Source organism: Streptomyces chryseus, from assembly GCF_014650755.1.
In the GTDB taxonomy this organism is placed as follows: domain Bacteria; phylum Actinomycetota; class Actinomycetes; order Streptomycetales; family Streptomycetaceae; genus Streptomyces; species Streptomyces chryseus.
Genome location: NZ_BMVO01000009.1, coordinates 56,731 through 111,621, shown reverse-complemented (window position 1 = coordinate 111,621; position 54,891 = coordinate 56,731). Strand labels below are relative to the sequence as shown.

Annotated in this window: 56 protein-coding genes and 4 tRNA genes (2 of these 60 cut by a window edge); 14 read left to right on the top strand and 46 right to left on the bottom strand. The window is 69.4% G+C overall.

The window, feature by feature from the left end; genetic code table 11:
* The 11 genes in view from rpsQ to rpsJ are tightly spaced (at most 41 nt apart) and all read right to left on the bottom strand, a layout consistent with a single transcriptional unit that may run on beyond the window.
* Positions 1-180, bottom strand: partial view of a 30S ribosomal protein S17 gene (rpsQ, locus tag IE185_RS16415; RefSeq protein WP_138894200.1) — the 5' portion only. Its footprint begins 105 nt before the window's first position; the window shows 180 of its 285 coding nt (coding positions 1-180); its start codon is at positions 178-180; its stop codon lies beyond the left edge, outside the window.
* Positions 180-404, bottom strand: a complete 225-nt coding sequence (gene rpmC, locus IE185_RS16410) for a 50S ribosomal protein L29 (protein ID WP_138894199.1) — start codon at positions 402-404, stop codon at positions 180-182. The genes rpsQ and rpmC overlap by 1 nt, the downstream gene beginning before the upstream one ends.
* Positions 404-823, bottom strand: coding sequence for a 50S ribosomal protein L16 (gene rplP / locus IE185_RS16405; protein WP_028812370.1), 420 nt, complete (start codon positions 821-823; stop codon positions 404-406). The genes rpmC and rplP overlap by 1 nt, the downstream gene beginning before the upstream one ends.
* A gap of 5 nt (positions 824-828) precedes the next feature.
* The gene (rpsC, locus tag IE185_RS16400) at positions 829-1,674 is read right to left on the bottom strand and encodes a 30S ribosomal protein S3 (protein ID WP_028812371.1); all 846 of its coding nucleotides are present in this window, start codon (positions 1,672-1,674) and stop codon (positions 829-831) included.
* Entirely contained in the window at positions 1,674-2,021 is a 348-nt protein-coding gene (gene rplV / locus IE185_RS16395; protein WP_069927445.1) for a 50S ribosomal protein L22, read from the bottom strand. Before rplV ends, rpsC begins: the two co-directional genes overlap by 1 nt.
* A 41-nt stretch (positions 2,022-2,062) precedes the next feature.
* Positions 2,063-2,344: a 30S ribosomal protein S19 gene (rpsS, locus tag IE185_RS16390; protein ID WP_138894198.1), complete on the bottom strand. Its 282-nt coding sequence runs from the start codon at positions 2,342-2,344 to the stop codon at positions 2,063-2,065.
* Positions 2,345-2,356: 12 nt separating this feature from the next.
* Positions 2,357-3,193, bottom strand: a complete 837-nt coding sequence (gene rplB, locus IE185_RS16385; protein ID WP_069927446.1) for a 50S ribosomal protein L2 — start codon at positions 3,191-3,193, stop codon at positions 2,357-2,359.
* Positions 3,194-3,232: 39 nt separating this feature from the next.
* Positions 3,233-3,556, bottom strand: a complete 324-nt coding sequence (gene rplW / locus IE185_RS16380) for a 50S ribosomal protein L23 (RefSeq protein WP_138894197.1) — start codon at positions 3,554-3,556, stop codon at positions 3,233-3,235.
* Positions 3,556-4,209 carry a 50S ribosomal protein L4 gene (gene rplD, locus IE185_RS16375; protein WP_138894196.1) on the bottom strand — a complete coding sequence of 218 codons (654 nt, stop codon included), beginning with the start codon at positions 4,207-4,209 and terminating at the stop codon, positions 3,556-3,558. Before rplD ends, rplW begins: the two co-directional genes overlap by 1 nt.
* 7 nt (positions 4,210-4,216) lie before the next feature.
* Complete coding sequence (gene rplC, locus IE185_RS16370) at positions 4,217-4,861, bottom strand: 50S ribosomal protein L3 (RefSeq protein ID WP_069927448.1); 645 nt, start codon at positions 4,859-4,861, stop codon at positions 4,217-4,219.
* An 11-nt stretch (positions 4,862-4,872) separates the two neighbouring features.
* Complete coding sequence (rpsJ, locus tag IE185_RS16365; protein WP_003948644.1) at positions 4,873-5,181, bottom strand: 30S ribosomal protein S10; 309 nt, start codon at positions 5,179-5,181, stop codon at positions 4,873-4,875.
* A gap of 516 nt (positions 5,182-5,697) precedes the next feature.
* Between rpsJ and IE185_RS16360 the strand changes: the two genes are divergently transcribed.
* Complete coding sequence (locus tag IE185_RS16360) at positions 5,698-6,585, top strand: hypothetical protein (protein ID WP_138894195.1); 888 nt, start codon at positions 5,698-5,700, stop codon at positions 6,583-6,585.
* Between the two features lie 58 nt (positions 6,586-6,643).
* Here the strand turns inward: IE185_RS16360 and IE185_RS16355 are convergent, their stop codons facing one another.
* Positions 6,644-6,847 carry a DUF397 domain-containing protein gene (locus IE185_RS16355; protein ID WP_138894194.1) on the bottom strand — a complete coding sequence of 68 codons (204 nt, stop codon included), beginning with the start codon at positions 6,845-6,847 and terminating at the stop codon, positions 6,644-6,646.
* A complete protein-coding gene (locus IE185_RS16350; protein ID WP_138894193.1) occupies positions 6,844-7,713 on the bottom strand; it encodes a helix-turn-helix domain-containing protein in 870 nt (289 codons plus the stop codon). The genes IE185_RS16355 and IE185_RS16350 overlap by 4 nt, the downstream gene beginning before the upstream one ends.
* A 437-nt stretch (positions 7,714-8,150) precedes the next feature.
* Here IE185_RS16350 and IE185_RS16345 point away from each other — a divergent pair, with 437 nt between their 5' ends.
* Positions 8,151-9,101, top strand: coding sequence for a helix-turn-helix domain-containing protein (locus tag IE185_RS16345; protein WP_189715398.1), 951 nt, complete (start codon positions 8,151-8,153; stop codon positions 9,099-9,101).
* Positions 9,102-9,151: 50 nt separating this feature from the next.
* Positions 9,152-9,739 (top strand): Uma2 family endonuclease, encoded by a 588-nt coding sequence (locus IE185_RS16340; RefSeq protein ID WP_138899454.1) that lies wholly within the window; start codon positions 9,152-9,154, stop codon positions 9,737-9,739.
* A 12-nt stretch (positions 9,740-9,751) separates the two neighbouring features.
* On the opposite strand, the gene IE185_RS16335 is transcribed toward IE185_RS16340, so the two are convergent.
* Positions 9,752-10,300: an excalibur calcium-binding protein gene (locus tag IE185_RS16335; protein WP_138899455.1), complete on the bottom strand. Its 549-nt coding sequence runs from the start codon at positions 10,298-10,300 to the stop codon at positions 9,752-9,754.
* Positions 10,301-10,461: 161 nt separating this feature from the next.
* On the opposite strand from IE185_RS16335, the gene IE185_RS16330 reads away from it, so the two are divergent.
* Positions 10,462-12,606 (top strand): PIG-L family deacetylase, encoded by a 2,145-nt coding sequence (locus tag IE185_RS16330; protein WP_189715396.1) that lies wholly within the window; start codon positions 10,462-10,464, stop codon positions 12,604-12,606.
* Positions 12,607-12,701: 95 nt separating this feature from the next.
* On the opposite strand, the gene tuf is transcribed toward IE185_RS16330, so the two are convergent.
* The 13 genes from tuf to IE185_RS16265 form a co-directional block, all read right to left on the bottom strand.
* Positions 12,702-13,895, bottom strand: a complete 1,194-nt coding sequence (tuf, locus tag IE185_RS16325) for an elongation factor Tu (protein WP_138894741.1) — start codon at positions 13,893-13,895, stop codon at positions 12,702-12,704.
* Positions 13,896-14,040: 145 nt separating this feature from the next.
* Positions 14,041-16,170, bottom strand: a complete 2,130-nt coding sequence (fusA, locus tag IE185_RS16320; RefSeq protein ID WP_138894742.1) for an elongation factor G — start codon at positions 16,168-16,170, stop codon at positions 14,041-14,043.
* Positions 16,171-16,208: 38 nt separating this feature from the next.
* Positions 16,209-16,679, bottom strand: a complete 471-nt coding sequence (gene rpsG / locus IE185_RS16315) for a 30S ribosomal protein S7 (RefSeq protein ID WP_028812383.1) — start codon at positions 16,677-16,679, stop codon at positions 16,209-16,211.
* 2 nt (positions 16,680-16,681) lie between these two features.
* The gene (gene rpsL / locus IE185_RS16310) at positions 16,682-17,053 is read right to left on the bottom strand and encodes a 30S ribosomal protein S12 (protein WP_003948652.1); all 372 of its coding nucleotides are present in this window, start codon (positions 17,051-17,053) and stop codon (positions 16,682-16,684) included.
* 347 nt (positions 17,054-17,400) lie between these two features.
* Positions 17,401-21,315, bottom strand: a complete 3,915-nt coding sequence (locus IE185_RS16305; protein ID WP_138894743.1) for a DNA-directed RNA polymerase subunit beta' — start codon at positions 21,313-21,315, stop codon at positions 17,401-17,403.
* Between the two features lie 98 nt (positions 21,316-21,413).
* A complete protein-coding gene (gene rpoB / locus IE185_RS16300) occupies positions 21,414-24,896 on the bottom strand; it encodes a DNA-directed RNA polymerase subunit beta (protein ID WP_138894744.1) in 3,483 nt (1,160 codons plus the stop codon).
* Between the two features lie 516 nt (positions 24,897-25,412).
* Positions 25,413-25,799 carry a 50S ribosomal protein L7/L12 gene (gene rplL, locus IE185_RS16295; RefSeq protein ID WP_138894745.1) on the bottom strand — a complete coding sequence of 129 codons (387 nt, stop codon included), beginning with the start codon at positions 25,797-25,799 and terminating at the stop codon, positions 25,413-25,415.
* Between the two features lie 110 nt (positions 25,800-25,909).
* Positions 25,910-26,440: a 50S ribosomal protein L10 gene (rplJ, locus tag IE185_RS16290; protein WP_138894746.1), complete on the bottom strand. Its 531-nt coding sequence runs from the start codon at positions 26,438-26,440 to the stop codon at positions 25,910-25,912.
* 340 nt (positions 26,441-26,780) lie between these two features.
* Positions 26,781-27,503, bottom strand: coding sequence for a 50S ribosomal protein L1 (gene rplA / locus IE185_RS16285; RefSeq protein ID WP_028812390.1), 723 nt, complete (start codon positions 27,501-27,503; stop codon positions 26,781-26,783).
* Positions 27,504-27,582: 79 nt separating this feature from the next.
* Positions 27,583-28,017, bottom strand: a complete 435-nt coding sequence (rplK, locus tag IE185_RS16280) for a 50S ribosomal protein L11 (protein ID WP_028812391.1) — start codon at positions 28,015-28,017, stop codon at positions 27,583-27,585.
* Between the two features lie 161 nt (positions 28,018-28,178).
* Entirely contained in the window at positions 28,179-29,078 is a 900-nt protein-coding gene (gene nusG / locus IE185_RS16275; RefSeq protein ID WP_138894747.1) for a transcription termination/antitermination protein NusG, read from the bottom strand.
* A gap of 73 nt (positions 29,079-29,151) precedes the next feature.
* The gene (secE, locus tag IE185_RS16270; RefSeq protein WP_138894748.1) at positions 29,152-29,439 is read right to left on the bottom strand and encodes a preprotein translocase subunit SecE; all 288 of its coding nucleotides are present in this window, start codon (positions 29,437-29,439) and stop codon (positions 29,152-29,154) included.
* A gap of 106 nt (positions 29,440-29,545) precedes the next feature.
* Positions 29,546-29,618, bottom strand: a tRNA-Trp gene (locus tag IE185_RS16265).
* 216 nt (positions 29,619-29,834) lie between these two features.
* Here IE185_RS16265 and IE185_RS16260 point away from each other — a divergent pair.
* Both IE185_RS16260 and IE185_RS16255 read left to right on the top strand, forming a co-directional pair.
* Positions 29,835-31,061, top strand: coding sequence for a pyridoxal phosphate-dependent aminotransferase (locus IE185_RS16260; protein ID WP_138894749.1), 1,227 nt, complete (start codon positions 29,835-29,837; stop codon positions 31,059-31,061).
* A gap of 121 nt (positions 31,062-31,182) precedes the next feature.
* The gene (locus tag IE185_RS16255; RefSeq protein WP_138907033.1) at positions 31,183-32,202 is read left to right on the top strand and encodes an adenosine deaminase; all 1,020 of its coding nucleotides are present in this window, start codon (positions 31,183-31,185) and stop codon (positions 32,200-32,202) included.
* A 118-nt stretch (positions 32,203-32,320) separates the two neighbouring features.
* On the opposite strand, the gene IE185_RS16250 is transcribed toward IE185_RS16255, so the two are convergent.
* The 6 genes from IE185_RS16250 to IE185_RS16225 all read right to left on the bottom strand — a co-directional run bounded on the left by IE185_RS16250 (position 32,321) and on the right by IE185_RS16225 (position 34,849).
* Complete coding sequence (locus IE185_RS16250) at positions 32,321-33,376, bottom strand: UDP-N-acetylmuramate dehydrogenase (protein ID WP_189715394.1); 1,056 nt, start codon at positions 33,374-33,376, stop codon at positions 32,321-32,323.
* A 50-nt stretch (positions 33,377-33,426) separates the two neighbouring features.
* Positions 33,427-33,855, bottom strand: a complete 429-nt coding sequence (locus tag IE185_RS16245) for a MaoC family dehydratase (RefSeq protein ID WP_138898163.1) — start codon at positions 33,853-33,855, stop codon at positions 33,427-33,429.
* Positions 33,855-34,307: a MaoC family dehydratase N-terminal domain-containing protein gene (locus tag IE185_RS16240; protein ID WP_138898162.1), complete on the bottom strand. Its 453-nt coding sequence runs from the start codon at positions 34,305-34,307 to the stop codon at positions 33,855-33,857. The genes IE185_RS16245 and IE185_RS16240 overlap by 1 nt, the downstream gene beginning before the upstream one ends.
* Before the next feature lie 94 nt (positions 34,308-34,401).
* Positions 34,402-34,566: a 50S ribosomal protein L33 gene (gene rpmG, locus IE185_RS16235; RefSeq protein ID WP_003956487.1), complete on the bottom strand. Its 165-nt coding sequence runs from the start codon at positions 34,564-34,566 to the stop codon at positions 34,402-34,404.
* An 88-nt stretch (positions 34,567-34,654) separates the two neighbouring features.
* Positions 34,655-34,727: transfer RNA gene (locus IE185_RS16230), tRNA-Met, on the bottom strand.
* A gap of 49 nt (positions 34,728-34,776) precedes the next feature.
* Positions 34,777-34,849, bottom strand: a tRNA-Thr gene (locus tag IE185_RS16225).
* 212 nt (positions 34,850-35,061) lie between these two features.
* On the opposite strand from IE185_RS16225, the gene IE185_RS16220 reads away from it, so the two are divergent.
* A complete protein-coding gene (locus IE185_RS16220; RefSeq protein ID WP_138898161.1) occupies positions 35,062-36,318 on the top strand; it encodes an amidohydrolase family protein in 1,257 nt (418 codons plus the stop codon).
* A 66-nt stretch (positions 36,319-36,384) separates the two neighbouring features.
* The gene (locus tag IE185_RS16215) at positions 36,385-37,041 is read left to right on the top strand and encodes an SDR family oxidoreductase (protein WP_138898160.1); all 657 of its coding nucleotides are present in this window, start codon (positions 36,385-36,387) and stop codon (positions 37,039-37,041) included.
* A 109-nt stretch (positions 37,042-37,150) separates the two neighbouring features.
* Here the strand turns inward: IE185_RS16215 and IE185_RS16210 are convergent.
* Positions 37,151-37,232, bottom strand: a tRNA-Tyr gene (locus IE185_RS16210).
* A 223-nt stretch (positions 37,233-37,455) separates the two neighbouring features.
* Here IE185_RS16210 and IE185_RS16205 point away from each other — a divergent pair.
* From IE185_RS16205 to IE185_RS16190, 4 genes are all read left to right on the top strand, one after another.
* The gene (locus IE185_RS16205; RefSeq protein WP_093799580.1) at positions 37,456-37,944 is read left to right on the top strand and encodes a YajQ family cyclic di-GMP-binding protein; all 489 of its coding nucleotides are present in this window, start codon (positions 37,456-37,458) and stop codon (positions 37,942-37,944) included.
* 160 nt (positions 37,945-38,104) lie between these two features.
* On the top strand, positions 38,105-38,659 hold the full coding sequence (locus IE185_RS16200; RefSeq protein ID WP_138898159.1) for a methylated-DNA--[protein]-cysteine S-methyltransferase: 555 nt from the start codon (positions 38,105-38,107) through the stop codon (positions 38,657-38,659).
* The gene (locus tag IE185_RS16195) at positions 38,656-39,342 is read left to right on the top strand and encodes an alpha-ketoglutarate-dependent dioxygenase AlkB family protein (protein ID WP_189715392.1); all 687 of its coding nucleotides are present in this window, start codon (positions 38,656-38,658) and stop codon (positions 39,340-39,342) included. The genes IE185_RS16200 and IE185_RS16195 overlap by 4 nt, the downstream gene beginning before the upstream one ends.
* Before the next feature lie 149 nt (positions 39,343-39,491).
* Positions 39,492-40,724 carry an APC family permease gene (locus IE185_RS16190; RefSeq protein WP_189715390.1) on the top strand — a complete coding sequence of 411 codons (1,233 nt, stop codon included), beginning with the start codon at positions 39,492-39,494 and terminating at the stop codon, positions 40,722-40,724.
* Between the two features lie 40 nt (positions 40,725-40,764).
* Here the strand turns inward: IE185_RS16190 and IE185_RS16185 are convergent, their stop codons facing one another.
* The 12 genes from IE185_RS16185 to IE185_RS16130 form a co-directional block, all read right to left on the bottom strand.
* Positions 40,765-41,157: a YccF domain-containing protein gene (locus IE185_RS16185; RefSeq protein WP_138909548.1), complete on the bottom strand. Its 393-nt coding sequence runs from the start codon at positions 41,155-41,157 to the stop codon at positions 40,765-40,767.
* On the bottom strand, positions 41,154-42,017 hold the full coding sequence (gene htpX / locus IE185_RS16180; RefSeq protein ID WP_138898886.1) for a zinc metalloprotease HtpX: 864 nt from the start codon (positions 42,015-42,017) through the stop codon (positions 41,154-41,156). The genes IE185_RS16185 and htpX overlap by 4 nt, the downstream gene beginning before the upstream one ends.
* Positions 42,018-42,162: 145 nt before the next feature.
* Positions 42,163-43,671 carry an NADH-quinone oxidoreductase subunit N gene (locus tag IE185_RS16175; RefSeq protein WP_138898887.1) on the bottom strand — a complete coding sequence of 503 codons (1,509 nt, stop codon included), beginning with the start codon at positions 43,669-43,671 and terminating at the stop codon, positions 42,163-42,165.
* Positions 43,668-45,227 (bottom strand): NADH-quinone oxidoreductase subunit M, encoded by a 1,560-nt coding sequence (locus IE185_RS16170; RefSeq protein WP_138909549.1) that lies wholly within the window; start codon positions 45,225-45,227, stop codon positions 43,668-43,670. Before IE185_RS16170 ends, IE185_RS16175 begins: the two co-directional genes overlap by 4 nt.
* 27 nt (positions 45,228-45,254) lie before the next feature.
* Positions 45,255-47,249, bottom strand: coding sequence for an NADH-quinone oxidoreductase subunit 5 family protein (locus tag IE185_RS16165; protein WP_189715388.1), 1,995 nt, complete (start codon positions 47,247-47,249; stop codon positions 45,255-45,257).
* A complete protein-coding gene (gene nuoK, locus IE185_RS16160) occupies positions 47,246-47,632 on the bottom strand; it encodes an NADH-quinone oxidoreductase subunit NuoK (RefSeq protein ID WP_138898523.1) in 387 nt (128 codons plus the stop codon). Before nuoK ends, IE185_RS16165 begins: the two co-directional genes overlap by 4 nt.
* Positions 47,632-48,192, bottom strand: coding sequence for an NADH-quinone oxidoreductase subunit J family protein (locus tag IE185_RS16155; protein WP_138898522.1), 561 nt, complete (start codon positions 48,190-48,192; stop codon positions 47,632-47,634). The genes nuoK and IE185_RS16155 overlap by 1 nt, the downstream gene beginning before the upstream one ends.
* Positions 48,189-48,788 (bottom strand): NuoI/complex I 23 kDa subunit family protein, encoded by a 600-nt coding sequence (locus tag IE185_RS16150; RefSeq protein ID WP_138898521.1) that lies wholly within the window; start codon positions 48,786-48,788, stop codon positions 48,189-48,191. The genes IE185_RS16155 and IE185_RS16150 overlap by 4 nt, the downstream gene beginning before the upstream one ends.
* Complete coding sequence (locus IE185_RS16145) at positions 48,788-49,756, bottom strand: complex I subunit 1/NuoH family protein (RefSeq protein ID WP_138898520.1); 969 nt, start codon at positions 49,754-49,756, stop codon at positions 48,788-48,790. Before IE185_RS16145 ends, IE185_RS16150 begins: the two co-directional genes overlap by 1 nt.
* The gene (locus IE185_RS16140; RefSeq protein ID WP_189715386.1) at positions 49,753-51,117 is read right to left on the bottom strand and encodes an NADH-quinone oxidoreductase subunit C; all 1,365 of its coding nucleotides are present in this window, start codon (positions 51,115-51,117) and stop codon (positions 49,753-49,755) included. The genes IE185_RS16145 and IE185_RS16140 overlap by 4 nt, the downstream gene beginning before the upstream one ends.
* Complete coding sequence (locus IE185_RS16135; RefSeq protein WP_138899371.1) at positions 51,114-51,701, bottom strand: NADH-quinone oxidoreductase subunit B; 588 nt, start codon at positions 51,699-51,701, stop codon at positions 51,114-51,116. The genes IE185_RS16140 and IE185_RS16135 overlap by 4 nt, the downstream gene beginning before the upstream one ends.
* A complete protein-coding gene (locus IE185_RS16130) occupies positions 51,692-52,084 on the bottom strand; it encodes an NADH-quinone oxidoreductase subunit A (RefSeq protein ID WP_138903917.1) in 393 nt (130 codons plus the stop codon). The genes IE185_RS16135 and IE185_RS16130 overlap by 10 nt, the downstream gene beginning before the upstream one ends.
* 188 nt (positions 52,085-52,272) lie before the next feature.
* Between IE185_RS16130 and IE185_RS16125 the strand changes: the two genes are divergently transcribed.
* Together IE185_RS16125 and IE185_RS16120 are read left to right on the top strand one after the other, a co-directional pair.
* Positions 52,273-53,574: a sensor histidine kinase gene (locus tag IE185_RS16125; RefSeq protein WP_189715385.1), complete on the top strand. Its 1,302-nt coding sequence runs from the start codon at positions 52,273-52,275 to the stop codon at positions 53,572-53,574.
* A 95-nt stretch (positions 53,575-53,669) separates the two neighbouring features.
* Positions 53,670-54,891 carry the 5' portion of a sensor histidine kinase gene (locus tag IE185_RS16120; protein ID WP_189715383.1) on the top strand. 125 nt of this gene lie beyond the right edge of the window, so 1,222 of the gene's 1,347 nt are visible here — the first part of the coding sequence; the start codon lies at positions 53,670-53,672; the stop codon falls past the right edge of the window.

The window sequence follows — 54,891 nt, the reverse complement described above, 5'->3', positions numbered from 1 at the left end:
CTCGTCGTGAGCCTTGAGCTTGTTCGTACGGCGGATGACCTTGCCGTACAGGGCGTGCTTGACGCGGTCCTCGACAGCGACGACGACGGTCTTGTCCATCTTGTCGCTGACGACGAGACCCTCACGGGTCTTGCGGAAACCGCGCTGCTCAGTCGTCTCAGTCACATTCTTCTCGCTCATCAGGCGCTCTCCACCGTCTCGATGCCCAGCTCGCGCTCACGCATCAGGGTGTAGATCCGGGCGATGTCCTTACGGACGGACTTGAGCCGGCCGTGGTTCTCGAGCTGTCCGGTCGCCGCCTGGAAGCGGAGGTTGAACAGTTCTTCCTTGGCCTCACGGAGCTTGGCGACGAGGTCCTCGTCGTTCAGCTCGCGCAGCTCAGTCGCCTTCGTACCGGCCACCATCACGACTCACCTGCCTCGCGCCGAACAATCCGGCACTTCATCGGAAGCTTGTGAGCAGCGCGGGTGAGCGCCTCACGAGCAATCTTCTCGTTCGGGTAGGACAGCTCGAACATGACCCGGCCCGGGTGCACGTTCGCGATCCACCACTCGGGAGAACCCTTACCGGAACCCATGCGGGTCTCGGCGGGCTTCTTCGTCAGCGGACGGTCCGGGTAGATGTTGATCCAGACCTTGCCGCCACGCTTGATGTGGCGGGTCATCGCGATACGAGCAGCCTCGATCTGGCGGTTCGTCACGTAGGCCGGGGTCAGCGCCTGGATGCCGTACTCGCCGAATGCGACCTCAGTGCCACCCTTCGCCATACCGCGGCGCTTGGGGTGGTGCTGCTTGCGGTGCTTGACCCTACGAGGGATCAGCATTTCGGTCAGGCCTCCGTTCCGGTGCTCTCAGCCGGAGCAGCGGCGGCGGGAGCGTCGGCCTTGGGGGCCTCTGCTGCCGGTGCGCCCTGCTGCGGCTTGCGGCCGCGGCCGCCACGCTCGCCACCACGACCGCCACGGCCACCGGCCGGACGGTCGGCCGCGCCGCCACCACGGGCCGGGCGGTTACCCGCACGGGCCGCGGCGTTCTCGGCACGGACCTCGGCGATGTTCTTGACGTCGCCCTTGTAGATCCAGACCTTCACGCCGATACGGCCGAAGGTCGTCTTGGCCTCGAAGAAGCCGTAGTCCACGTTCGCGCGCAGCGTGTGCAGCGGCACACGGCCCTCGCGGTAGAACTCGGACCGGGACATCTCGGCGCCGCCGAGACGGCCACCACACTGGATCTTGATGCCCTTGGCGCCGGCCTTCATCGTGCCCTGCATGCTCTTGCGCATGGCGCGACGGAAGGAGACGCGGGAGGAGAGCTGCTCGGCAACGGCCTGAGCGACCAGCTGAGCGTCCATCTCGGGGTTCTTGACCTCGAGGATGTTCAGCTGGACCTGCTTGCCCGTGAGCTTCTCGAGGTCGCCGCGGATGCGGTCGGCCTCGGCGCCACGGCGGCCGATGACGATGCCCGGACGAGCGGTGTGGATGTCCACACGCACGCGGTCACGGGTGCGCTCGATCTCCACCTTCGAGATGCCGGCGCGCTCCATGCCGGACGTCATCATCCGACGGATGGCGACGTCTTCCTTGACGTAGTCCTTGTACAGCTTGTCGGCGTACCAACGGGACTTGAAGTCCGTGGTGATGCCGAGCCGGAACCCGTGCGGGTTTACCTTCTGGCCCATTACCGGGAACCTTCCTTGCTGCTGACGACCACGGTGATGTGGCTGGTCCGCTTGCGGATCCGGTAGGCACGGCCCTGAGCACGCGGACGGAACCGCTTCAGGGTCGGGCCCTCGTCGACGTACGCCTCGCTGATGACCAGCGAGGAGGCGTCCGTGTGGTCGTAGTTGTGCGCAGCGTTGGCAATGGCGCTGTCAAGCACCTTGCCTACCGGCACGCTCGCGGCCTGCGCGGCGAAACGCAGGACCGCCTGAGCCTCCGTGGCATCCATGCCACGGATAAGGTCCACCACGCGGCGGGCCTTCATGGGCGTGACGCGGATGTACCGCGCCTGGGCCCTGGCTTCCATGGTTGTCCCTTCGGTGTCGTTCATAGTCATCGCACCCCGCCTTAGCGGCGCTTCGACTTGCGGTCGTCCTTGACGTGGCCGCGGAAGGTGCGGGTCGGCGCAAACTCGCCGAGCTTGTGGCCGACCATCGACTCGGTGACGAACACCGGGACGTGAATCTTGCCGTTGTGCACCGCGATGGTGTGACCCAGCATGCTGGGAATGATCATCGAGCGCCGGGACCAGGTCTTGATGACGTTCTTGGTGCCAGCTTCGTTCTGGACGTCCACCTTCTTTACGAGGTGTCCGTCGACGAAGGGCCCCTTCTTGAGACTGCGCGGCATCTAAACCCGCTCCTAGCGCTTCTTGTTCGACTTGCGGCGGCGGACGATGTACTTGCTCGATGCCTTCTTCGGCGAGCGAGTACGACCTTCCTTCTGACCCCACGGGCTGACCGGGTGACGACCACCGGAAGTCTTGCCCTCACCACCACCGTGCGGGTGGTCAACGGGGTTCATCGCGACACCACGAACGGTCGGGCGGACGCCCTTCCAGCGCATGCGGCCGGCCTTGCCCCAGTTGATGTTCGACTGCTCGGCGTTGCCGACCTCGCCGATGGTGGCGCGGCAGCGGGCGTCGACCAGCCGGATCTCACCGGACGGCATACGAAGGTGGGCCATCGTGCCCTCCTTCGCCAGCAGCTGCACGGAGGCACCCGCGGAACGGGCGAACTTCGCGCCGCCGCCGGGCCGCAGCTCGATGGCGTGGATGGTCGTACCGACCGGGATGTTGCGCAGCGCCAGGTTGTTGCCGGGCTTGATGTCGGCGCCAGGGCCGTTCTCAATCCGGTCACCCTGCGTGAGCCCACGCGGTGCGATGATGTAGCGCTTCTCGCCGTCTGCGTAGTGCAGCAGCGCGATGCGCGCGGTGCGGTTCGGGTCGTACTCGATGTGAGCGACCTTCGCCGGCACGCCGTCCTTGTCGTGACGACGGAAGTCGATCACGCGGTAGGCGCGCTTGTGTCCGCCACCCTGGTGGCGAACGGTGATCCGACCGGCGTTGTTACGGCCGCCCTTGCTGTGCAGGGGGCGGACCAGCGACTTCTCCGGCGTGGACCGCGTGATCTCGACAAAGTCGGCGACGGAGGAGCCACGGCGGCCCGGCGTCGTCGGCTTGTACTTGCGGATTCCCATTTCTCAGTCCTCGTCCGATTCCGGACGACTCGACCTCCGTCAGGAGGTCGGGCCGCCGAAGATGTCGATACGGTCGCCCTCGGCGAGGGTCACGATGGCGCGCTTCGTGTCGGAGCGCTTGCCGAAGCCGGTCTTGGTGCGCTTGCGCTTACCCTGCCGGTTGATCGTGTTGACCCCGGTGACCTTGACCCCGAAGACCGCCTGGACGGCCTGCTTGATCTGGGTCTTGTTGGAGCCGGGCGCGACGATGAACGTGTACTTGTTCTCGTCGAGCAGCGCGTAGCTCTTCTCGGAAACAACCGGCTTGACGAGTACGTCGCGCGGGTCCGTGAAGGTCTTGCTGGTTACGGTCGCCTCAGCCATCAGACGTCGCTCCCTTCGGTCTCATCGGCCTTGGTGGGGCCAGACACGAAAGACTCGAAAGCGGCCTTGGTGAAGACCACGTCGTCAGAGACGAGCACGTCGTACGTGTTCAGCTGGCCCGGCTCCAGGAGGTGCACCTGGGGCAGGTTGCGGGCGGACAGCCACGCGGCCTCGTCCGAACGCTCGGCGACCAGGAGCACGTGCTTGCGCTCGCTGACCTTGCCCAGCAGGGACTTCGCGGCCTTCGTGGAAACCGCACCCTCGACCACGCCGGAGACGACGTGGATGCGAGCGTTGCGAGCCCGGTCGGTGAGGGCGCCACGCAGAGCGGCGGCCTTCATCTTCTTGGGCGTGCGCTGCGAGTAGTCACGCGGCTGCGGGCCGTGGACGACGCCACCGCCGGCGAACTGCGGGGCGCGGGTCGAACCCTGACGGGCGCGGCCGGTGCCCTTCTGGCGGTAGGGCTTCCTGCCGCCACCACGGACTTCGCCGCGACGCTTGGTCTTGTGCGTGCCCTGACGGGCAGCGGCCAGCTGTGCGACAACGACCTGGTGGATCAGCGGAATGCTGACCTTGGCGTCGAAGATCTCCGCGGGGAGGTCGACGGTCCCGGCCTTGTCGCCTGCCGGCGTAAGGATGTCAATGGTGCTCATCGGTTCCTCAAACCCCCTTGGCCGCGGTGCGGACCAGGACGAGGCCACCGTTGGGGCCGGGGACGGCGCCCTTGATGAGCAGCAGGCCCTTCTCGGCGTCAACGGCGTGGACGGTCAGGTTCTGGGTGGTGACCCGCTCGTTGCCCATACGACCCGCCATGCGCATGCCCTTGAAGACACGGCCGGGGGTGGCACAGCCACCGATGGAACCGGGCTTGCGGTGCACGCGGTGGGCACCGTGGGAAGCCTTGCCACCGGCGAAGTTGTGACGCTTCATGACACCGGCGAAGCCCTTGCCCTTGCTCTTGCCCGTGACGTCGACCTTGACGCCGGACTCGAACACCTCGGCAGTGATCTCCTGGCCGAGCGTGTACTCGCTGGCGTCGGAGGTACGGAGCTCCACCAGGTGGCGGCGCGGGGTCACGTCGGCCTTGGCGAAGTGGCCCTTGAGGGGCTTGTTCACCTTGCGAGGGTCGATCTCGCCGAAGGCGATCTGGACCGACTCGTAGCCGTCGGTGTCGTTCGTGCGGACCTGGGTCACGACATTCGGCCCGGCCTTGACGACGGTCACCGGGACAACCCGGTTGTTCTCGTCCCAGACCTGGGTCATGCCGAGCTTCTCGCCCAGGATTCCCTTAATCTGCTTAGCCATCTCCGCGCCCCTCAGAGCTTGATCTCGATGTCAACGCCGGCCGGAAGGTCCAGGCGCATCAGCGAGTCAACGGTCTTGGGGGTGGGGTCGAGGATGTCGATGAGGCGCTTGTGCGTGCGCATCTCGAAGTGCTCGCGAGAATCCTTGTACTTGTGCGGCGACTTGATGACGCAGTACACGTTCTTCTCTGTGGGCAGCGGCACCGGGCCCGCGACCGACGCACCAGTGCGAGTCACCGTCTCGACGATCTTCTTCGCCGAAGAGTCGATGACCTCGTGGTCGTAGGCCTTGAGCCGGATGCGGATCTTCTGTCCCGCCATGGCTACCTAGTAGTCCTGTTCTCTCGAAACGCTCTGGGACCCGGGGGCTGTCTTTGTCAGCACCGCTCTCCTCCGACCCACGCGGTCGGGCGTGTCGCATCCTCGCCAGTACGAAATCCCGAAGGTTTTCCCTGAAGCAGGGGATGCGGTCCGCGACCGCTGGTCCGGGGGAGAAACACCCACCGGGCGCCTGGTCTCAGCCCCGCTGACGCTTCCCGAAAGATTCCCGTACGTCCGCCCCAGCGCTGCCCGGAGGGGCAGTTAGGGCGACGAGTACTGTGGGACTCGCTTCCGGTCCTCCCGACGGGAGGCGCGCAGCATCGGCACTCAACCGAGCAACCCCGACAGTCTGCCATACGGGGCACAGCCCGCGCCAATCGGGCGCAAGAGATTACCCCGTACGTGACGTAGGTCAAACCGAACCGCAGCCCGGGCGCGCCGCACCGTCCCACCCGTGCGGGTGAACACCCCCTATTCGGCCGAACGAGGGCCGGTGCGTCCATAGCGTCATATGCCATGGTCAGTTCTTCACACGAGGCGATGCACCGGATCTTCCAGGAGGCTCCGGGCGTTTTCACCCGCACCTTCCGGACGCTCGGGCTTCCTTTCGACGACCCCGTCGCCGTTTCCCTGCTCCCCACCGACCTCACCGAGAACAGTCCACTGGAACGCCGTGTGGACACGCTCCTGCGCTTCGACACCGCCGAAGCGGACAGCAGCTTCCTGCTGGCCGTCGAGGCGCAGGGCAAGAAGGACCTCGCCAAGCCTGCCAGCTGGGCTTACTACCTGGCTCACCTCAACGCCAAGTACGGCGTCCCGGCGGTACTCCTCGTCGTATGCCAGGACAAGAACACTGCGGCGTGGGCCTCGGCACCGGTCGACATCGGCCCGCCGCAGTGGCCCGCTCTGACCCTGCGCCCCCTGGTCCTCGGCCCGCACAACGTGCCGGCGGTCAAGGATCCCGTCACGGCCGCCGGCGACATTCCCCTCGCCGCGTTCTCCGCTATCACGCACGGGAAGGACCCCGATGCCGGTGCCATACTGAGAGCGCTGGCCGCCGCCTTGAAAACCGTGGACGAAGACACCGCGAGCATCTTCATCGAACTCACCGAACAAGGCCTGGGCACTGCCCCGGCAGCTCAGATCTGGAGGGACCTGATGGCCGTCGACCTCTCCTTCTTCCGCTCGGAGACCGCGCAGCGCCTGCGTGGCGAGGGCCGGGCCGAGGGCCGGGCCGAGGGCCGGGCCGAGGACATCATCCTGCTGCTGACCAAGCGCGGGATCCTGGTCCCCGAAGTAGCCCGCGACCGCATCACCGCCTGCACCGACCTCGACACGCTCGGCGTCTGGTTCGACCGGGCCATCACCGCCACCTCGGCGGAGGAGCTGTTCGCCGAGGAGTGACGGGCTCCTGAAGCAGTCCGAGCCCCTGTCCCGCGTGCTGCGGGCGGGGGCTCGGTCGTCAGCGCGTGGAGGCGTACGCCAGGAAGTCGGCCCATGAGCCGGGAGCGAAGCCGAGCTGCGGGCCGTGCACACTCTTGGAGTCGCGGACGTGGACGGTGCCGCAGCCGGTGGCGACCTCGACACAGTTGGGGCCGTCGTTCGTGCTGTAACTGCTCTTGGTCCACTCCAGCGCGGAGGCGCTTCCGGAGGGCTTGAGAGTCATGTCTCGTCCCGCACTTTCTCGATGTAGCCCAGCGACTCGCGGGGCGTGAGGGCCTGGGCCCGGATCATGCAGTAGCGCATTTCGAGGACCTGGAGCTCCTTCGGATCGGCGATCACCCGGCTGGTGAGCTGGATCTCGTCGTGCCCCAGCGTGGCGCCGCCCCTCAGCTTCCAGAGCTGAAGCGAGCCCGCCAGGCCAGCATGCTCCTCGGAGGATGTCGGCATCACCTGAATCTTGACCGTCCTCAACTCCCCTATGGCCAACAGATGTTCCAGCTGCTGGCGCAGCACCATTCTGCCGCCGATCGGCCTTCGGAGAGTCGTTTCTTCCTGGACGACGGTCAATAGTGGCGCGGGCCGCCGCTCAAAGAGCGACTGCCGGGCCATACGAGCCGCCACAAGCCGCTCGAGTTCGTCCTCCGCATAGGCAGGGTGCCGCTGGCCGAAAAGTGCTCGCGCGTAATCCTCTGTCTGCAACAACCCGTGCACCACGGTGTTCACGTACGCGCCCAGCTCGACCGCTTCCGCCTCCAGCTTGGCCAGGTCACGGACCTTCTTCGGGTACCTGGCCTCCTCCACGTCCTTCTTCATCGCGGAGATCCTGCCGCCCGCGCCCAGGGCCTCGTCCGCGCGGTCCAGGTACTCCGGCTGCGGGATGCGCCGGCCGCGTTCCACCGCCGAGACCAGGTCCTCGCTGTATCCGATGACCGCGCCGAACTCCGCCTGCCGCAGCCCCGCCGCCTCGCGCCACAGCTTGAGCTGGCGGCTCACCGCCTTGAGCACGGCCGTCGAGTCGTCCTCCAGGCCGGGGTCCCAGCCGGGGCCGTCCGCGCCGTCCGCCGTGTAGTCCGTACGGCCGCCGCCCATGCGAGACACCCGCTTCCGACGCACTCACCCGCGCCTGACGAAGTACAGGTCGGACATGATCCGGAAGCAGCCGGACGGTCACTGTCCGCGCAGGCGTCATCGCTGAGCGGCGTAAACGCATCCGGCCACGCCGAGTGAGGCGAACCAGGAATTCACCCTCACGGCACCCCCTCGCCGGGTCGCGGTGTGCCGCGATCCGGTGAGCCGTGTCGCGGTGCGGCACGACATCAAGGACTTTCAATCCCCGGGAGCAAATACCCCTCCCAACCCCACCAGCCTCCCCGTCACCCACACGGGTGGCGTTCGCCAACTGGGCTGGCTCTGCGCATGGTTGGGGGGCATATGCTCGCCGCGACAACCCCAGACATGCGACGGCCCCCGGCCGGGACTGGCATCCCGAACGAGGGCCTGACCAACGAGGAAGAAGCACCTTCCCGATGGATGTTCAGCACCTTAGCGCGCCCTCGCGCGCCTCGTCCGGCGTTCCCCGGGCCACCGCCCGTTCCGGTTCCGGCGTCGTGCACGCCAACACCCGGCACACCAGCCGCTACACCGTCGTCGGCAACCACCTCACCCAGCACCGCGAACTGACGCTCGTCGCGATCGGGCTCGCCGCACACATCCAGTCACTGCCCGCCGGGGCCCGTATCGGCATCAAGTGCCTGGCGGACCGCTTCCCGGAGAGCGAGGCGCGCATCGCCGCCGCCCTGCGCGAGCTGGAGGCGCACGGCTACCTGGAACGCACCCGGGAGCGGCTGCCGAACGGCCGGATCGTCACCCGCACGGTGTCGTACAACCAGCCGGAGCCGAGCCGCCCCGCCCGCGCGCCGATGCCCGAGCGGCGGCGGCCCGCGCCCCGGCCCGCCCCCGCCGACGTACACCCGGTCCCGGCGGAGGCGGCACCGGCGTCCGTACCGGAACCCGTTGTGCCGCCCGCACCAGCCCCCGAAGCGCCGCCCGCACCGGACCCCGCGCCCCAGCCCCGCCGCGTCCCGCCGCCCCTCCCCCAGCCCCGCACCAAGGACCCGGCGCGCCACCGCGTCGCCGCCACGCTGCTCGCGGACCTGCGCCGGGACGACCCGCGCGTGCTGCTCGCCGAGCGGGACGTGCACCGGCTGGCGCCCGCCGTCGCCGCCTGGCTGGAGCGCGGGGCCACCCCCGACGCCGTACGCGCCACCCTGGCCGCGAACCTCCCCGAGCAGCCAATCCACCTCGCGGCCCTGCTCGCCCACCGGCTCACCGCGCTCATGCCGCCGCCCCTGCCGCCCGCGCCGAAGATGGTACGGCCGGACCCGTTCCAGACCTGCGAGGACTGTGACCGGGCCTTCCGCGCGCCCGAACCGGGCCGCTGCCGCGACTGCCGGCCGGGCCTTCCAGAGGCCGCCTAGCATGACGGTGACGACCCCTTACCCCTGGGCACAGACGAGGAGCGAGCGCCATGACCATCGCCCCGGACGACGCACGGCGAGACGGCCACCTGTACCAGGTGATGCGGGAGTTCGTTCAGTCCATGGACGACACCCTTCCCGGCAAGTTCGAGATCACCAAGGAAGGGATCGTCCACGACATGATGTCGCCCGCGAAGCCGCACGAGCTCACCACGCTGCGCGTGCGCAGGCGCCTGGAGAAGGTCCTGCCGGAGGAGCTCGTGGCCCACACGGGAACGCCGGACGTGGAGGAGGCGGCCGAGGGCATCATGCGGCATCCCGACGTGATGGTGATCGCCGAGGCGGACATGGAGGGTGAGGGGTCCTTCGATCCCCGTACGCTCGTCGCCGCCGTCGAGGTCGTGTCACGGTCCAATCCGGACAACGACTGGGTGAGCAAGATGCGGGACTACCCCTTGCTGGGCATTCCCGTGTACGCGATCTTCGATCCGCGTACCGGATCGGGCGCGGTGCTCTCCGACATCCACTCCACGCCGGACGGCCCCCGCTACGCGACCCGGAAGGACTTCGTGTACGGCGAGGACGTCACCATCGGCGCGTGGACGATCTCGACGGAGCAGCTGCCCCGCTACCCGTAGCCCGGAGCGCCGTCACAGGTCCTTGGCCTGGCGACGGCGTCGCCTCGCGGCCACCAGAGCCACGGTCAGAGCTGCCGCGGCGGCCGTGAGTCCGATGCCCAGGGCGGTCTCGGTGGTGCTGCTGCCGTCTTCCATGGTCCCGCCCTCGCCGCCCCTGACTCCGAGAGTGGGGGACGCGGTGGGCTGAACGGGTGCCTCGGTGGTGGCCGAAGCCGTGACGGTGGGGATCGCGGGTGTCGCCGTGGCCGTCGGTGTCGTGGGTGACGCCGGGGCCGTGGCCGTCGTCGTGGTGGTGACCGTGACCGCCGGCCGGGGCGAGGCCGTGGCCGAGCCGATCTGGCCCCTCCTCGGCAGCGCCTCGCAGGCGATCCGGTCGTCGTCCCCCGGGTCCTCGTCCAGCCGGTACGGGTCGCTGGGGTCCCGGTCGAACTCCGCCTGCGCCTCCTCCTGATAGGTGAAGTCGCTGCAGTCGAGGTCGGGCTGCGCGTACGAGACGCCGGACAACGGGAGGGAGGCGGCGGCAGCCAGTACCACGGCTGCAGCGGCAGTACGAAGATTCATTTCTCGAACGTAAGCAGGGTGATCTTCCCCTGCCACTCGACCGCCGCGAGCCGCTACGGCAACTGGGGGCCCCTGCCGGGCAACCCCGGCGCCCCGACCGTCGTCTACCTCCACGCGGCCCGGCCACGGGGGGCGGGCCGCGCCATTCAGCGGGCTGGGGGATGTACGCGGGGGCGGGGGCGTCCGCAGCGGGGGAAGCGGACGGAGCGCGGGCCTTGGGCAGCACGAACGAAGGCCGCCCCGCGCGCCCGGACGGCGTACACGACCGGCCCGTGCGCGGCCCCGCGCGGCGCGCGGTGCTCACCTCCACCGCCGCACTCGCCGCTGGTCCGGGCCTCGCTTCCTGCTCCGTTCCCGCCCCGCGCCGTACGGAGCCCGCCCCCGACCCGCTGCCCGGCAAGCCGATGTCCCGGCCGCGGCACGCGCTGCTGATGCAGATACTCGCCCACCCGGACGACGACCTGTACTTCATGAACCCGGACACCCAGCAGACGCTCGACTCCGGCGTCCCCCTCGTCTGCGTGTACGTCACGGCGGGCGAGGCCAACGGTGTCAACCGGATACCGGGCGCGGGTCCGCAGCCGGCCGACCGTACGGCGTACTCCTCCGCCCGGCACCAGGGCCTGCGCCAGGCTTACGCCGTCCTGCTCGGCCTCCCCCGGTTCACGCGGTGGCAGAAGTCCGTGACCACCCTGCGCGGCGACCACCGGGCCGAGGTCGACACGCTCACGCACGGGGACCACCGCGTCGAGCTCGTCTTCCTCAACCTCGCCATGCACACCCGGTGGGGCCGAATGGGCCTGCCCAGCCTCTGGGAGGCGCGCGGCCTGTCGCTGCGGACCGTCGTGGCCGACGACTCGCCGCTGCGGAAGGCCGGGGCGTACGACTACGACGGGCTCGTCGACGTACTCGCGGGGCTCATCGAGCGCTACCGGCCCACCGTCGTGCAGACCCTCGACCCGGACCCCGACATCCAGCACAGCGACGAGGCGACCCGCCGCCGCGACAGCGAGCAGCCGGGGTACTCCGACCACGCCGACCACACGGCGGTCGCCTCCTTCGCCTGGGCCGCGATGATCCGGCGGGTCGCGGAGGCGACGGAGGGCGGTGGTGCGGTGCCGGGCTTCGTCGCGACCTCCTACCGGGGGTACTACAACCGGCACTGGCCCAAGAACCTGCCCGCCGAGGTACTCAGGGAGAAGGCCGCGCACCTCGTGCCGTACGGCGGCGCTCCGGACTGGGAGTGCGGGAACGCGGCGGGCTGCGGCGACTACAACGTCGGCGGTGACCGCCCCCTCACCAACCGCAAGGGCTGGGTCCGCTCGACGCACTACCGCTATCCGGGCGCCCGCACGGTCGTCGCCACCGGCCCCGACGGGCGGCTCACGGCGTACGGCGTGCTGGGCCTGCGTCTCGCGCGCTGGCGGGAGACGGCGCCGGGCAGCGGCGCTTGGGGCGCGCCGGACGATCTGGGAGGCGGCCCGCTCGCGCCCGCGCTCGGCTCGGCGACGCTCGACGACGGCCGGCAGTTGCTGTTCGGCCTGCGGTTCTCGGCGCTCGCGGGCCACGGGGCGGCCAACACGCGGGAGATCGTACTGCTCGAACAGCGGACGCCCGGCGGGCGCTTCCGCTCCTGGACCGGCCTCGGAAACCCGGAGACGCGGCAGGACAGGGGGCGCCGCATCGGCTCTCCCGTCGCGGTGACGGCCCCCGACGGCCGAGTCCACCTCTTCGTACGGAACGCGGACAAGGGCATCAGCACGCGCGTGCGCAGCGCGGTCGGCCGCTGGGACGCCTGGCGCGACCTCGGCGGCGGCGAGATCCAGGACGGCCTGGCCACAGCGGTGGACGGCGAAGGCCGTGTCCACGTGTTCGCCGCGGGTCACGAGACCGTCCACCACTGGACACAGGACGCCCCGGGCCGGCTGGTGGGCCTGCGGCCGGTCACCGGGCTACCGACCCCGGGCGGCTCCCCCACCGCGTTCGCCGCGCCCGACGGCGGCATAGACCTGATCTACCGGCGCCCGGCCACGGCCGGCCTGACGACGGCCCGGGTCGGCGGCCGGCCGCCGGCACGGCTGCGCTTCAACGGCTACGGCGCAGTGGACGCGGCGTCCGCCCCGACGGGCCCGGTCCTTCTGGGCCGCGGCCGAAAGGGCCAGGTGCAGCTGCTGGCGGAGGGGCGCCTGGTACGCCGCAAGGGCGCCCAGTCAGCCCTGGAGGGCCCGACCCTCCACCTCGGCTCGAAGGGGCCGGTCGTGGTCGGCCTGGGTCCGGACGCGACCCCGTGGCTCTGGCGGCCGTAGAAACAAAACAGAAGGGCCCCCGCATCGCCGCGAACGACGAAGCAGGGGCCCTTCTTGGTGCTCGTGCAGGAGCAACCAGGTCAAGCCACCGAAAATCAGACGGTGATCTTGGTGACCTGGCCGGCGCCGACGGTCCGGCCACCCTCACGGATGGCGAACTTGAGGCCCTCCTCCATGGCGACCGGCTGGATCAGCTCGACCGACATGATGGTGTTGTCGCCCGGCATGACCATCTCGGTGCCCTCGGGGAGGGTAACGACGCCGGTCACGTCAGTCGTACGGAAGTAGAACTGCGGGCGGTAGTTGTTGAAGAAGGGGGTGTGACGGCCACCCTCGTCCTTCGACAGGATGTAGGCCTGGGCCTCGAACTTGGTGTGCGGCGTAACCGAACCAGGCTTGATGATGACCTGGCCGCGCTCGACGTCCTCGCGCTTGATGCCACGGAGGAGCAGGCCGACGTTCTCGCCAGCCTGACCCTCGTCGAGCAGCTTGCGGAACATCTCGATGCCCGTGACCGTGGTGGTGGTCTTCTCGGTCTTGATACCGACGATGTCGACGGTCTCGTTGACCTTGAGGATACCGCGCTCGATACGACCGGTGACGACGGTGCCACGACCGGTGATCGTGAAGACGTCCTCGATCGGCATCAGGAACGGCTTGTCGACGTCGCGCTCGGGCTGCGGGATCGACTCGTCGACGGCGGCCATGAGGTCCAGAACAGTCTGGCCCCACTCCTTGTCGCCCTCGAGCGCCTTGAGCGCCGAGACCTTGACGACCGGCAGGTCGTCGCCCGGGAACTCGTACTCGGAGAGGAGCTCACGCACCTCGAGCTCGACGAGCTCCAGGATCTCCTCGTCGTCCACCATGTCGGCCTTGTTCAGCGCGACGACGATGTACGGCACGCCTACCTGGCGGGCCAGGAGCACGTGCTCCTTGGTCTGCGGCATCGGGCCGTCGGTGGCCGCGACCACGAGGATGGCGCCGTCCATCTGCGCCGCACCCGTGATCATGTTCTTGATGTAGTCCGCGTGACCGGGGCAGTCGACGTGCGCGTAGTGACGCGACTCCGTCTGGTACTCGACGTGCGCGATCGAGATCGTGATACCGCGCTGGCGCTCCTCAGGAGCCTTGTCGATCTGGTCGAAGGCCGAGGCCTCGTTCAGGTCCGGGTACGCGTCATGCAGCACCTTGGTAATCGCCGCGGTCAGCGTCGTCTTACCGTGGTCAATGTGACCGATGGTGCCGATGTTGACGTGCGGCTTAGTCCGCTCGAACTTCGCCTTCGCCACTGGGTCCTCCTGGAGTGGTTCTGTACGCCTTGCTTCATCGGCGCCAGGTGATCTTTGCTGGGGTGCCAACCGCCGGGGTTTCCCACACGGGTCGCGGGGAGAACCCCGGCGGTTGGGTCAAGCCTAAAGCGTCAACTCGGGGGAGCTACTCGCCCTTGGCCTTCGCGATGATCTCCTCGGCGACGTTCCGCGGAACCTCGGCGTAGGAGTCGAACTGCATCGAGTAGCTTGCGCGACCCGAGGTCTTGCTGCGGAGGTCTCCGACGTAGCCGAACATCTCCGAGAGGGGCACGAGGCCCTTCACGACGCGAGCGCCGCTGCGCTCCTCCATGGCCTGGATCTGGCCACGGCGGGAGTTGAGGTCGCCGATGACTTCGCCCATGTAGTCCTCGGGCGTGGTCACCTCGACGGCCATCATCGGCTCGAGGAGTACGGGAGATGCCTTGCGGGCACCTTCCTTGAACGCCTGCGAACCGGCGATCTTGAAGGCGAGCTCCGAGGAGTCGACCTCGTGGTAACCACCGTCGAGAAGGGTGACGCGGACGCCCACCATCTCGTAGCCGGCCAGGATGCCGAACTGCATGGCTTCCTGCGCGCCCGCGTCCACCGACGGGATGTACTCCCTGGGGATGCGGCCACCGGTGACCTTGTTGACGAACTCGTACGAGGCGTCGCCACCCTCGATGGGCTCAAGGGCGATCTGCACCTTCGCGAACTGGCCGGTACCACCAGTCTGCTTCTTGTGCGTGTAGTCAATACGCTCGACGGTCTTGCGAATCGTCTCGCGGTAAGCGACCTGGGGCTTGCCGACATTCGCCTCGACGCGGAATTCGCGCTTCATGCGGTCGACGAGCACCTCAAGGTGAAGCTCGCCCATACCACCGATGATGGTCTGGCCGGTCTCCTCGTCCGAGTGCACCTGGAAGGAGGGGTCCTCCTCCGCGAGCCGCTGGATGGCAACACCCAGCCGCTCCTGGTCACCCTTGGACTTGGGCTCGATCGCGACCTGAATGACCGGCGCCGGGAAGTCCATGGACTCCAGGATCACCGGGTTCTTTTCGTCGCACAGCGTCTCACCGGTGGTGGTCTGCTTCAGACCCATGACGGCGACGATGTCACCGGCACCCACCGAGGGGATCTCCTCACGCTTGTTCGCGTGCATGCGGTAGATCTTGCCGATGCGCTCCTTCTTGCCCTTGACCGAGTTCAGCACCGCGGTGCCGGCCTCGAGGCGACCGGAGTAGATCCGGACGAAGGTGAGCTTGCCCAGGTGCGGGTCGCTCGCGATCTTGAAGGCAAGGCCGGAGAACGGCTCCTCGTCCGACGGCTGACGCTTGACGACCTTCTCCGGGTCCTTGACGTCGTGGCCCTCAATGGCCTCGACGTCCAGGGGAGACGGCAGGTAGCGGACAACGGCGTCGAGCAGGGGCTGGACGCCCTTGTTCTTGAACGCGGTACCACAGAACACCGGGGAGACGGTGACGGAGTCGGCACTGCCCTTGGAGGCCAGAGTGATACGACGGATGGCGGCGTACAGCTGCTCCTCGGTCGGCTCCTGGCCGTCGAGGTACATCTCCATCATCTCGTCGTCGTGCTCGGAAACAGCCTCGAGGAGCTTGCCGCGCCACTCGTCGGCAGCCTCGACGTGCGTCGCCGGGATGTCGACGATGTCGTACGCCTCGCCCTTGGCCGCCTCGGCGGACCAGACGAAGGCCTTCATCGTCACGAGGTCGACAACACCCTGGAAGTCGGCCTCGGCACCGATCGGCAGCTGCATGACCAGCGGAACCGCACCGAGGCGGTCGACGATCATGTCGACGCAACGGTGGAACTCGGCGCCGGTGCGGTCGAGCTTGTTGACGAAGCAGATACGCGGCACGCCGTAGCGGTCCGCCTGACGCCAGACAGTCTCGGACTGGGGCTCGACACCCGCCACACCGTCGAACACGGTGACGGCACCGTCGAGGACGCGGAGCGAACGCTCCACCTCGACGGTGAAGTCCACGTGACCGGGGGTGTCAATGATGTTGATCGTGTGATCAACCTCATTGAGCGGCCAGTGGCAGGTCGTCGCGGCAGACGTGATCGTGATGCCGCGCTCCTGCTCCTGCTCCATCCAGTCCATGGTGGCTGCGCCATCGTGGACTTCACCGATCTTGTAAGACACACCGGTGTAGAAGAGGATCCGCTCGGTGGTGGTCGTCTTGCCCGCGTCGATGTGGGCCATGATCCCAATGTTGCGGACCTTGGCCAGGTCAAGCGAAGTGGTGGCCATAAGGCTCAATCTTCTCTCGGTCTCGATGTGGGTAGCGACTACCAGCGGTAGTGCGCGAAGGCCTTGTTGGACTCGGCCATCTTGTGGGTGTCCTCACGCTTCTTGACGGCAGCGCCAAGACCGTTCGAGGCGTCGAGCAGCTCGTTCATGAGGCGCTCGGTCATGGTCTTCTCGCGGCGGGCGCGGGAGTAACCCACGACCCAGCGCAGCGCGAGGGTGGCCGCACGACCGGGCTTGACCTCGATCGGCACCTGGTACGTCGCGCCACCGACACGGCGGGACTTGACCTCGAGCGAGGGCTTGACGTTCTCAAGCGCGCGCTTCAGCGTGATGACCGGGTCGTTGCCGGTCTTCTCGCGGAGGCCTTCCATGGCGCCGTACACGATGCGCTCGGCGGTGGAACGCTTGCCGTCAAGCAGAATCTTGTTGATCAGCGACGTGACAAGAGGAGAGCTGTAGACCGGGTCGATGATGACCGGGCGCTTCGGGGCGGGGCCCTTACGAGGCATTCTTACTTCTCCTTCTTGGCGCCGTAGCGGCTGCGGGCCTGCTTGCGGTTCTTGACACCCTGGGTGTCGAGCGAACCACGGATGATCTTGTAGCGAACACCCGGCAGGTCCTTCACACGGCCACCACGCACGAGCACGATGGAGTGCTCCTGCAGGTTGTGTCCCTCACCCGGGATGTAAGCAGTGACTTCGATCCCGCTGGTCAGACGCACACGCGCGACCTTACGCAGGGCCGAGTTCGGCTTCTTCGGGGTGGTCGTGAACACACGCGTGCAGACGCCGCGACGCTGAGGGGAACCCTCAAGTGCGGGCGTCTTGTTCTTCTCGACCTTGTCCTGTCGGCCCTTGCGGACCAGCTGCTGGATCGTAGGCACTACTTCTCCGGTTTCTGTGTGCCGATCACTGTGAAACTAACCTGGAACACCTCCGACCCACGCGGTCGGGTGTGTCGAACACTGGAAGCCCCTACCGAAGCAGAGAAATCGCAGATTGCGGCGTGTTTTCTTCCTGGCTCCCCGAGCGGACATAAGCACGCGCGCGACAGCCGGGACACACCCCAGGCACAAGGTCTGACTGTACCTACCTCATCGACTCCGGTCAAAACAAATGCCGTGCACCACAACACGCCGGACTTCTGGCAGCAGCGCCCCCACAAGAGAGGCCGGCAACGCCGAAGGGCGGCCACCCCTTCCGGGGTGACCGCCCTTCTCAAGCGTCTCGCTTACTGGTTGTACGGACCGTAGTCGTAGTCCTCCAGCGGAACGGCCTGGCCGGAGCCGGTGCCGAACGGCGAGTAGTCGATGTCGTCATAGCCGACGGCCGAGTACATCGCGGCCTTGGCCTCCTCGGTCGGCTCGACCCGGATGTTGCGGTAGCGGGACAGACCCGTACCGGCCGGGATGAGCTTACCGATGATGACGTTCTCCTTGAGGCCGATCAGGGAGTCGGACTTGGCGTTGATCGCCGCGTCCGTCAGAACCCTGGTCGTCTCCTGGAAGGACGCCGCAGACAGCCACGACTCGGTCGCCAGCGAGGCCTTGGTGATACCCATCAGCTGCGGACGGCCGGAGGCCGGGTGGCCGCCTTCCGTGACCACACGACGGTTCTCGCCCTCGAAGCGGCCGCGCTCGACGAGCTCGCCCGGAAGCAGCTCGGCGTCGCCCGACTCGATGATCGTCACGCGGCGGAGCATCTGCCGGATGATGATCTCGATGTGCTTGTCGTGGATCGACACACCCTGGCTGTTGTAGACCTTCTGGACTTCGCCGACCAGGTGGACCTGGACCGCGCGCTGACCGAGGATCCGCAGCACGTCGTGCGGGTTGGTGGCACCCACGGTGAGCTTCTGGCCCACCTCGACGTGGTCGCCCTCGCCCACCAGCAGACGGGCACGCTTCGAGATCGGGAACGCCGTCTCGTCGCTGCCGTCGTCCGGGGTGACGACGATCTTCTTGGTCTTCTCGGTCTCCTCGATACGGATGCGGCCGGCCGCCTCCGAGATCGGGGCGACACCCTTGGGCGTACGAGCCTCGAAGAGCTCGACGACACGGGGCAGACCCTGGGTGATGTCGTCACCGGCCACACCACCGGTGTGGAAGGTACGCATCGTCAGCTGCGTGCCGGGCTCACCGATGGACTGGGCGGCGATGATGCCGACCGCCTCACCGATGTCGACCAGCTTGCCGGTGGCCAGCGAGCGGCCGTAGCAGAAGGCACAGGTGCCGACCGCGGACTCGCAGGTCAGGACCGAGCGGGTCTTGACCTCCTCGACGCCGTGCATGACCAGCTGGTCGATGAGCACGTCACCGAGGTCGACGTTGGCCGGCGCGATGACCTTGCCGTCGATGACGACGTCCTCGGCGAGCATGCGTGCGTACACGCTCGTCTCGACGTCGTCCGTCTTGCGGAGGATGCCGTCGGCGTCCTTCTCCGCGATCTTCAGCTTGAGGCCGCGGTCGGTGCCGCAGTCCTCCTCGCGGATGATCACGTCCTGCGAGACGTCCACCAGACGACGGGTCAGGTAACCCGAGTCGGCGGTACGCAGGGCGGTGTCGGCCAGACCCTTACGGGCACCGTGGGTGGAGATGAAGTACTCCAGCACGGACAGACCCTCACGGAACGACGCCTTGATGGGACGGGGAATCGTCTCGTTCTTGGCGTTCGACACCAGACCACGCATACCGGCGATCTGACGCATCTGCATCATGTTTCCTCGGGCACCCGAGTCAACCATCATGAAGATGGGGTTCGTCTTGGGGAAGTTCGCGTTCATCGCCTCGGCAACCTCGTTGGTCGCCTTGGTCCAGATCGCGATGAGCTCCTGAGTGCGCTCTTCCTTGGTGATGAGACCGCGCTCGTACTGCTTCTGGACCTTCTCGTCCTGCGCCTCGTAGCCCTTGACGATGGCCTTCTTGGCCTCGGGCACGACGACGTCGGAGATGGCCACGGTGACGCCAGAACGGGTCGCCCAGTGGAAACCGGCCGCCTTCAGGTTGTCGAGCGTCGCCGCCACGATGACCTTGGGGTAGCGCTCCGCCAGGTCGTTGACGATCTCGGAGAGCTGCTTCTTGCCCACCGAGTAGTCGACGAACGGGTAGTCCTCGGGCAGCAGCTCGTTGAAGAGCGCGCGGCCCAGCGTGGTGCGCAGCCGGAAGCTGTCACCCTGCTGGAACTCTCGCTCCCCGACGCCGTCGTCCCCTCCCTCGGCGACCGGCGGCACCCAACCACGCGGCGGGATGGTACCCACCGGGAAGCGGATGTCGACCTTCGCCTGGAGCGACAGCTCGCGGTTGTCGAACGCCATGGTCGCCTCGGCGGTCGAGCCGAAGCTACGGCCCTCACCGATGACCTTGCGCTCTTCCTCATCGGTCGTGAGGAAGAACAGGCCCAGCACCATGTCCTGGGTCGGCATGGTGACGGGACGACCGTCGGCCGGCTTCAGGATGTTGTTCGAGGACAGCATCAGGATGCGGGCCTCGGCCTGCGCCTCCGCGGAGAGCGGCAGGTGCACGGCCATCTGGTCACCGTCGAAGTCCGCGTTGAACGCGGTGCAGACGAGCGGGTGGATCTGGATGGCCTTGCCCTCGACCAGCTGCGGCTCGAAGGCCTGGATGCCGAGGCGGTGCAGCGTCGGCGCACGGTTCAGCAGCACCGGGTGCTCGGCGATGACCTCTTCGAGCACGTCGTACACGACCGTGCGGCCGCGCTCGACCATGCGCTTCGCCGACTTGATGTTCTGCGCGTGGTTCAGGTCGACCAGGCGCTTCATCACGAACGGCTTGAAGAGCTCCAGCGCCATGGCCTTGGGCAGACCGCACTGGTGCAGCTTGAGCTGCGGGCCGACGACGATCACGGAACGCGCGGAGTAGTCCACACGCTTGCCGAGAAGGTTCTGACGGAATCGACCCTGCTTGCCCTTGAGCATGTCGGACAGCGACTTCAGCGGACGGTTGCCGGGGCCCGTGACCGGGCGACCACGACGGCCGTTGTCGAAGAGCGCGTCGACGGCCTCCTGAAGCATGCGCTTCTCGTTGTTCACGATGATCTCGGGAGCGCCGAGGTCAAGGAGTCGCTTGAGGCGGTTGTTGCGGTTGATCACGCGGCGGTACAGGTCGTTCAGGTCGGAGGTCGCGAAGCGGCCACCGTCCAGCTGCACCATCGGACGCAGGTCCGGCGGGATGACCGGCACGCAGTCGAGCACCATGCCCTTGGGGCTGTTGCTCGTCTGCAGGAACGCGGAGACGACCTTGAGGCGCTTGAGCGCACGGGTCTTCTTCTGGCCCTTGCCGGTACGGATGATCTCGCGGAGCCTCTCGGCCTCCTCCTCGAGATCGAACGACTCGAGACGCTTCTGCAGAGCAGCCGCGCCCATGGAGCCGTCGAAGTACGTGCCGAAGCGGTCGCGCAGCTCGCGGTAGAGCAGCTCGTCGCCCTCGAGGTCCTGGACCTTGAGGTTCTTGAAGCGGCTCCACACCTCGTCGAGACGGTCGATCTCGCGCTGCGCACGGTCGCGCAGCTGCTTCATCTCACGCTCGGCGCCTTCGCGCACCTTGCGGCGCACGTCGGCCTTGGCGCCCTCGGCCTCGAGCTCGGCCAGGTCGGTCTCGAGCTTCTTGGCGCGGGCCTCGAGGTCGGCGTCGCGACGGTTCTCGACCTGCTGACGCTCGACGGAGACGTGCGCCTCCAGGGACGGCAGGTCGCGCGTACGGCGCTCCTCGTCCACGAACGTGATCATGTACGCGGCGAAGTAGATGACCTTTTCGAGGTCCTTCGGCGCGAGGTCCAGCAGGTAGCCCAGGCGCGACGGGACGCCCTTGAAGTACCAGATGTGGGTGACGGGTGCGGCCAGCTCAATGTGGCCCATCCGCTCACGACGCACCTTGGCGCGAGTGACCTCGACGCCGCAGCGCTCGCAGATGATGCCCTTGAAGCGGACACGCTTGTACTTACCGCAGTAGCACTCCCAGTCCCGGGTCGGGCCGAAGATCTTCTCGCAGAAGAGTCCGTCCTTCTCGGGCTTGAGCGTGCGGTAGTTGATGGTCTCCGGCTTCTTCACTTCGCCGTGCGACCAGGTCCGGATGTCGTCCGCGGTGGCGAGGCCGATCCGCAGCTCGTCGAAGAAGTTGACGTCGAGCACTTGTCGTCAATCCCTCTTTCGGGGTCGAGAGTCAATCATGGTCTGAACGGGTCCGGGGAGAGCCGGCCGCTGCGGTGAAGCAGCGGCCGGACAACCCGTCAGACCTCTTCGACGCTGCTCGGCTCGCGCCGGGACAGGTCGATACCGAGCTCTTCCGCAGCGCGGAAGACGTCCTCGTCGGTGTCGCGCATCTCGATGGACATGCCGTCCGAGGACAGCACCTCCACGTTGAGGCACAGGGACTGCATCTCCTTGATGAGCACCTTGAAGGACTCGGGGATGCCGGGCTCAGGAATGTTCTCGCCCTTGACGATGGCCTCGTAGACCTTCACGCGGCCGGTGACGTCGTCGGACTTGATGGTCAGCAGTTCCTGGAGGGCGTACGCGGCGCCATAAGCCTCCAGCGCCCACACCTCCATCTCACCGAAGCGCTGGCCACCGAACTGGGCCTTACCACCCAGCGGCTGCTGGGTGATCATCGAGTACGGACCGGTCGAACGCGCGTGGAGCTTGTCGTCGACCAGGTGGTGGAGCTTGAGGATGTACATGTACCCGACCGAGATCGGGTCCGGGAACGGCTCGCCCGAGCGGCCGTCGAACAGGTTGGCCTTGCCGGACGGCTGGACCATCCGGTTGCCGTCGCGGTTCGGGATCGTGGACTCGAAGAGACCGGAGATCTCGTCCTCGCGCGCACCGTCGAAGACCGGGGTGGCGACGTTGGTGCCGGCGGCGACCTCGTCGGCGCCGATGACCTTGAGGCGCTCCATCCACTCCTCGCTGCCCTCGACCTTCCAGCCCTGACTGGCGAGCCAGCCCAGGTGGATTTCGAGGACCTGCCCCGGGTTCATTCGGGACGGGACACCCAGCGGGTTGAGGATGATGTCGACCGGGGTGCCGTCCTCCATGAACGGCATGTCCTCGATCGGCAGGATCTTCGAGATGACGCCCTTGTTGCCGTGACGGCCGGCGAGCTTGTCACCATCGGTGATCTTGCGCTTCTGCGCGACGTAGACGCGCACCAGCTGGTTCACGCCCGGCGGCAGCTCGTCGCCCTCTTCGCGGTCGAAGACGCGGACGCCGATGATCTTGCCGACCTCACCGTGCGGCACCTTCAGCGAGGTGTCGCGCACCTCGCGCGCCTTCTCACCGAAGATCGCGCGGAGCAGGCGCTCCTCCGGCGTCAGCTCGGTCTCACCCTTGGGCGTGACCTTGCCGACGAGGATGTCACCGGCGACGACCTCGGCACCGATACGGATGATGCCGCGCTCGTCGAGGTCCGCGAGGACCTCCTCGGAGACGTTCGGGATGTCCCGGGTGATCTCCTCGGGGCCGAGCTTGGTGTCACGGGCGTCGACCTCGTGCTCCTCGATGTGGATCGAGGAGAGGACGTCGTCCTGCACCAGGCGCTGGCTGAGGATGATCGCGTCTTCGTAGTTGTGGCCCTCCCACGGCATGAACGCCACGAGCAGGTTCTTGCCGAGCGCCATCTCACCCTGCTGGGTGGCCGGCCCGTCGGCGAGGACCTGGCCCTCGACGACCCTGGCGCCCTCGTCCACGACAACCTTCTGGTTGACCGAGGTGCCCTGGTTGGAGCGGGAGAACTTCGCGATCCGGTACGTGGTGTACGTACCGTCGTCGTTGGCGACGGTGACGTAGTCCGCGGAAACCTCCTGGACCACACCGTCCTTCTCCGCCTTGATGACGTCACCGGCGTCGACCGCGCAGCGGTACTCCATGCCGGTGCCGACGAGCGGAGCCTCGGACGTGATCAGCGGCACGGCCTGACGCATCATGTTCGCGCCCATGAGCGCGCGGTTGGCGTCGTCGTGCTCGAGGAACGGGATCATCGCGGTCGCGACCGACACCATCTGGCGCGGCGAGACGTCCATGTAGTCGACGTCGTCGCCGGGGATGTAGTCGATCTCGCCGCCACGGCGGCGGACCAGGACGCGCGACTCGGTGAAGCGCATGTCCTCACCCAGCGTCGCGTTCGCCTGGGCGATCACGAAGCGGTCTTCCTCGTCGGCCGTCAGGTAGTCGACCTCGTCGGTGACCACACCTTCGGTGACGCGGCGGTACGGCGTCTCGACGAATCCGAACGCGTTGACGCGTCCGTACGAGGCGAGCGAACCGATCAGACCGATGTTCGGGCCTTCGGGAGTCTCAATGGGGCACATGCGGCCGTAGTGAGACGGGTGCACGTCACGGACCTCGAAGCCGGCCCGCTCACGGGAGAGACCACCCGGGCCAAGCGCCGACAGACGGCGCTTGTGGGTGAGACCCGACAGCGGGTTGTTCTGGTCCATGAACTGCGACAGCTGGCTGGTGCCGAAGAACTCCTTGATGGAGGCGACGACCGGCCGGATGTTGATCAGGGTCTGCGGCGTGATCGCCTCGACGTCCTGAGTCGTCATCCGCTCACGCACGACGCGCTCCATACGAGCCAGACCCGTGCGGACCTGGTTCTGGATGAGCTCGCCGACGTTGCGCAGACGACGGTTGCCGAAGTGGTCGATGTCGTCGGTCTCGACGACGATGCTCCGGCCCGACTCGCCGACCGTCTCGACCTCGCCGGCGTGCAGCCGGACCAGGTACTTGATGGTGGCGATGATGTCCTTGCTGGTGAGGACACCCGCGTTCAGCGGCTCGTCGGCGCCGAGCTTCTTGTTCACCTTGTAGCGGCCGACCTTCGCGAGGTCGTAGCGCTTCGGGTTGAAGTAGAGGTTCTCGAGCAGCGTCTGAGCGGCCTCACGCGTGGGCGGCTCGCCCGGGCGGAGCTTGCGGTAGATGTCGAGCAGCGCGTCGTCCTGGCCCTGGGTGTGGTCCTTCTCCAGGGTGGCGCGCATGGACTCGTACTCGCCGAACTCTTCGAGGATCTGCTCGGTGGTCCAACCGAGAGCCTTGAGGAGAACGGTCACGGACTGCTTGCGCTTGCGGTCGATGCGGACACCGACCATGTCGCGCTTGTCGATCTCCATCTCCAGCCAGGCACCCCGGGACGGGATGATCTTGGCCGAGAAGATGTCCTTGTCGGACGTCTTGTCGATGGAGGAGTCGAAGTAGACACCCGGCGAGCGGACCAGCTGCGACACCACGACACGCTCGGTGCCGTTGATGACGAAGGTGCCCTTGTTGGTCATGAGCGGGAAGTCGCCCATGAAGACCGTCTGGGACTTGATCTCGCCGGTCTCGTTGTTGGTGAACTCCGCTGTGACGAAGAGGGGAGCCGCGAACGTGAAGTCGCGCTCCTTGCACTCGTCGATCGAGTTCTTCGGCGGCTCGAACCGGTGGTCGCGGAACGTCAGCGACATCGACCCGGAGAAGTCCTCGATCGGCGAGATCTCCTCGAAGATCTCTTCCAGACCAGACTTGGTGGGGACGTCCTGTCCGCTCTCGAGAGCGGCCTCGACGCGACCCTTCCAAGCGGCATTGCCGAGCAGCCAGTCAAAGCTCTCGGTCTGCAGCGCAAGGAGGTTAGGAACCTCGAGGGGCTCCTTGATCTTTGCAAAGGAGATGCGCAGCGGGGCGGTGCTGGCGCCGTTGTTCGTATTGGAGGTCGAGGCGTTGCGCGAGGCGGCCAAGAGGGGGTCCTTCCGAGGGCTCGGACTCACTACGCGCGTACCGGTCCCAAGCTGGCACAGCGGCAGAATTCCCTGGTCAGGGAAGTCGGCCATCAGATGCTCGAGCGAGGGTATGCCCCTGGTGACGGGCAGGAGGCAGCTAACAGGCAGCGCAAAGGGTCAGTGTAGCCACTTGGCTCACTGATGTCCAGAGCGGGTTGTTTGACACCCTCGCTGTACTCAACTCCTGCGGAAAAGCCATGCGCTCGATGCGCATATCAGTACTGCCCTCTACGCCGCCGATCCATGCCTCGGATCCGGATCGGTATGACGACGCGTCCTGAGAATTGCGCGCCTCGTGCGGTTCGTCAAGGCCCCCGGGCCCTCACGGGGCCTCCCACGGGGCGTACGGCGAAGATCACGATACTCGCCCCGGCGCCAAGAGCAAGGACGACGTCCCGGGAACGCCTGAGGGCGACCACCCGAATGGGTGGTCGCCCTCAGAACGCGTGCAGCTGAGTCAGAGACTCAACAAGGTCACTTGACCTCGACAGCCGCGCCGGCGGCCTTGAGGGACTCGGCGGCCTTCTCAGCGGCCTCCTTGGCGACCTTCTCGAGGACCGGCTTCGGAGCGCCGTCGACGAGGTCCTTGGCCTCCTTCAGACCCAGCGAGGTCAGCTCACGCACGACCTTGATGACCTGGATCTTCTTGTCGCCGGCACCCGTGAGGATGACGTCGAACTCGTCCTGCTCCTCAGCGGCCTCGGCGGCGCCACCAGCGGCACCACCGGCGGGGGCGGCGGCAACCGCGGCAGCGGCGGTGACGTCGAACTTCTCCTCGAAGGCCTTCACGAACTCGGAGAGCTCGATGAGGGTCATCTCTTCGAACTGCGCGAGCAGGTCGTCCTGGGACAGCTTCGCCATGATGGCGTCCTTCCACTAATTCGGCTGGTGCCGATGTACATGTGAGGCGGGCGTACTTCCGGCCCGCTGCGACCGGCGCCTAAGCGGCGACGGTCAAAAAGCGAGCCGAATTACTCGGCACCGCCCTGCTCGGCCTGCTTGGCACGAAGCGCCTCCGCGGTGCGGACGAACTTCGAGGGAAGCGCCTTGAACAGCGAAGCGGTCTGGGACTGCTTGCCCTTCATGGCGCCCGCCAGCTTGGCGAGCAGAACCTCGCGGGACTCGAGGTCCGCAAGCTTCTTGATCTCATCGGCGGACAGCGCCTTGCCATCAAGGACACCGCCCTTGATGATCAGGTTCGGGTTCTCCTTGGCGAAGTCACGAAGACCCTTCGCCGACTCCACCGGGTCACCGGTGATGAAGGCAACCGCCGTCGGACCTGCGAACAGGTCGTCCAGCGTGTTGATCCCGGCCTCGTTGGCCGCGATCTTGGTCAGCGTGTTCTTCACCACGGCGTACTGGGCGTTCTCACCGAGCGAACGACGCAGCGTCTTGAGCTGCGACACGGTGAGACCCCGGTACTCGGTCAGCACGGCGGCGTTCGAGCTGCGGAACTGGTCCGCGAGCTCGGCTACCGCGGCAGCCTTGTCGGGCCTTGCCATAGAGCGTCGGCCTCCTTCCGGGTGATGAGGACCGCTCAGAAGGGGCTGGGAAAAACGAAACGGCCCCGGCGCAGGCGCACGGGGCTGGGCTCGACCGACTGCGCTCGTTGACGAGCGTGTCCGGGAGCTTGCTTTCCACGACACCTACGCGGGTCGTCCGCACCTAGCGGATCCTTCGGCCACCGCACCTTCTTGCGAAGACACAGCAACGACCAGCGGTCTTTGGCTTCTGGGGAAGACTACGCGAAGGGTTCACCCACAAGCAAATCGGGCCCCGCGCCTCCCGGAGGAGGCACGGGGCCCGACAGAGCCACGCAGAGAGCCGTCAGGCCCGTCCCGGTCAGACAGCTGCCGGGTCCTCCTCGACGAGGAGGTTACGGGTGCGGTTCTGGTCCAGCGGGATGCTGGGGCCCATCGTCGTGGTCAGGGCGGCCTTCTTGATGTAGCGGCCCTTCGCGGCGGACGGCTTGAGACGGAGGATCTCCTCCAGCGCCGCGGCGTAGTTCTCGACCAGCTTCGTCTCGTCGAAGGAGACCTTGCCGATGATGAAGTGCAGGTTCGAGTGCTTGTCGACGCGGAACTCGATCTTGCCGCCCTTGATGTCCGTGACAGCCTTCGCCACGTCCGGGGTGACCGTTCCGGTCTTCGGGTTCGGCATCAGACCACGCGGACCGAGCACGCGGCCGAGGCGGCCGACCTTGCCCATGAGGTCCGGGGTGGCGACGACGGCGTCGAAGTCCAGACGGCCCTTCGCGACCTCGTCGATGAGCTCGTCGGAGCCGACGATGTCGGCGCCGGCGGCCTCCGCGGCCGCAGCACGGTCACCGGTCGCGAAGACCAGGACCCGGGCGGTCTTGCCGGTGCCGTGCGGCAGGTTCACGGTGCCGCGGACCATCTGGTCGGCCTTGCGCGGGTCGACACCCAGACGCATGGCGACCTCGACGGTGCCGTCGAACTTCGTGGTGGAGGTGTCCTTGGCGATACGGACGGCCTCGAGCGGGGCGTACAGGCGCTCCCGGTCGATCTTCGCGTCCGCGCTGCGGAAGTTCTTGCTGCGCTTCACTTCTGCTCCTGAGATAAGGGAGGTGGAGTCGTGGTGCGGACCAGCGCTTGGCCCTACCACTGAGGTGCTACGGGGACTTTCAGCCCTCGACGGTGATGCCCATGGAACGGGCGGTACCGGCGATGATCTTGTCCGCGGCCTCGAGGTCGTTGGCGTTCAGGTCGGGGAGCTTGACCGTCGAGATCTCACGCACCTGAGCGGCGGTGAGCTTCGCGACCTTGGTCTTGTGGGGCTCGCCCGATCCCTTGTCCACACCAGCGGCCTTGAGGATCAGCTTCGCGGCCGGCGGGGTCTTCGTCACGAAGGTGAAGGAGCGGTCCTCGTAGACCGTGATCTCCACCGGCACGACCATGCCACGCTGCGACTCGGTCGCGGCGTTGTAGGCCTTGCAGAACTCCATGATGTTGACGCCGTGCTGGCCGAGCGCGGGGCCGACCGGCGGAGCCGGGTTGGCCGCGCCGGCGTTGATCTGGAGCTTGATGAGCCCCGTGACCTTCTTCTTCTTGGGAGGCATTGCTCTCTCCGGGTCCTAGTGAGAGTTTCCTGCCATCCGATCACCGGACGGAGGCATACCGCACAACGATAACGGGTATAGCTGTGCGGCTAAAAACCGAGCAGGTCAGACCGGCTGCGAGAGCCTGTCTGACCTGCTCGGAAGCGGGGGTCCAGAGAAGATCAGTTCTTCTGGATCTGGTCGAAGCTGAGCTCGACCGGGGTCTCGCGACCGAAGATCTCGACGAGGCCCTTGACCTTCTTGGAGTCGGCGTTGATCTCGTTGATCGTCGCCTGGAGGGTCGCGAAGGGACCGTCGGTGACGGTGACCGAGTCGCCCACCTCGAAGTCCAGAACCTGGACCTCCATCTTGCGGCTGGGCGCCGGCTTGCCCTCGGCCTCGGCTGCCTCGCGGGCGGCCTTCTCCTCGGCCTCCGGGGCGAGCATCTTGACGATCTCGTCCAGGGTCAGCGGGTACGGGTCGTAGGCGTTGCCGACGAAGCCGGTGACGCCGGGGGTGTTGCGGACAACGCCCCAGGACTCGTTGGTGAGGTCCATGCGGACCAGGACGTAACCGGGAAGCTTGTTCTGGCGGACGTTCTTGCGCTCGCCGTTCTTGATCTGGACGATCTCTTCCTCGGGCACTTCGGCCTGGTAGATGAACTCCTCGACGTTCAGCGAGACCGCGCGCTGCTCCAGGTTCGCCTTCACACGCTTCTCGTACCCGGCGTACGTGTGGATGACGTACCACTCGCCCGGCAGGGTGCGGAGTTCCTCGCGCAGGGCGGCGATCGGGTCGACCGGCTCGGCGGGGGCCTCTTCGGCCTCTTCCGCGTCAGCGGCTTCCTCGGTCTCAGCCTCGGCCTCACCGGACTCGTCGGCCTCGACGGCTTCGGTGTCGTCGGCCTCGGCGGACTCGTCCGATTCGACGTGCACGGCGGACTCCTCCGCCGGCTCGCCCGCAGCGACGTCAGCAGCTTCCGCCTGGTCCTCGTCGGCCGCCTCGACGATGTCGAGCTGGTCCTCAGCGGACTCCGGGCTTTCGCTCGGCTCAACGGCGTCGTTCAGGTTCGGGTCAGACACGGTGGCTGCTTCTTCCTGGATACATATGGGTGGAACGGCGAAAGGGGCGCCGGGTGGGGCGCCCTACGCGGGATCAGCCGAAAACGTACTTGACGGCTCGGGCGAAGCCCATGTCGATCACGGTCACAATGCCGATCATGATGACGACGAAGACAATCACCACGGTGGTGTAGGTCGTCAGCTGGCTGCGGGTGGGCCAGACGACCTTGCGCAGCTCTGCGACGATCTGGCGGTAGAAGAGCGCGAGACGGCCCAGGGGGCCCTTCTTGCCGCGCTTGCCGCCCTTGCGGGACTTCTTGCTGGACTCCGACGTCTCGTCCTGGGCATCAGGCATGTCGATGGAGCCCACGGCGTCCGTCACGCTACTCACCTGATTCCGGGTCGTGGCCGTGCCGCGCCCGGTGGAGCCGCACGGCAGTGCATAGAAGTACGTACATGCGCACACATCCTGGCGAAGACGTGTGTAGCAGGGCCGGAGGGACTTGAACCCCCAACCGCTGGTTTTGGAGACCAGTGCTCTACCAATTGAGCTACGACCCTTTGTGGTTCCCCCAACCTACCGCATCCGGCCGAGTGCACGGAGTGCGCACGGCGGTGTGGCTGCTGAGGGGCCAACGACGAGTGAGTGTACGTGGTCAGGGGCCCGGCGTCGAACAGATACCGCCCGAGCGCCACCTGTCGGCCACGTGTCCGCCCGGTGTCCGCCCTGCGGGATCTGTGTGCCGAGCGGGATTGCCGTCTGGGACGATGGGCCGTATGAGCGCTGCAACTCCTCCCACCGAGCGCCGGGTCTCCGCCCGAATCGGCGCTATCTCCGAGTCCGCCACCCTCGCCGTCGACGCCAAGGCGAAGGCGTTGAAGGCCGCCGGCCGTCCGGTCATCGGCTTCGGCGCGGGCGAGCCCGACTTTCCCACGCCCGGCTACATCGTCGAGGCAGCGAGTGAGGCCTGCCGCAACCCGAAGTACCACCGCTACACGCCGGCCGGAGGGCTCCCCGAGCTGAAGGCCGCGATCGCCGCGAAGACGCTGCGTGACTCCGGTTACGAGGTGGACGCCTCGCAGGTGCTGGTCACCAACGGCGGCAAGCAGGCGATCTACGAGGCCTTCGCCACGATCCTGGACCCGGGCGACGAGGTCATCGTCCCGGCCCCGTACTGGACGACGTACCCCGAGTCGATCCGTCTCGCCGGTGGTGTGCCGGTCGACGTCGTGGCCGACGAGACCACCGGCTACCGGGTGTCCGTCGAGCAGCTGGAGGCGGCGCGCACGGAGAAGACCAAGGTCGTCCTCTTCGTCTCCCCGTCCAACCCGACCGGCGCGGTCTACACCGAGGCCGAGACCGAGGCGATCGGCCGCTGGGCCGCCGAGCACGGGCTGTGGGTGCTGACGGACGAGATCTACGAGCACCTGGTCTACGGCGACGCTTCTGCCGTCTCGCTCCCGGCGGTCCTGCCGGAGCTCAGGGACAAGTGCGTCGTCGTCAACGGCGTGGCCAAGACGTACGCGATGACGGGCTGGCGGGTCGGGTGGATCATCGGCCCGAAGGACGTCATCAAGGCCGCGACCAACCTCCAGTCGCACGCCACCTCCAACGTGTCGAACGTCGCCCAGGTCGCGGCGCTCGCCGCGGTGTCCGGCAACCTCGACGCGGTCGCCGAGATGCGGTCCGCCTTCGACCGTCGCCGGCAGACGATGGTGCGGATGCTCAACGAGATCGACGGCGTCGTCTGCCCGGAGCCCGAGGGCGCGTTCTACGCGTACCCGTCGGTCAAGGGGCTGCTCGGCAAGGAGATCCGCGGCAAGCGCCCGCAGAGCTCGGTCGAGCTGGCCGCGCTGATCCTGGACGAGGTCGAGGTGGCGGTGGTTCCGGGCGAGGCGTTCGGTACGCCGGGCTACCTGCGGCTCTCGTACGCGCTGGGCGACGAGGACCTCGCCGAGGGCGTGTCGCGCATCCAGAAGCTGCTGGCCGAGGCTCGCGACTGACATCGCTCTGGACCACGGAACGGGCTCCCGGCTGCTGCCGGGGGCCCGTTTCTGCGTTCGGGCGTTACCCGTTCGGGCAAAGACGCTTCCGGGCGGCGCGCGCGTGCGGCAGGATCTTGGGATGTTGAGTGCGCGCGATGTCCGACTGCTGCCGAAGGCCCATCTGCATCTGCATTTCACCGGGTCGATGCGGCCCACCACGCTGCTGGAGCTGGCCGACAAGTACGGCGTGCACCTGCCGGAGGCGCTGACCAGCGGGGAGCCGCCGAAGCTGCGGGCGACGGACGAGCGCGGCTGGTTCCGCTTCCAGCGGCTGTACGACGCCGCCCGGTCGTGCCTGCGGGAGCCCGAGGACATCCAGCGGCTCGTGCGCGAGGCGGCCGAGGAGGACGTGCGGGACGGCTCGGGGTGGCTGGAGATCCAGGTCGATCCGACGTCGTACGCGCCGATGCTGGGTGGCCTGATTCCGGCCCTGGAGATCATCCTCGACGCGGTCGACAGCGCGTCGCGGGAGACCGGCCTCGGGATGCGGGTGCTCGTCGCGGCGAACCGGATGAAGCACCCGCTGGACGCCCGGACGCTGGCCCGGCTCGCCGTGCGGTACGCGGACCGCGGGATCGTCGGCTTCGGGCTCTCCAACGACGAGCGCCGGGGCATGGCACGGGACTTCGACCGCGCGTTCGCGATCGCGCGCGAGGGCGGGCTGCTCGCGGCGCCGCACGGCGGGGAGCTGACCGGGCCCGCGTCCGTACGGGACTGCCTGGACGATCTGCGCGCGTCGCGGATCGGGCACGGCGTACGGGCGGCCGAGGACCCCCGGCTGCTGCGGAAACTGGCCGAAAAGGGCGTCACCTGCGAGGTGTGCCCGGCCTCGAACGTGGCGCTCGGCGTCTACGAGAAGCCGGAGGACGTGCCGCTGCGGACGCTGTACGACGCCGGCGTGCCGATGGCGCTGGGGGCGGACGACCCGCTGCTGTTCGGGTCGCGGCTGGCGGCGCAGTACGAGCTGGCGCGGCGGCATCACGGGTTCACGGACGCGGAGCTGGCCGAGCTGGCGCGGCAGTCGGTGCGGGGGTCGGCGGCGCCGGACGACGTACAGGCGAAGCTGCTGGCGGGGATCGGCCACTGGCTGGAGGGCTGAGGCGCGGGTCGCGGGGGGGCTTTCGTCTTGCCGGTGCCCGGCGGCAGCTGCGGGGGCGGTGCCGCGCCGGGGCGTCTCCTCACGGGGGTGAAGGGCGAAGCCAGTGCTGCGGGGGCGGTCAGAGGGTGACGCCGACCGTCACCGGTTCGTTCACCAGGGTCACGCCGAACGCCTCGTGGACGCCCGCGACGACCTCGCGCGCCAGCGCCAGCAGGTCCTCGGTCGTGGCCTCGCCGCGGTTGGTGAGGGCCAGCGTGTGCTTGGTGGAGATGCGGGCGGGGCCCGTCCCGTACCCCTTGGTGAAGCCGGCCTTGTCGATCAGCCAGGCGGCGGAGGTCTTCGTCCTGCCGTCGCCGGCCGGGAATGCCGGCGGCGTCACCTCGGTGCCGAGGCGCTCCTGGGCGCGGGCGAGGAAGGCGGCGTACTCCTCGTCGGTGAGGATCGGGTTGGTGAAGAAGGAGCCCGCCGACCACGTGTCGTGGTCCTCCGGGTCCAGGACCATGCCCTTGCCCGCGCGCAGCTTCAGGACCGTCTCGCGGGCGACGGCGGCCGGCACCCGGTGGCCCGCCGCGACGCCGAGCGTGCGTGCGGTCTCCGGGTACTTGATCGGGGCCGACATGCCGCCCGCGTCCTCCAGCGCGAAACGTACGCGCAGGACGACGAAGCGGTCCGGGTGCTGCTTGAAGCGGCTGTGGCGGTACGAGAAGTCGCACGCGGCGGCGGGCAGGGTCACCGTCTCGCCCGCGCGGCGGTCATAGGCGACGACCTCGGTGATGACGCTGGAGACTTCCTGGCCGTACGCCCCGACGTTCTGGATCGGGGTCGCGCCGGCCGAGCCGGGGATCCCGGCGAGGCACTCGATGCCCGCGAGGCCCGCCTCCACGGTGCGGGCCACGGCGTCGGTCCAGACCTCGCCGGCGGCCAGCTCCAGCGACGTGCCGTCGAGGTGGAAGCCGGTGGTCGCGATGCGCAGGGCGGTGCCGTCGAAGCCCTTGTCGCCGATGACCAGGTTGCTTCCGCCGCCGATGACGAGCAGCGGGGTGCCGGTCGTGTCGGCCTCGCGGACGGCGGCGATCACCTCGTCGTCGGTGGTGGCGGTGACGAGGCGGGTCGCGGGGCCACCGAGCCGGAAGGTGGTCAGGGGGGCGAGGGGGGCGTCGTGGAGTTCCTGCACGGGGACAAGCGTACGGGGCGCCTCCGACCGGCAGAGGCGCCCCGTCGGCGTCAGGCGAGCCGGACCACGGCGCGGGACATGCCCAGGACCTTCTGTCCGGCGCTCATCGCCGTCAGGTCCACGCGGACCTTGTTGTCGTCCAGCACCGCGCCGATCTTGGCGGAGACCTCGATCAGCGCGCCCTCGTCGTCGTTCGGCACGACGACCGGCTTCGTGAAGCGCACGCCGTACTCGACGACGGCGGCCGGGTCGCCGACCCAGTCGGTGACCACCCGGATCGCCTCGGCCATGGTGAACATGCCGTGCGCGATCACGTTCGGCAGCCCGACCTCGGTGGCGAACTTCTCGTTCCAGTGGATCGGGTTGAAGTCGCCCGAGGCGCCCGCGTACCGCACGAGCGCGGCGCGGGTCACGGGGAAGGACCGCGCCGGCAGCTCGGTGCCGACCTCGACGTCCGCGTAAGAGATCTTCGCCGCCATCACGCCTCCTGGGCCGCGCGCGCGACGAGCTTCGTCCACGCCGTCACGACATGCTCGCCGGACTCGTCGTGGACGTCACCGCGGATGTCCAGGATGTCGTTGCCGGCCATCGACTTGACCGCCTCTATGGTCGAGGTGACCGACAGCCGGTCCCCCGCGCGCACCGGGCGGTTGTACGCGAACTTCTGGTCGCCGTGGACCACGCGGCTGTAGTCGAGTCCGAGCTGCGGGTCCTCGACGACCTGCCCCGCCGCCTTGAAGGTGATGGAGAAGACGAAGGTCGGCGGTGCGATCACATCGGGGTGACCGAGCGCCTTGGCGGCTTCCGGGTCGGTGTACGCGGGATTGGTGTCGCCCACTGCCTCGGCGAACTCCCGGATCTTCTCCCGGCCGACCTCGTACGGTGCGGTGGGCGGATAGGCCCGCCCCACGAAGGACTGGTCGAGCGCCATGGACTCGTACCTCCTGATGCCTGATGAATCGACTGATACCAAACGACGCGAGGCCGCCCCCGAAGTGGGGACGGCCTCGCGTACGAGCCTGTGTTTAGCGGGTTTCGCGGTGCGCAGTGTGCGAGTTGCAGCGCGGGCAGTGCTTCTTCATCTCAAGACGGTCCGGGTTGTTACGCCGGTTCTTCTTGGTGATGTAGTTCCGCTCCTTGCACTCCACGCAGGCCAGCGTGATCTTCGGGCGGACGTCGGTGGCAGCCACGTGAGTGCTCCTTGGACGGACGGTTGACGGATGAACGCATAAAAGAGTAGCCGATCGAAGGACCGACCCCACAATCGGCTACCGTGTGTAGCGGTGACCGGACTTGAACCGGTGACACAGCGATTATGAGCCGCTTGCTCTACCGACTGAGCTACACCGCTTTGATGGCCGGATCCCCCCGCCCGAAAGCGGGGGATCACCGATCACCAGAGCCCCAATACGGAATCGAACCGTAGACCTTCTCCTTACCATGGAGACGCTCTACCGACTGAGCTATTGGGGCGAGCGATGAAGACATTACACGGTCGCCCGCCGATCGCCCAAATCCGTTTCCCGCACCTCCGCGCGTGCCCATCACAGCGGTCCCGTACGCCACTCGTGCCCCACACCGGTACGACTTTTCCGCTCCTCCTCGAAGGCTGGTTTGCGGGCCCCTAGGCTCGACTCACGCTGCGTGATCTTGATCTTGCACGCCAGAGCCCCACCAGGAGCCCGATGTCCGACAGCCAGCCGCAGCCGCCCCGATCGCCCGGCGGCAACCCTGGGAACAGTGACGGCTTGCCCAGCACCGACAGCAACACGCTCCTGCTGTGCGCGGCTCGTCTCACCGACGGCCGCACCGTGGACGTGCGGCTCAGCGGCGGCCGCATCGAGGCGGTGGGGACGGCGGGCAGCCTGCCCGCGGTGGGCGCGCGCGTGGATCTCGGCGGCCATCTGCTGCTGCCGGCGCCCGCCGAGCCGCACGCCCACAGCGACACGGCCCATACCGCCGACGCCGGTCCCGTGTCGTACGGCACCGAGGACGTCCAGCGGCGTGCCACCGAGGCGGTGCTGCTGCAGCTGGGGCACGGGGCCACGGCTGTGCGTACGCATGTGCGGATCGGGGACGTGCAGGGGATCCGGGGCATGGAGGCGGTGCTCCAGGCCCGGCGGTCGCTGCGCGGGCTCGCCGACCTGACCGCCGTGGCCGTTCCCCGCCTGCTGACGGGGCTGGCGGGCGCGGACGGCCTCGCGATGCTGCGGGACGCCGTGAAGATGGGCGCCGGTGTGGTGGGCGGCTGTCCGGATCTCGACCCCGACCCCGCCGGCTACACCGAGGCCGTCCTGGAGATCGCCGCCGAGCACGGCTGTCCCGTGGACCTCCACACGGAGGGTGACGATCCGGCGCGGCTCGCGCGGCTCGCGGCGATGGTCGGCGGGCTGCGGCCCGGGGTGACCATCGGTCCGTGCGCCGGGCTCTCCCGGCTCCCCCTGGACGCCGCGACACGCGCCGCCGGACAACTGGCCGCCGCCGGGGTGACCGTGGTGTGCCTGCCGCAGGGCGACTGCTCCGGGGTGGAGCGCCGGGGTGGCGCCCCGGCTCCCGTACGGCTGCTGCGGGCCGCCGGGGTGCGGGTCGCGGCGGGCAGCGGGGCGCTGCGGGACGTGGCGAATCCGGTGGGGCGGGGCGATCCGCTGGAGGCGGCCTATCTGCTGGCGTCGCAGGGCGGCATGCGGGCCGCCGACGCGTACGGCGCGGTGAGCGCGGCGGCGCGGGAGGCGATGGGGCTGCCCGAGGTACGGGTGGAGGCGGGGTTTCCGGCCGAACTGGTCGCCGTGCGCGGCGACCGGATCGCGGGCGTGCTGTCCCTGGCGTACAGCCGTGTCGTCATCCACCGCGGGCGGGTCGTGGCCCGCACGAGCGCGGTTCGCGAGTACTGCGACTCGGCGGCCGCCGTCGCGCTCGATCTGCCGCGTCAGGGCCGGGGCTGAGTCCGTATCAGGCCCGTGCGGCCCGGCCCTGAGCACGAGCGCGCCGGGACGCGTACGGTCGGAAGCATGCGCATTGTCATCGCTGGTGGACATGGACAGATCGCGATGCGGCTGGAGCGGTTGCTCGCCGCGCGCGGGTACGAGGTCGCGGGCGTCGTCCGCGACGTGAAGCAGAGTGAGGATCTGCGGGCGGTCGGCGCCGAACCGGTCGTCCTGGACCTGGAATCGGCCACCGTCGAGGAGGTCGCCGAAGTCCTGGAGGGCGCCGACGCCGCCGTCTTCGCGGCGGGCGCGGGGCCCGGCAGCGGCATCGAGCGCAAGGACACGGTGGACCGGGGCGCGGCCGTGCTCTTCGCCGACGCGGCGGAGCGGTCGGGCGTACGCCGCTACCTCGTGGTGTCGTCGATGGGCGCCGACGAGCAGCGGGCCGGCGACGAGGTCTTCGACGCGTACCTGCGCGCCAAGGGCGCGGCCGACGCGGACGTACGGTCACGGGCGGGCCTGGACTGGACGATCCTGCGGCCGGGCAGCCTGACGAACGACGCGGGCACGGGCCTCGTGTCGCTCGGGGCCTCCACGGGGCACGGTCCGGTGCCGCGCGACGACGTGGCGGCCGTCCTGGCGGAGCTGCTGGAGACCCCGTCGACCGCCGGGCTCACTCTGGAGCTGATCAGCGGATCGGTGCCGGTCACGGTCGCGGTGAAGGACGTCGCCGGGAACTGAGCCGGCCGGGCCGCGTCGACGCCCTGTCGGCGCGGCACCCGACGCCGTGGCAACGAGAAAACCCCTTCCGGTCTGCTTCTCAGCAGTCCGGAAGGGGTTTCCCCACCTGTGGCGGCGCCAGGATTCGAACCTGGGAAGGCTAAGCCGGCGGATTTACAGTCCGCTCCCATTGGCCACTCGGGCACACCGCCATGGGATGTCGCTCCGGTACGACCGCCTGGGCGCTTGTTCCGTGGCAACGACGTAAACGATACCTGATGCCCAGGGGTGCTCCGCCACCGGATTGATCAGCCCTCGGGGCGGGTGCGGGTGGCTAGGCTTTACCGCAGCGGCCCGGGGTGCCCGGCCGCGCGCCCGCCCCGTGCGGCACCCCGTACCGGTATCCCGTCCCCCGAGCACAAGGAGCCACAGGACATGGCCGACTCCAGTTTCGACATCGTCTCGAAGGTCGAGCGGCAGGAGGTCGACAACGCCCTCAACCAGGCCGCGAAGGAGATCTCGCAGCGCTACGACTTCAAGAACGTCGGCGCCTCGATCGATTGGTCCGGCGAGAAGATCCTGATGCAGGCCAGCTCGGAGGAGCGGGTCAAGGCGATCCTCGACGTCTTCGAGACCAAGCTGGTCAAGCGCGGGATCTCGCTCAAGGTGCTGGACGCCGGCGAGCCGCAGCTCTCCGGCAAGGAGTACAAGATCTTCGCGTCCATCGAGGAGGGCATCTCCCAGGACAACGCCAAGAAGGTGGCGAAGATCATCCGCGACGAGGGCCCCAAGGGCGTCAAGGCGCAGGTTCAGGGCGACGAACTGCGGGTCAGCTCGAAGAGCCGTGACGACCTCCAGGCCGTGCAGGCGCTGCTGAAGGGCAAGGACTTCGACTTCGCGCTGCAGTTCGTGAACTACCGCTGACCGCGGCCGCCGGCCGCCGCGACGGTGACGCGTGTCGGAACGGGGGTGGAGGCGGCTAGGCCGGCTCCACCCCCGTCGCGATGTCCGGATCCCGCCAGTCCGGACGGGCGCGGCGGCGCAGACTCGTGGTGACGGGATGTACGGCGAAGGGAAGGAAGCCATGACGCTCTACGCGACCATGGACAGCCCGCTCGGCGAGTTGCTGCTGGTCGGCGAGGTGTCCGCGACCGCCACCGGCGGTACCGCGCTGGCCTCGCTGTCCGTGCCGGGGCAGAGGGGCGGGGTCGCCCTCGACGACGTACCGGGCGGATGGCGGCGGGACCCCGGGGCCTTCGAGGAGATCGCCCGGCAGGTACGGGCGTACTTCGGCGGGACGCTGACGCGGTTCGACGTGGAGTACGCCGCCGGGGCCGGTACGGAGTTCCAGCGGCGGGTGTGGGACGCGCTGGAGAGCGTTCCGTACGGCACCACGACGTCGTACGGGCGACTCGCCGAGCGGATCGGCGTCTCGCGGGCCGGCGTGCGGGCGCTGGGGACGGCGATCGGGCGCAATCCGCTGCTCGTCGTGCGCCCGTGCCACCGGGTGATCGGGGCGGACGGCTCGCTGACCGGGTACGCGGGCGGGCTGGAGCGCAAGCGGCTGCTGCTGGATCTGGAGACCGAGGGCCTGGCGGCCCGGGGACCGGCCCACGGAGGAGTCGGAGCGTCGGCGTGAGCGGGCTCTTTCCCCGGGAGCGGGCGCTGATCGCGCCGGGGGCCGTCCATGTGCCCGGCTGGCTGTCGGTCGAGGAGCAGCGGGAGCTCGTGGCGGCGTGCCGCGAGTGGGCGCGGGGTCCGGTGCCGATCCGCCGTACGCGGCTGCCCAACGGCGGGGTCATGTCGGTGCGGACGGTGTGCGTGGGCTGGCACTGGCAGCCGTACCGGTACACGCGTACGGCGGACGACGTGAACGGGGCGCGGGTCGCTGAGTTCCCCGAGTGGCTGGTGGGGCTGGGGCGGCGGGCGGTGGAGGACGCGTACGGGAGTGGCGGCGGTCCGGGGCCGGGGGTCGAGGGACTGCCGGCGTCCGCGGCGTACTCCCCCGACACGGCGCTGGTCAACTTCTACGACGGCGACGCGACGATGGGCATGCACCAGGACAAGGACGAGCGGTCCGGGGCTCCCGTGGTGTCGCTGAGCATCGGGGACGCGTGCGTCTTCCGGTTCGGCAACACGCAGGGGCGCGGGCGGCCGTACACCGATGTCGAGTTGGCGTCCGGAGATCTCTTCGTCTTCGGGGGTCCTTCGCGCTTCGCGTACCACGGGGTGCCGAAGGTGCGGCCGGGGACCGGGGACCCGGGCTGCGGGATGTCCGGCGGGCGGCTGAACATCACGCTGCGGGAGACGGGGCTCGGGTAGGCGGCGGGGCGGGGCGAGCCCGGGTGGGCGGCTGGTGGCAGGGCTCGTCGGGTGGGGGCACGGCTGGACTCGGGTGGGGATGGCAGGGCTCGGGTGGGGATGGCTGGGCTCGGGTGGGGGATGGCGGGCGGCTCAGTAGGGTGCGGCGCATGACACGGGAACTGAGGCGCACGCTCGGGGTCTTCGACGCGGTGGTGATCGGGCTCGGGGCGATGATCGGGGCCGGGATCTTCGTCGCGCTCGCGCCGGCGGCACGGGCGGCCGGTTCCGGGACGCTGTTGCTGGTGGGGCTGGCGCTGGCCGCTGTGGTGGCGTACTGCAACGCGACGGCTTCCGCGCGGCTGGCGGCGCTCTATCCGGCCTCTGGCGGGACGTACGTGTACGGGCGGGAGCGGCTGGGGACCTTCTGGGGATATCTGGCCGGCTGGGGTTTCGTGGTGGGGAAGACCGCCTCGTGCGCCGCCATGGCGCTGACCGTCGGAACGTACCTGTGGCCGGAGCAGGGGCACGCCGTGGCCGTCGGCGCGGTGGTGCTGCTGACGGCCGTGAACTACGCGGGCGTGCAGAAGTCGGCCTGGCTCACGCGGGCGATCGTGGGCGTGGTGCTGGCGGTTCTGGTGGGCGTCGTGGTGGTGTGCCTGGGAGCGGCGGGTCCGTCGGTCGGGTCCGGGACCGGGTCCGGTGGTTCGGCCGGTGGGGTGCTGCAGGCGGCGGGGCTGCTGTTCTTCGCGTTCGCCGGGTACGCGCGGATCGCGACGCTGGGCGAGGAGGTGCGCGATCCCGCCCGTACGATCCCGCGCGCGATTCCGCTGGCGCTGGGGATCGCGCTGGTGGTGTACGCGTGCGTGGCGGTCGCGGTGCTGTCGGTGCTGGGGGCCGCCGAACTGGCCTCCTCTCCCGCGCCGTTGGCGGACGCCGTGTGGGCGGCGGGGGCGGGTGAGCTGGCGCCCGCCGTGCGGGCCGGGGCCGCGGTGGCGGCGCTCGGGTCGTTGCTGGCGCTGATTCTCGGGGTGTCGCGCACGACGCTGGCGATGGCGCGGGACGGGCATCTGCCGAGGAAGCTGGCGGCCGTGCATCCGCGCTTCCAGGTGCCGCACCGGGCGGAGTTGGCGGTGGGGGCGGTGGTCGCCGTGGTGGCCGCGTTGGGTGATGTGCGGGGGGCCATCGGGTTCTCGTCGTTCGGGGTGCTGGCCTACTACGCCGTGGCGAACGCGTCCGCCTGGACGCTCGGGGGGCGTGGACGGGCATCGGCCGTGGTCGGGTTCGTGGGCTGCGTCGGCCTGGCGTTCGCGCTGCCGGTGGCCTCGGTGGCGGCGGGCGCGGGGGTGCTGGCCCTGGGGGCGGCGGCGTACGGGTGGCGGAGGCGGGCGGGGAGCCGGTGACGCCCCGCAGCGCACCCTCGGGGCACCGCGGGGCGTTGGGCTAGCGGCTTGCGAAGGGGGCGTCCGTAGGGACGATTTCGCGGCCCAGGGGGAGCAGCGAGACGGGGATGAGCTTGAAGTTCGCTATGCCGAACGGGATCCCGATGATGGTGACGCACATGGCGATGCCCGTGACGATGTGGCTCAGCGCCAGCCACCAGCCCGCGAGCACCAGCCACAGCACGTTGCCGACGACGGAGGGCGACCCCGCGTCGCGGCGCTCCGTCGTGGTGTAGCCGAAGGGCCAGAGGGCGTACAGGCCGATGCGGAAGGACGCCAGGCCGAAGGGGATGCCGATGACGGTGACGCACAGGAGCACGCCGGCCAGGAGGTAACCGAGGAAGAGCCAGAAGCCGCTCAGTACCAGCCATATGACGTTCAGGATTGTCTTCATGGGCGGTGACCTGCCATCTGCTCGAGTCGGGCGATGCGTTCCGCCATGGGCGGGTGGGTGGAGAACAGCTTCGCGGCCCCCTGCCCGGGGCGGAACGGGTTCGCGATCATCATGTGGCTCGCGGTCTCGATGCGCGGCTCGGCCGGCAGGGGCAGCTGCTTCGTGCCGGCGTCGAGTTTGCGCAGGGCGTCGGCCAGGGCCAGCGGGTCGCCGGTGAGCTGGGCGCCGGAGGCGTCCGCCTGGTACTCGCGGGAGCGGCTCACGGCCAGCTGGATGACGGCGGCGGCGAGGGGGCCGAGGATCATGATCAGCAGCATCCCGAGGAGTCCGGGGCCGTCGTCGTCGTCGGAGCGGCCGACGGGGATCAGCCAGGCGAAGTTCACCAGGAACATGATCACTGAGGCCAGGGCGCCGGCGACCGAGCTGATCAGGATGTCCCGGTTGTAGACGTGACTGAGTTCGTGGCCGATGACGCCGCGCAGTTCCCGCTCGTCGAGAAGCCTGAGGATGCCCTCGGTGCAGCAGACGGCGGCGCTGCGCGGGTTGCGCCCGGTCGCGAAGGCGTTGGGCGCCTGGGTCGGTGAGATGTAGAGCCGGGGCATCGGCTGGCGCGCCTGGGTGGAGAGTTCGCGGACCATCCGGTACAGCTGTGGCGCCTCGAACTCGCTCACGGGGCGGGCGCGCATGGCCCGCAGGGCCAGCTTGTCGCTGTTCCAGTACGCGTAGGCGTTGGTGCCGAGGGCGACGAGAACCGCGACGATCAGGCCCGTCCGGCCGAAGAAGCTGCCGATGACGATGATGAGTGCTGACAGTCCCCCGAGGAGTACGGCGGTCCTCAGCCCGTTGTGCCGGCGGTGCACGGTGCGCCCTCCAAATGGTGCGGCGGGGGAACCCCTTGCTCTGGGGGTGCTTCCACATCCAGTGGACCCTCCCTTCCTGGTCAACGCCAAGCGAGGGGGGCTAGTTCCCTTGTGCCACCGGGGCCGTCCGTTGGGCCATACGTGCTTACTGAAAGAGGCTGCCCGTCGCGAAGCGCAGGACCGTCTGCGGTACGCCGGACAGGGCGACGCCCAGGACGGCGGTGAGGACGATGGCGACGGTGACCGGTACGGGGACCGCGTGCTTCGCCGGCTCGCCCTCGGGGGCGCGGAAGAGGACCGCCGTCCACTGGAGGTAGTAGTAGAGGGCGATCACCACGTTCACCGCCATGACGACCGCCAGCCAGCCGAGTCCCGCGTCGACCGCCGCGGAGAAGACCGTGACTTTCGCGAAGAGGCCGATGATGCCGGGCGGCAGGCCCGCGAGGCACAGGAGGAAGAAGCCGAGCGCGAGGGCGGCGAGGGGGCGGGTCGCGTAGAGGCCGCGGTAGTCGGCGATCCGGTTGAGCGGGTGCGTACGGGCGACGAGCGCGGCGACCGCGAAGGCGCCGAGGTTCACGACGGCGTACATCAGGGCGTACGCGACGGTGGAGCCGATCTGGTCGTCGCTGGAGTACGCCGCTGCCGCGATCGGGACCAGGAGGTAGCCGGCCTGGCCGACGGAGGACCAGGCGAGCAGGCGGACGGCGCTGTACGCGCGCGTGGCGGACTGGCGCAGGGCGGCCACGTTGCCCACCGTCATGGTGAGCGCCGCGAGCACGGCGAGGGCCGGGCCCCAGACGTCGGCGTACGACGGGAAGGCGACGACGGTGACCAGGATGAGGCCCGTGAAGCCGACCGCCTTGCCGATCACGGAGAGGTAGGCGGCCACCGGGAGGGGGGCACCCACGTAGGTGTCCGGGACCCAGAAGTGGAAGGGCACCGCCGCCGTCTTGAAGGCGAAGCCGACGAGGGTCAGTGCGACGCCCGCCTTGGCGAGGGTGTCGAGCTGCGCCGGTACGTCGTCCAGGCGTACGGCGATCTCCGTGAGGTGCAGGGTGCCGGTCGTCGCGTAGACGAAGCTGACGCCGAGCAGCATCACGGCGGTGGCCGTGACGGAGGAGAGGAAGAACTTCAGGGCCGCCTCGGAGGAGAGGCGGTCGCCGCGCTTCATACCGACCAGGGCGAAGGCCGGAAGTGACGCCACTTCGAGGGCGACGACGAGGGTGGCGAGGTCGCGGGAGGCGGGCAGCAGGGCCGCTCCGGCCGCGGAGGACATCAGGAGGAACCAGAACTCGCCCGCGGGGAGCTTGTCGCGCGCCGTCTCGGTGACGGACAGGAGCGCGGTGAGCAGCGCGCCGCCGAGGACCAGGAGCTGGATGACCACGGTGAACTGGTCGGCCGTGTAGCTGCAGACCTCGGTGTCGGAGGTCAGGCAGAAGGTGGAGCGGTCGCCCGCGCGGAGAGGCAGGAGGGAGACGAGCGCGACGGCCAGGCCGGCGATGGAGAGCCGGCCCAGGAGCGCCTTCTTGCCCTCGGGTACGAAGAGGTCCGCGACCAGGACGATCAGGCCCACGACCGCGGTGATCGTCGGCGGGGCGATCGCCGTCCAGTCGACGGACTGGACGAGGCTGGCGCTTTCGGCGGCCACGGTCACGACTTGCCTCCTGCGAGGAGCTTCTGCACGGCCGGGTCGGTGAGGCCGAGGAGGACCGCGGGCCAGAGTCCGGCGAGGACGGTGAGGGCGACGAGCGGGGTCCAGGCGGCGAACTCGTACCCCTGGACGTCGGCGATCGTCGCCTGCTCGGGTGCTTGCCGCTGCGGGACGCCCATGCAGACCCGGCGTACGACGACGAGCAGGTACGCGGCGGTGAGCAGGGTGCCCACGCCGGCGATCGCCATGAAGGTGAGGAACGCCGGGCGGCTGAGGCCCTCGGCGGGGTCGAAGGCGCCGAACATGGTGAGCATCTCGCCCCAGAATCCGGCGAGGCCCGGGAGGCCGAGGGAGGCGACCGCGCCGAAGGCGAGGAGTCCGCCGAGGCGGGGGGCGCGGCCGTAGAGGGCCGCTCCGGTGGCGCCGGCGAGGGTGTCGAGGTCGGCCGTGCCGAAGCGGTCCTTGAGGGCGCCGACCAGGAAGAAGAGGAGGCCGGTGATCAGGCCGTGGGCGATGTTGGCGAAGAGCGCGCCGTTGACTCCGGTGGGGGTCATGGAGGCGATGCCGAGCAGCACGAAGCCCATGTGGCCGACGGAGGAGTACGCGATCAGGCGCTTGAGGTCGCCCTTGGCGCCCTTGCGTGCCAGGGCGAGGCAGGCGAGGGATCCGTAGATGATGCCGACGACCGCGAAGGCGGCCAGGTACGGGGCGAGGGTGCGCATGCCGTCGGGGGCGACGGGCAGGGCGATGCGGACGAATCCGTACGTGCCCATCTTCAGCAGGACGCCGGCGAGGAGGACCGAGCCGACGGTGGGGGCGGCGGTGTGGGCGTCGGGGAGCCAGCTGTGCAGGGGCCACATCGGGGTCTTGACGGCGAGGCCGACACCGATCGCCAGAACGGCGGTGACCTGCACCGATGTGGTCAGCCCGCGGCCGTTGTCAGTGGCGAGTGCCACCATGTCGAACGTGCCCGCCTTCAGTCCGACGAGGAGGAGACCGAGCAGCATGACGACGGAGCCGAGCAGCGTGTAGAGGATGAACTTCCAGGCGGCGGCACGGCGTTCGGCGCCGCCCCAGCGGGCGATGAGGAAGTACATCGGGATGAGGACCATCTCGAACGCCAGGAAGAACAGCAGGAGATCGAGGACGGCGAAGGTCGCGAGGGTGCCGGACTCCAGGACGAGGAGGAGCGCGACGAATGCCTTCGGGGAGGGGCCCGCGGGCATCTTGAAGTAGCTGTAGAGCGCGCAGAGGAAGGTCAGCAGCGCGGTCAGCACGAGGAGGGGGAGCGAGATGCCGTCGATGCCGAGGTGGATCCTGACGTCGAGCGCCGGGATCCAGCTGATGTCGGTCGTGGCCTGCATCTTCGACGGGTGGTCGTGGTCGAAGCCGAGCGTGAGCGCGAGGGCGGCGACGAGGATCGCGCCGGTCACGGTCACGCCGTGGCGGAGCACGGCCTGGTCCGGGTTCCTGCCCTTCAGTCCGGGCGGGGCCGGGAGAAGGGCCGCGACCGCGCCAAGCAGCGGGGCGACGACGACGAACGCCAGGAGGAACTGCATCACGGACGGGCTGATATCGATCACGGCTCACGCTCCGACGGCGGCGACGATGACGGCGGCGATCGCCAGGACGACGGAACCGGCGAGCAGCGCGCTGAGGTAGGTCTGCACATTGCCGGTCTGGGCTCGGCGGACGCCCGCGCCGAGGAGGCGGGGGACGGCGCCCGCACCGCGTACGTACGTCTCGACGACCTCGCGGTCCAGGAAGCGGACCAGTTCGGCGCCCGCCAGGACGGGCCGTACGAAGAGGGCGTGGTAGACGGCGTCGAGGTGGAATCCGACGGCGGCGTGCCGGTGCAGGGGGCCCAGCAGGAGCCGGCCGGGGTCGGCGGGATCGGGGGCCGACGCGATGTCGCCGTAGGCGGGGGTGTGGGTGGCGATGGCTTCCGCCTCGGAGACCGCCGGGCTGTCCTCGGGGTGGGCGGCCACGGCGCCGATCGGGGGGCGGGCGGCCATGGCCGTGGTGTGGCGCCAGGCGCCGTACGTGACCAGTCCGCCGACGAGGGCGACGCCGGTGCCGAGGACCGCCGTGGTGACGGTCGGGGTGAGGGCGTGGCCGTCGAACCAGTCGTCGAGGTAGGTGACGGCGAGGCCGAAGGCGAGCGAGGGGACGGCGAGGACCCACAGGACGCCGTTCATGACGAGGGGCTGCCTGCCGTGATCGGGGACGGCGGGGCCGCGGCCGCGGAAGGCCAGCAGCCACAGGCGGGTGGCGTACGCCGCCGTGAGGAGGGCGGTGAGCAGGCCCGCGACGAGCACGGTCCAGCCCGCACCGGAGGGGACGCCGGTGGTGTCGCCGAGCGAGGCGTGCTCGGCGGCGACGAGGACGGCTTCCTTGGAGAAGAAGCCGGCGAACGGCGGGATCGCCGCGAGGGCGAACAGGGCGATCGTCATCGTCCAGTAGGCGTCGGGGATGCGCTTGGGCAGGCCGCTCATGCGGGACATGGCGGCCAGGGAGTTGGTGCCGGCGGCGTGGATGATCACGCCGGCGCCGAGGAAGAGGAGCGCCTTGAACGCGCCGTGGGAGATGAGGTGGAAGACGGCGGCGCCCCGGTCGCCGACGGCCAGGGCGCCGGTCATGTAGCCGAGCTGGCCGATGGTCGAGTACGCGAGGACGCGTTTGATGTCGTCCTGGGCGAGGGCGGCGAGGGCGGAGCCGACCATCGTGACCGCGGCCATCACGGCGAGGACGGTCAGGGCGGCGGCGGAGGCGGCGAAGACGGGAAGGAGACGGGCCACGAAGTACACACCGGCGGCGACCATCGTCGCGGCGTGGATCAGCGCGGAGACGGGCGTGGGGCCCGCCATCGCGTCGGGCAGCCAGGTGTGCAGCGGGAACTGGGCCGACTTGCCCGCCACACCGGCGAGGAGCAGCAGCGCGATGAGCGTCGGGTGGTCGAGCCCGCCGCTGCCCACGGCGCGGAGGATGCCGGTGATCCGGAACGTACCGGCGTCGGTGGCGAGTGCGAAGAGGCCGAAGAGGAAGGGGACGTCGCCGAGCTTGGTGACCAGGAACGCCTTGAGGGAGGCGGCGCGGGCTTCGGGCGTCTCCCAGTAGTGGCCGACGAGGAAGTACGAGCAGATGCCCATGATCTCCCAGCCGACCAGCAGCACCATCAGGTCGCCGGAGTAGACGACGAGCAGCATCGCGGAGGTGAAGAGGGAGACGAGGGCGGCGTAGGACGGGTAGCGCGGGTCGTCGCGCAGGTAGCCCGTCGAGTAGAGCTGCACGCAGGTCGCGACGACCCCGACCAGGACGGCGACGAGGGCCGCGAAGCCGTCGAGGTGCAGGGCGAGGTCGATGGGGACCGAGCCGGTGGGCGTCAACTGCGTCGAGGCGTCGATCGCCCGGCCGCCGCCCTGGCGTACGGCGACGATCACGGCCAGCACGGCGGCGGCGAGGGCCGGCAGTACGGCGAGGGGTCGGACGAAGCCGGGCGCGGTGCGGCCGAGCAGCAGCCCGGCCACGGCGCCGAGGAAGGGAAGGAGGGGAACGAGGACGGCGAGGGTCGTGGTCGTCACGCGGCGGCCTCAGCCTTCTGTGCGGCCTCTTGTGCGGCCTTGTCTGCCATGGCGGAAGCCTCGTCGTCGGCTGCCGGGCCTTCGGCGGTGTCGCGCAGCTTGTCGACGTCCGAGGTGCCGCGGTTGCGGTAGACCATCAGGACGATGGACAGGCCGATGCCGATCTCCGCCGCGGCGATGGCGATGGTGAAGAGGGTCAGTGCCTGGCCGGCGTGGAGGGTGTCGCGGAGCCAGACGTCGAAGGCGACCAGGTTGAGGTTGACGGCGTTGAGCATCAGCTCGACGGACATCAGGACCAGGATCGCGTTGCGGCGTGCGAGCACCCCGTACAGCCCGGTGCAGAAGAGGAGGGCGGCGAGCACGGCGGGATAGGCGAGGTGCATCAGCGCTGCTCCTTGTCGTTGTCGCTCTTGCGGGAGAGGACGATCGCGCCGACCAGGGCGGCGAGCAGCAGGACCGAGAGCGCCTCGAAGGGCAGCACCCAGTGCTGGAAGAGGAACTCGCCGGTAACCCTGGTCGACCCCTGGGCCGGTCCGTCCAGGTCGATCCACTGCGTGCGGAACGCGTCCACGACCACCCAGACGAGTGCGGCGGCCGCGGCGACGGCCACCGTGAGGGCGGCCCACCGGTTGCCCGAGTCGGCGTCCGGGGAGCGGCCGATGGGGGCCTTGGTGAGCATCAGGCCGAAGAGGAGGAGCACCACGACGGAGCCGACGTAGATCAGGACCTGCACCCAGGCGATGAACTCGGCCGTCAGCAGGAGGTACTCGACGGCCAGGCCGCCGAGCGCGACGACCAGCCACAGGGCGGCGTGCACCAGCTGCTTGGTCGTGACGGTGACGACGGCCGCGCCGAGGGTGGCGATGCCGACGAGGAGGAAGGCGATCTCGACGCCGGTCGGGGAGAGGAATCCCTGCTCGGCGGCTGCGGCGAGGTGGCTCATTCGGTGGGCCCCTCGTCTTCCTGCCGGGCGGGCTGCTCCGGTGCCGCCGGCGCTTGCGCTGCTGCCTGCTCCTGGGCCGCGGCGAGCTTTTCGGCTGCCTTGCGGGCCGCCGCGATCTCCTTCGGCTCCTCGGCGCCCGGGTCCAGCGCGGGCGGCTCGGGTACGGTCCACATCCACTCACGGAGCTTGTCCCGCTCGTGCGTGAGTTCGTGGATGTCGGTCTCGGCGTACTCGAACTCCGGTGACCAGAAGAGCGCGTCGAACGGGCACACCTCGATGCAGATACCGCAGTACATGCAGAGCGAGAAGTCGATCGCGAAGCGGTCGAGGACGTTGCGGCTGCGCTCGCGGCCGCCCTCGACGGCGGCCGGGACCGTCTCCTTGTGCGAGTCGATGTAGATGCACCAGTCGGGGCACTCGCGCGCGCAGAGCATGCAGACCGTGCAGTTCTCCTCGAACAGCCCGATCACGCCGCGCGTGCGGGGCGGGAGTTCGGGCTGGACGTCCGGGTACTGCGCGGTGACGGTCTTCTTCGTCATCGTGCGGAGCGTGACGGCCAGGCCCTTGGCGAGGCCGGAGCCGGGGATCGGGGGCACTACTGGATCGCCACCTTCACGATTCCGGTCAGCGCGATCTGCGCGAGAGCGAGTGGGATGAGTACGGTCCAGGCGAGCTTCTGGAGCTGGTCCTCGCGCAGCCGCGGATAGGTCACGCGCAGCCAGATGACGCCGAACGCGAGGATCGCCGTCTTCAGGAGCGTCCAGACCCAGCCGAGACCGTCCGCGCCCCACGGGCCGTGCCAGCCGCCGAGGAACAGGACGGTGGTCAGGCCGCACAGGACGACGATTCCGGCGTACTCCGCGAGCAGGAACAGCGCGAAGCGCAGGCCCGTGTACTCCGTGTACGCGCCGAAGATGATCTCGGAGTCGGCCACCGGCATGTCGAACGGCGGCCGCTGGAGCTCCGCGAGGCCGGCGACGAAGAACACGATCGCGCCGACGATCTGCCACGGCAGCCACCACCACTCGAAGGCGTTCAGGATGCCGGGCAGCGAGACGGTGCCTGCCGCCATCGCCACGGAGGCGGCGGTGAGCAGCATCGGCAGTTCGTACGCGAGGAGCTGGGCCGCGGTGCGCAGGCCGCCGAGGAGCGAGAACTTGTTGGCCGAGGCCCAGCCCGCCATCAGCGAGCCGAGCACGCCCACGCCCATGACGGCGAGCACGAAGAAGATGCCCGCGTCGATGACCTGGCCGACCGCGCTCTCGCTGGGGCCGATCGGGATCGCGACGAGCACGAGGAGGTACGGGAGGAGCGCGACGGCGGGCGCGAGCTGGAAGATCCGGCGGTCGGCGTCGGCCGGGACGATGTCTTCCTTCTGCGCGAACTTCACGCCGTCGGCGACGAGCTGCGCCCAGCCGTGGAAGCCGCCCGCGTACATGGGGCCGAGGCGGCCCTGCATGTGGGCCATCACCTTGTGCTCGGTCTGGCCCACGACGAGCGGCAGGACCATGAACACGGCGAAGACGACGACCAGGCGCAGGGCGACATCGAGTACGTCGTTCACGCGTCGTCGCTCCCTCGGTCGCGGGTGGTGTCGGTGGTGTCGGTGGGATCGGTGGGATCGGTGGCGCTCTCGTCGGTGGAGCCGACGGCTCCGGCGGCGTCCTGGCCGGGCTCCTGGGCGGCGTCGGCCTGGCCCGCGTCCCGCCCGGCGGCGTCCTTGCCCGGCACCTCGTGCGGTTCCTTCGCGGCCCCCGCGTCGCCGCGCGGCGTTTCGGCCGCCGCCTCGGCAGCCGCCGCCGCGTCGGTGTCCGTGTCCTCGGACGCGCCCGTTCTGGTCGCGGCCGCCTTCTCCGGCCGGTCCGCTTCGTCCCCGTCCTGGAACGCGGGGCGCGCGTGGTGCCAGGGCGCGTCCGCGCTGCGCGCCGGCGCCGCCGGGGCGGGCCGGACCTCGGCAGCGTCGGCCTCGGCGGACCCCGCCGGCTCGGCCGGCGTCTCGGTGGCAGGCGTCGCCCCCTCCGCCGCTTGGCTCGCGGAGCCCTCCGAGGCGCTGCGGGTACGACGCGGCGGCCTCGGGGCCGTGGCCTCCGCCGCCGGCGTCGCCGCCTCCGCCGCTTGGCTCGCCGAGCCCTCCGTCACGCTGCGCGCACGACGCGGCGGCCTCGAGGCGGTCGCCTCGGCGGACGGCGCAGCGGCCTCGGCCGCCGTGGTCGCCGCGGCCTGGGTCGCCGAGCCCTCCGCGACGCTGCGCGCGCGGCGCGGCGGGCGGTCGGCGGCTCCTGCCGCACCGGCCGCGCGCGGGGTGCGGGCGGGGCGGGCCGGGGCCGGCGGGAGCTGGTCCTTCTGCGGGCCCCAGTCGTTCGGGTCCGGGACGCCCGGCGGCAGCATCTGACGGCGCTTGGGGCCGCCGTGGTCCGACTCGCCCGGCTCCTTCGCGCCCGGCCACGCCTTGGCGACCCGGGCCGCGAGGACGAAGTCCTTGCGCAGCGGGTGGCCCTCGAAGCCCTCGGGCAGGAGGAGCGGCACCAGGTGCGGGTGGCCGGTGAACTCGACGCCGAACATCTCGTGGGTCTCGCGCTCGTGCCACTGCGCGCCCGCGTAGACCTCGACGGCGGTGGGCACGGCGGGCGCCGCGTGCGGGACGGTCGTACGCAGCAGGAGGCGCCGGACCGTGCCGCCTTCGAGGGCGACGACGTGGGCGCAGACGCGGAAGCCCGTGCCCGGCTCGTCGACCGCGCTCAGCCAGTCGAAGTACGTGCAGCCCAGCTTGTCCCGCGCGATCTCCAGCGCCGCGATCCACGAGCCGGTCGGCACGTCGACGGTGAGCAGGTCGTAGCCGCGCTCGGCGGTCGCCTCCTCGCCGAAGATCTCGGTGACGGCCTCGGGCAGGCCGTCGTACGCGGTGGCGTCGGTCGTCCCGCTCACTTCGCGGCCTCCCCCGGGGTCGGCGGCGGCGTGACGAGGCCGCTGCGCAGTGCCGCGGCCGACGGGCGCGCGTGGCCGTAGCGCTCGCTCAGCGACTCGCGGGCGATCTTCTCCTGGAGCTTGAGGATCCCCTGGAGCAGCGCCTCGGGCCGCGGCGGGCAGCCCGGTACGTACACGTCGACCGGGATGATCTGGTCGACGCCCTTGGTGACGGAGTACGAGTCCCAGTAGGGCCCGCCGCAGTTGGAGCAGGCGCCGAAGGAGATGACGTACTTCGGCTCGGGCATCTGCTCGTACAGCCGTTTGACGGCCGGGGCCATCTTGTCCGTCACCGTGCCGGACACGACCATCAGGTCGGCCTGGCGCGGTCCCGGCGCGAACGGGATCACGCCGAGCCGGATGAAGTCGTGGCGCGCCATGGACGCGGCGATGAACTCGATCGCGCAGCAGGCGAGACCGAAGTTGAAGACCCACAAGCTGTAGCGGCGGCCCCAGTTCAGGACCACCTTCATCGGCTCGGGTGCGAGGCGGGCGAGAGCTCCCAGCCGCTTGGGCTCGGGGAGGTCGACAGGGGTCACGTCCATTCGAGGACGCCCTTCTTCCATGCGTACAGCAGTCCCACGGCCAGGAAGCCGAGGAAGACGAACATCTCGACCAGCGTCGTCGCGCCGTACTCCGGCGCGGCGAAGACCGTCGCCCACGGGAAGAGGAAGATGGAGTCGACGGCGAAGATCACGTACAGGAAGGCGTACACGTAATAGCGGACCTGCGTGTGTGCCCAGCCCTCTCCGACCGGATCCACGCCGCATTCGTACGTCAGCAGCTTCTCCGGCGTCGGCACGACGGGCCGCAGCAGGCGCCCGGCCCCGAAGGCCACGGCGACGAAGAGGACGCCGACGACTGCGAGCAGTCCGACGACCGAGTAACTCTGGAAGTACCCGTCCGCGAGAACCGTCGGTTCCGGCACGTCCGCCCCTCTCGCTCCCTGGCCGCGTCGGCCACATCGGCCTCGTTCGACGATCTGTACGCACGGGAGTCTAGGCCCTGGTAAAGGCCGGGTAAGCAGCCGTCTCACGCAGGGGTGGGGTTATCCCTACTTCCGCGCACCCAGTGACCCCATGGCATCCGCGCCCGGCGCCCGGCAGGCTGAGCCCCATGACCGCCACCGCCCGCGACCACCTCCCAGATTACGACCGGCCCGACCGGCCCCCGCTTCCGCCTGTCCGCTTCCCGTACGACCCCGTGACCTGGAAGGAGATCGCGCATCTCCTCCTCAATCTGCCGACGGCCGTGTTCGGCTTCGTGTTCACCGTGGTGCTGCTCCTCCTCGGTTGCGGCCTGTCGGTCACGGTGATCGGCCTGCCGCTGTTGACGGTGGGGCTCCTGGCCGCGCGCCGGCTCGGCGCGGTCGAGCGGGCGCGGGCCCGTGCGCTGCTCGGGGTGTACGTCGACGAGCCGAGCCCGGCGGCGGCGGGAGGGCGGGGCGGCGGTGTGTTCGCGCGGCTGTGGGCGCGGGTGAAGGATCCGGTGGGGTGGCGGGCGGCGCTGTACGCGTTCGTGCGGCTGCCCTGGGGTGTACTGACGTTCGCGGTGACGCTGGCCGGACTCGTCGTGCTGTGGCCGGTGCTGCCGTACCTCGCGCGTGCGATGGCCAACGTCGACCGGGCGATGGTGCGGGGCCTGCTGTGTCCGTCCGGCGAACTGGAGCGGCGGATCGCCGAGCTGGAGTCGGACCGGGGCGTCGTCGTCGACACGGCGGCCGCCGACCTGCGGCGCATCGAGCGGGACCTGCACGACGGGGCGCAGGCCAGGCTGGTGGCGCTCGCCATGGGGCTCGGCATGGCGCGGGAGAAGCTGACCGGCGACTTCAAGGACCCGGTCGCCGCGGCGGCGATGGTCGACGAGGCGCACGGCGAGGTGAAGCTGGCGCTGCAGGAGTTGCGGGACCTGGCGCGCGGCATCCACCCGGCCGTCCTCACCGACCGCGGCCTCGACGCGGCGCTGTCGGCGATCGCGTCGCGCTGCACGGCTCCGGTGCGGGTCACGGTCGATCTGGCGGCGCGTCCGGCGGAGGCGATCGAGGGCATCGCGTACTTCACGGTCTCCGAGCTGCTCCAGAACGTCAGCAAGCACAGCGGGGCCCGGTCCGCGTCGGTGGACGTGTGGCGCAGCGGCGACCGGCTGCTGATCCAGGTGCGCGACGACGGGCGCGGGGGTGCGCGGCTGGACGGCGGCACGGGCATGGCCGGTCTCGCCGACCGGCTCGGCGCGGTGGACGGACTGCTCGCGCTCGACTCCCCCGAGGGCGGCCCGACCACGGTGACGGCCGAGCTGCCGTGGCGCGACCGCGACGGCGCGGGCCGGGGCGGCGAGAGGGGTCACCGGGCCGGGCACGGGGCCGGTCACGGGCCCGGGGCGGGCGCCGGGGTGGGGAAAACCCCCGGGCGGAAACGGTGACCGGCCTCATGGTCCCGGCTGCGCACTCCCCCGCACCCTCGAGTCAGACACAGCAACGCTCACCGGAACTCCCCGAGCAGAAACGGACGGCAGCGATGGCCACGGAGTACGCCCCGCACACCAGGGACCAGTGGGACCCCTCCGGCCGGCCGCCGAGCAAGCACCTCCTTCCGCCGGCGCTGCGCGCGCCGGTCGAGGGCCGGACCTGGCGCGAGTTCGGCTACCTGATGCTCAGCCTGCCGATCAGCGTGCTGCTCTTCGTCTTCGCGATCACCATGACGTCGCTGGGCATGGGCCTGCTGATCACCTTCTGTGGCGTACCGGTGCTGGCGGCGGGCCTGGCCGGCTGCCGCGGTTTCGGGGCGATGGAGCGGGCCCGCGCCAGGGGCCTGCTCAAGCTGGACGTGGCGGACCCGCCGCCGCTGCGGATCAAGGCGGGCGGCGGGCCGATGGCCTGGATCGGCGCGGTGCTCAAGAGCGGTACGTCGTGGCGGCACCTGCTGTACGCCGTGCTGCACATGCCCTGGGCGGTGTTCGCCTTCACGGTGGCGCTGACGCTGTGGTCGTACGGCTGGGCCGCGCTCACGTACCCGCTGTGGCAGTGGGTGTTCCCGGCCTTCACCGATGCGGACGGCATCCAGCTGTACGGCGACGCCACGCGCCACGTCTACCTCGACCAGCCCGTCGAGCTCGCGGCGACCAGCGCGTTCGGCCTGGTCCTCGTCCTCGTCACCCCCTGGCTCATGCGCGGCCTGGTGATGGTGGACAAGGTGATGGTGACCGGGCTGCTCGGTCCGTCCCGGCTCGCCACCCGCGTGTCGGAGCTGGAGTCGGACCGGGGTGTCGTCGTGGACACGGCGGCCGCCGACCTGCGGCGCATCGAGCGCGATCTGCACGACGGGGCGCAGGCCAGGCTCGTCGCCCTCGCGATGGACCTGGGGCTGGCCAAGGAGAAGCTGACGCAGGACCCGGAGGCCGCCGCGCGCATGGTGGACGAGGCGCACGGCGAGGTGAAGATCGCGCTCCAGGAGCTGCGGGACCTGGCCCGCGGCATCCACCCGGCCGTCCTGACCGACCGCGGCCTGGACGCGGCGCTCTCGGCGGTGGCCTCCCGGTGCACGGTGCCGGTGCAGGTCGAGGTGGATCTTCCGGCCCGGCCGGCCCCGGCCATCGAGGGCATCGCGTACTTCACCGTCTCCGAGCTCCTGCAGAACGTGAGCAAGCACGCCCAGGCGACCCGGGCCACCGTCGAGGTGTGGCAGACGGCGGACCGGCTGATGCTCCAGGTCGGCGACGACGGCAGGGGCGGGGCGGACA

What these genes read in the sequence shown, in the direction of transcription:
- IE185_RS16255 (WP_138907033.1), top strand. Translation starts at nt 31,183, where the DNA reads ATGTTGAGTGCGCGCGATGTCCGACTGCTGCCGAAGGCCCATCTGCAT.
- IE185_RS16360 (WP_138894195.1), top strand. Translation starts at nt 5,698, where the DNA reads ATGGTCAGTTCTTCACACGAGGCGATGCACCGGATCTTCCAGGAGGCT.
- IE185_RS16170 (WP_138909549.1), bottom strand. Translation starts at nt 45,227, where the DNA reads ATGCAGTTCCTCCTGGCGTTCGTCGTCGTCGCCCCGCTGCTTGGCGCG.
- rplP (WP_028812370.1), bottom strand. Translation starts at nt 823, where the DNA reads ATGCTGATCCCTCGTAGGGTCAAGCACCGCAAGCAGCACCACCCCAAG.
- IE185_RS16190 (WP_189715390.1), top strand. Translation starts at nt 39,492, where the DNA reads ATGACACGGGAACTGAGGCGCACGCTCGGGGTCTTCGACGCGGTGGTG.
- IE185_RS16125 (WP_189715385.1), top strand. Translation starts at nt 52,273, where the DNA reads ATGACCGCCACCGCCCGCGACCACCTCCCAGATTACGACCGGCCCGAC.
- IE185_RS16350 (WP_138894193.1), bottom strand. Translation starts at nt 7,713, where the DNA reads ATGGGCGGCGGCCGTACGGACTACACGGCGGACGGCGCGGACGGCCCC.
- IE185_RS16240 (WP_138898162.1), bottom strand. Translation starts at nt 34,307, where the DNA reads ATGGCGCTCGACCAGTCCTTCGTGGGGCGGGCCTATCCGCCCACCGCA.
- IE185_RS16205 (WP_093799580.1), top strand. Translation starts at nt 37,456, where the DNA reads ATGGCCGACTCCAGTTTCGACATCGTCTCGAAGGTCGAGCGGCAGGAG.
- IE185_RS16335 (WP_138899455.1), bottom strand. Translation starts at nt 10,300, where the DNA reads ATGAATCTTCGTACTGCCGCTGCAGCCGTGGTACTGGCTGCCGCCGCC.
- IE185_RS16220 (WP_138898161.1), top strand. Translation starts at nt 35,062, where the DNA reads ATGTCCGACAGCCAGCCGCAGCCGCCCCGATCGCCCGGCGGCAACCCT.
- IE185_RS16340 (WP_138899454.1), top strand. Translation starts at nt 9,152, where the DNA reads ATGACCATCGCCCCGGACGACGCACGGCGAGACGGCCACCTGTACCAG.
- rplJ (WP_138894746.1), bottom strand. Translation starts at nt 26,440, where the DNA reads ATGGCAAGGCCCGACAAGGCTGCCGCGGTAGCCGAGCTCGCGGACCAG.
- IE185_RS16155 (WP_138898522.1), bottom strand. Translation starts at nt 48,192, where the DNA reads ATGAGCCACCTCGCCGCAGCCGCCGAGCAGGGATTCCTCTCCCCGACC.
- IE185_RS16245 (WP_138898163.1), bottom strand. Translation starts at nt 33,855, where the DNA reads ATGGCGGCGAAGATCTCTTACGCGGACGTCGAGGTCGGCACCGAGCTG.
- rplK (WP_028812391.1), bottom strand. Translation starts at nt 28,017, where the DNA reads ATGCCTCCCAAGAAGAAGAAGGTCACGGGGCTCATCAAGCTCCAGATC.
- rplD (WP_138894196.1), bottom strand. Translation starts at nt 4,209, where the DNA reads ATGAGCACCATTGACATCCTTACGCCGGCAGGCGACAAGGCCGGGACC.
- IE185_RS16345 (WP_189715398.1), top strand. Translation starts at nt 8,151, where the DNA reads ATGGATGTTCAGCACCTTAGCGCGCCCTCGCGCGCCTCGTCCGGCGTT.
- IE185_RS16200 (WP_138898159.1), top strand. Translation starts at nt 38,105, where the DNA reads ATGACGCTCTACGCGACCATGGACAGCCCGCTCGGCGAGTTGCTGCTG.
- IE185_RS16215 (WP_138898160.1), top strand. Translation starts at nt 36,385, where the DNA reads ATGCGCATTGTCATCGCTGGTGGACATGGACAGATCGCGATGCGGCTG.
- rplV (WP_069927445.1), bottom strand. Translation starts at nt 2,021, where the DNA reads ATGGAAGCCAGGGCCCAGGCGCGGTACATCCGCGTCACGCCCATGAAG.
- rpsS (WP_138894198.1), bottom strand. Translation starts at nt 2,344, where the DNA reads ATGCCGCGCAGTCTCAAGAAGGGGCCCTTCGTCGACGGACACCTCGTA.
- IE185_RS16260 (WP_138894749.1), top strand. Translation starts at nt 29,835, where the DNA reads ATGAGCGCTGCAACTCCTCCCACCGAGCGCCGGGTCTCCGCCCGAATC.
- rplB (WP_069927446.1), bottom strand. Translation starts at nt 3,193, where the DNA reads ATGGGAATCCGCAAGTACAAGCCGACGACGCCGGGCCGCCGTGGCTCC.
- IE185_RS16355 (WP_138894194.1), bottom strand. Translation starts at nt 6,847, where the DNA reads ATGACTCTCAAGCCCTCCGGAAGCGCCTCCGCGCTGGAGTGGACCAAG.
- IE185_RS16135 (WP_138899371.1), bottom strand. Translation starts at nt 51,701, where the DNA reads ATGGACGTGACCCCTGTCGACCTCCCCGAGCCCAAGCGGCTGGGAGCT.
- fusA (WP_138894742.1), bottom strand. Translation starts at nt 16,170, where the DNA reads ATGGCCACCACTTCGCTTGACCTGGCCAAGGTCCGCAACATTGGGATC.
- IE185_RS16330 (WP_189715396.1), top strand. Translation starts at nt 10,462, where the DNA reads ATGTACGCGGGGGCGGGGGCGTCCGCAGCGGGGGAAGCGGACGGAGCG.
- rplL (WP_138894745.1), bottom strand. Translation starts at nt 25,799, where the DNA reads ATGGCGAAGCTGTCCCAGGACGACCTGCTCGCGCAGTTCGAAGAGATG.
- rplC (WP_069927448.1), bottom strand. Translation starts at nt 4,861, where the DNA reads ATGGCTAAGCAGATTAAGGGAATCCTGGGCGAGAAGCTCGGCATGACC.
- rpsJ (WP_003948644.1), bottom strand. Translation starts at nt 5,181, where the DNA reads ATGGCGGGACAGAAGATCCGCATCCGGCTCAAGGCCTACGACCACGAG.
- rpsC (WP_028812371.1), bottom strand. Translation starts at nt 1,674, where the DNA reads ATGGGCCAGAAGGTAAACCCGCACGGGTTCCGGCTCGGCATCACCACG.
- rpmC (WP_138894199.1), bottom strand. Translation starts at nt 404, where the DNA reads ATGGTGGCCGGTACGAAGGCGACTGAGCTGCGCGAGCTGAACGACGAG.
- rplW (WP_138894197.1), bottom strand. Translation starts at nt 3,556, where the DNA reads ATGGCTGAGGCGACCGTAACCAGCAAGACCTTCACGGACCCGCGCGAC.
- nuoK (WP_138898523.1), bottom strand. Translation starts at nt 47,632, where the DNA reads ATGCACCTCGCCTATCCCGCCGTGCTCGCCGCCCTCCTCTTCTGCACC.
- IE185_RS16185 (WP_138909548.1), bottom strand. Translation starts at nt 41,157, where the DNA reads ATGAAGACAATCCTGAACGTCATATGGCTGGTACTGAGCGGCTTCTGG.
- rpsG (WP_028812383.1), bottom strand. Translation starts at nt 16,679, where the DNA reads ATGCCTCGTAAGGGCCCCGCCCCGAAGCGCCCGGTCATCATCGACCCG.